Annotated in this window: 47 protein-coding genes and 1 tRNA gene (2 of these 48 cut by a window edge); 29 read left to right on the top strand and 19 right to left on the bottom strand. The window is 58.7% G+C overall.

Annotated elements, in window-relative coordinates:
• The 7 genes from menF to fusA all read left to right on the top strand — a co-directional run.
• Positions 1–1,015: the 3' portion of an isochorismate synthase MenF gene (gene menF / locus EBL_RS06160; RefSeq protein ID WP_002439798.1), read on the top strand. 287 nt of this gene lie to the left of the window's left edge; only the last 1,015 of its 1,302 coding nucleotides appear in the window; the start codon falls outside the window, past its left edge; its stop codon occupies positions 1,013–1,015.
• Positions 1,016–1,097: 82 nt separating this feature from the next.
• On the top strand, positions 1,098–2,768 hold the full coding sequence (gene menD, locus EBL_RS06165) for a 2-succinyl-5-enolpyruvyl-6-hydroxy-3-cyclohexene-1-carboxylic-acid synthase (protein WP_002439799.1): 1,671 nt from the start codon (positions 1,098–1,100) through the stop codon (positions 2,766–2,768).
• A complete protein-coding gene (menH, locus tag EBL_RS06170) occupies positions 2,765–3,559 on the top strand; it encodes a 2-succinyl-6-hydroxy-2,4-cyclohexadiene-1-carboxylate synthase (protein ID WP_002439800.1) in 795 nt (264 codons plus the stop codon). Before menD ends, menH begins: the two co-directional genes overlap by 4 nt.
• The gene (gene menB / locus EBL_RS06175) at positions 3,546–4,403 is read left to right on the top strand and encodes a 1,4-dihydroxy-2-naphthoyl-CoA synthase (protein WP_002439801.1); all 858 of its coding nucleotides are present in this window, start codon (positions 3,546–3,548) and stop codon (positions 4,401–4,403) included. Before menH ends, menB begins: the two co-directional genes overlap by 14 nt.
• The gene (menC, locus tag EBL_RS06180; protein WP_002439802.1) at positions 4,403–5,368 is read left to right on the top strand and encodes an o-succinylbenzoate synthase; all 966 of its coding nucleotides are present in this window, start codon (positions 4,403–4,405) and stop codon (positions 5,366–5,368) included. Before menB ends, menC begins: the two co-directional genes overlap by 1 nt.
• The gene (gene menE / locus EBL_RS06185) at positions 5,365–6,738 is read left to right on the top strand and encodes an o-succinylbenzoate--CoA ligase (protein WP_002439803.1); all 1,374 of its coding nucleotides are present in this window, start codon (positions 5,365–5,367) and stop codon (positions 6,736–6,738) included. Before menC ends, menE begins: the two co-directional genes overlap by 4 nt.
• A 140-nt stretch (positions 6,739–6,878) precedes the next feature.
• Complete coding sequence (gene fusA / locus EBL_RS06190; RefSeq protein WP_002439804.1) at positions 6,879–8,981, top strand: elongation factor G; 2,103 nt, start codon at positions 6,879–6,881, stop codon at positions 8,979–8,981.
• A 66-nt stretch (positions 8,982–9,047) separates the two neighbouring features.
• On the opposite strand, the gene EBL_RS06195 is transcribed toward fusA, so the two are convergent.
• Positions 9,048–10,499, bottom strand: a complete 1,452-nt coding sequence (locus EBL_RS06195; protein WP_373278368.1) for a catalase — start codon at positions 10,497–10,499, stop codon at positions 9,048–9,050.
• Between the two features lie 305 nt (positions 10,500–10,804).
• Between EBL_RS06195 and EBL_RS06200 the strand changes: the two genes are divergently transcribed.
• Complete coding sequence (locus EBL_RS06200; RefSeq protein WP_002439806.1) at positions 10,805–12,001, top strand: nicotinamide mononucleotide deamidase-related protein YfaY; 1,197 nt, start codon at positions 10,805–10,807, stop codon at positions 11,999–12,001.
• Between the two features lie 41 nt (positions 12,002–12,042).
• Here EBL_RS06200 and glpC read toward each other — a convergent pair whose 3' ends face one another.
• From glpC to glpA, 3 genes are read right to left on the bottom strand one after another with little or no spacing between them, the layout of a single operon-like run.
• Positions 12,043–13,233 (bottom strand): anaerobic glycerol-3-phosphate dehydrogenase subunit GlpC, encoded by a 1,191-nt coding sequence (gene glpC / locus EBL_RS06205; protein ID WP_174270545.1) that lies wholly within the window; start codon positions 13,231–13,233, stop codon positions 12,043–12,045.
• Entirely contained in the window at positions 13,226–14,494 is a 1,269-nt protein-coding gene (gene glpB, locus EBL_RS06210) for a glycerol-3-phosphate dehydrogenase subunit GlpB (protein WP_002439808.1), read from the bottom strand. Before glpB ends, glpC begins: the two co-directional genes overlap by 8 nt.
• Positions 14,484–16,118 (bottom strand): anaerobic glycerol-3-phosphate dehydrogenase subunit A, encoded by a 1,635-nt coding sequence (gene glpA, locus EBL_RS06215; protein ID WP_002439809.1) that lies wholly within the window; start codon positions 16,116–16,118, stop codon positions 14,484–14,486. The genes glpB and glpA overlap by 11 nt, the downstream gene beginning before the upstream one ends.
• A 261-nt stretch (positions 16,119–16,379) precedes the next feature.
• On the opposite strand from glpA, the gene glpT reads away from it, so the two are divergent.
• Positions 16,380–17,732, top strand: a complete 1,353-nt coding sequence (gene glpT, locus EBL_RS06220) for a glycerol-3-phosphate transporter (protein WP_002439810.1) — start codon at positions 16,380–16,382, stop codon at positions 17,730–17,732.
• A gap of 215 nt (positions 17,733–17,947) precedes the next feature.
• Positions 17,948–18,598: a lipopolysaccharide kinase InaA gene (gene inaA / locus EBL_RS06225; RefSeq protein WP_002439811.1), complete on the top strand. Its 651-nt coding sequence runs from the start codon at positions 17,948–17,950 to the stop codon at positions 18,596–18,598.
• A 42-nt stretch (positions 18,599–18,640) separates the two neighbouring features.
• Here the strand turns inward: inaA and EBL_RS06230 are convergent, their stop codons facing one another.
• Positions 18,641–19,357: a GNAT family N-acetyltransferase gene (locus EBL_RS06230; protein ID WP_002439812.1), complete on the bottom strand. Its 717-nt coding sequence runs from the start codon at positions 19,355–19,357 to the stop codon at positions 18,641–18,643.
• 103 nt (positions 19,358–19,460) lie between these two features.
• Between EBL_RS06230 and pdxR the strand changes: the two genes are divergently transcribed.
• A complete protein-coding gene (gene pdxR, locus EBL_RS06235) occupies positions 19,461–20,915 on the top strand; it encodes a MocR-like pyridoxine biosynthesis transcription factor PdxR (RefSeq protein WP_002439813.1) in 1,455 nt (484 codons plus the stop codon).
• Between the two features lie 3 nt (positions 20,916–20,918).
• Here the strand turns inward: pdxR and yfaE are convergent, their stop codons facing one another.
• The 4 genes from yfaE to ubiG form a co-directional block, all read right to left on the bottom strand.
• Complete coding sequence (gene yfaE / locus EBL_RS06240; protein ID WP_002439814.1) at positions 20,919–21,179, bottom strand: class I ribonucleotide reductase maintenance protein YfaE; 261 nt, start codon at positions 21,177–21,179, stop codon at positions 20,919–20,921.
• Between the two features lie 4 nt (positions 21,180–21,183).
• Positions 21,184–22,314: a class Ia ribonucleoside-diphosphate reductase subunit beta gene (gene nrdB / locus EBL_RS06245; RefSeq protein ID WP_002439815.1), complete on the bottom strand. Its 1,131-nt coding sequence runs from the start codon at positions 22,312–22,314 to the stop codon at positions 21,184–21,186.
• Between the two features lie 71 nt (positions 22,315–22,385).
• The gene (gene nrdA, locus EBL_RS06250) at positions 22,386–24,671 is read right to left on the bottom strand and encodes a class 1a ribonucleoside-diphosphate reductase subunit alpha (RefSeq protein ID WP_002439816.1); all 2,286 of its coding nucleotides are present in this window, start codon (positions 24,669–24,671) and stop codon (positions 22,386–22,388) included.
• A 353-nt stretch (positions 24,672–25,024) separates the two neighbouring features.
• A complete protein-coding gene (ubiG, locus tag EBL_RS06255; protein WP_002439817.1) occupies positions 25,025–25,759 on the bottom strand; it encodes a bifunctional 2-polyprenyl-6-hydroxyphenol methylase/3-demethylubiquinol 3-O-methyltransferase UbiG in 735 nt (244 codons plus the stop codon).
• A gap of 249 nt (positions 25,760–26,008) precedes the next feature.
• On the opposite strand from ubiG, the gene gyrA reads away from it, so the two are divergent.
• Both gyrA and rcsC read left to right on the top strand, forming a co-directional pair.
• A complete protein-coding gene (gene gyrA, locus EBL_RS06260; protein ID WP_002439818.1) occupies positions 26,009–28,645 on the top strand; it encodes a DNA topoisomerase (ATP-hydrolyzing) subunit A in 2,637 nt (878 codons plus the stop codon).
• A gap of 172 nt (positions 28,646–28,817) precedes the next feature.
• Complete coding sequence (gene rcsC / locus EBL_RS06265) at positions 28,818–31,667, top strand: two-component system sensor histidine kinase RcsC (protein WP_002439819.1); 2,850 nt, start codon at positions 28,818–28,820, stop codon at positions 31,665–31,667.
• 35 nt (positions 31,668–31,702) lie between these two features.
• Here rcsC and rcsB read toward each other — a convergent pair whose 3' ends face one another.
• Complete coding sequence (gene rcsB, locus EBL_RS06270; RefSeq protein WP_002439820.1) at positions 31,703–32,353, bottom strand: response regulator transcription factor RcsB; 651 nt, start codon at positions 32,351–32,353, stop codon at positions 31,703–31,705.
• Positions 32,354–32,369: 16 nt separating this feature from the next.
• Positions 32,370–35,033, bottom strand: coding sequence for a phosphotransferase RcsD (gene rcsD, locus EBL_RS06275; RefSeq protein ID WP_002439821.1), 2,664 nt, complete (start codon positions 35,031–35,033; stop codon positions 32,370–32,372).
• Positions 35,034–35,807: 774 nt separating this feature from the next.
• On the opposite strand from rcsD, the gene EBL_RS06280 reads away from it, so the two are divergent.
• The 3 genes from EBL_RS06280 (at position 35,808) to ada (ending at position 39,253) form a co-directional block, all read left to right on the top strand.
• On the top strand, positions 35,808–36,905 hold the full coding sequence (locus EBL_RS06280) for a porin OmpC (protein ID WP_002439822.1): 1,098 nt from the start codon (positions 35,808–35,810) through the stop codon (positions 36,903–36,905).
• A 138-nt stretch (positions 36,906–37,043) separates the two neighbouring features.
• Positions 37,044–38,096 (top strand): FAD:protein FMN transferase ApbE, encoded by a 1,053-nt coding sequence (gene apbE / locus EBL_RS06285; protein ID WP_002439823.1) that lies wholly within the window; start codon positions 37,044–37,046, stop codon positions 38,094–38,096.
• Positions 38,097–38,167: 71 nt separating this feature from the next.
• Positions 38,168–39,253, top strand: a complete 1,086-nt coding sequence (ada, locus tag EBL_RS06290) for a bifunctional DNA-binding transcriptional regulator/O6-methylguanine-DNA methyltransferase Ada (RefSeq protein ID WP_002439824.1) — start codon at positions 38,168–38,170, stop codon at positions 39,251–39,253.
• Between the two features lie 54 nt (positions 39,254–39,307).
• Here ada and EBL_RS06295 read toward each other — a convergent pair whose 3' ends face one another.
• Together EBL_RS06295 and hiuH are read right to left on the bottom strand one after the other, a co-directional pair.
• Positions 39,308–39,790 (bottom strand): GlcG/HbpS family heme-binding protein, encoded by a 483-nt coding sequence (locus EBL_RS06295; RefSeq protein WP_002439825.1) that lies wholly within the window; start codon positions 39,788–39,790, stop codon positions 39,308–39,310.
• Between the two features lie 102 nt (positions 39,791–39,892).
• Complete coding sequence (hiuH, locus tag EBL_RS06300; RefSeq protein ID WP_002439826.1) at positions 39,893–40,306, bottom strand: hydroxyisourate hydrolase; 414 nt, start codon at positions 40,304–40,306, stop codon at positions 39,893–39,895.
• 135 nt (positions 40,307–40,441) lie between these two features.
• Between hiuH and hprR the strand changes: the two genes are divergently transcribed.
• The 5 genes from hprR (at position 40,442) to mgtE (ending at position 46,431) form a co-directional block, all read left to right on the top strand.
• Entirely contained in the window at positions 40,442–41,107 is a 666-nt protein-coding gene (gene hprR, locus EBL_RS06305; protein WP_002439827.1) for a response regulator transcription factor HprR, read from the top strand.
• Positions 41,108–41,109: 2 nt separating this feature from the next.
• Positions 41,110–42,450, top strand: a complete 1,341-nt coding sequence (locus EBL_RS06310) for a heavy metal sensor histidine kinase (RefSeq protein ID WP_002439828.1) — start codon at positions 41,110–41,112, stop codon at positions 42,448–42,450.
• 11 nt (positions 42,451–42,461) lie between these two features.
• The gene (alkB, locus tag EBL_RS06315; RefSeq protein ID WP_002439829.1) at positions 42,462–43,112 is read left to right on the top strand and encodes a DNA oxidative demethylase AlkB; all 651 of its coding nucleotides are present in this window, start codon (positions 42,462–42,464) and stop codon (positions 43,110–43,112) included.
• A 77-nt stretch (positions 43,113–43,189) separates the two neighbouring features.
• On the top strand, positions 43,190–44,836 hold the full coding sequence (locus EBL_RS06320; RefSeq protein WP_002439830.1) for a multidrug ABC transporter permease/ATP-binding protein: 1,647 nt from the start codon (positions 43,190–43,192) through the stop codon (positions 44,834–44,836).
• Between the two features lie 158 nt (positions 44,837–44,994).
• The gene (mgtE, locus tag EBL_RS06325) at positions 44,995–46,431 is read left to right on the top strand and encodes a magnesium transporter (protein ID WP_002439831.1); all 1,437 of its coding nucleotides are present in this window, start codon (positions 44,995–44,997) and stop codon (positions 46,429–46,431) included.
• A 59-nt stretch (positions 46,432–46,490) separates the two neighbouring features.
• Here the strand turns inward: mgtE and EBL_RS06330 are convergent, their stop codons facing one another.
• Positions 46,491–47,072 carry a cell wall hydrolase gene (locus EBL_RS06330; protein ID WP_014715931.1) on the bottom strand — a complete coding sequence of 194 codons (582 nt, stop codon included), beginning with the start codon at positions 47,070–47,072 and terminating at the stop codon, positions 46,491–46,493.
• A gap of 392 nt (positions 47,073–47,464) precedes the next feature.
• Between EBL_RS06330 and EBL_RS06335 the strand changes: the two genes are divergently transcribed.
• The 5 genes from EBL_RS06335 to EBL_RS06355 all read left to right on the top strand — a co-directional run bounded on the left by EBL_RS06335 (position 47,465) and on the right by EBL_RS06355 (position 50,372).
• Positions 47,465–47,728, top strand: coding sequence for a type B 50S ribosomal protein L31 (locus tag EBL_RS06335; RefSeq protein WP_002439833.1), 264 nt, complete (start codon positions 47,465–47,467; stop codon positions 47,726–47,728).
• Complete coding sequence (gene ykgO, locus EBL_RS06340) at positions 47,728–47,868, top strand: type B 50S ribosomal protein L36 (RefSeq protein ID WP_002439834.1); 141 nt, start codon at positions 47,728–47,730, stop codon at positions 47,866–47,868. Before EBL_RS06335 ends, ykgO begins: the two co-directional genes overlap by 1 nt.
• Before the next feature lie 72 nt (positions 47,869–47,940).
• Positions 47,941–49,122 (top strand): class C beta-lactamase, encoded by a 1,182-nt coding sequence (gene ampC / locus EBL_RS06345; RefSeq protein ID WP_002439835.1) that lies wholly within the window; start codon positions 47,941–47,943, stop codon positions 49,120–49,122.
• 204 nt (positions 49,123–49,326) lie between these two features.
• Positions 49,327–49,752, top strand: coding sequence for a hypothetical protein (locus tag EBL_RS06350; RefSeq protein ID WP_002439836.1), 426 nt, complete (start codon positions 49,327–49,329; stop codon positions 49,750–49,752).
• Complete coding sequence (locus EBL_RS06355; RefSeq protein ID WP_014715932.1) at positions 49,749–50,372, top strand: hypothetical protein; 624 nt, start codon at positions 49,749–49,751, stop codon at positions 50,370–50,372. The genes EBL_RS06350 and EBL_RS06355 overlap by 4 nt, the downstream gene beginning before the upstream one ends.
• Before the next feature lie 75 nt (positions 50,373–50,447).
• Here EBL_RS06355 and EBL_RS06360 read toward each other — a convergent pair.
• The 3 genes from EBL_RS06360 to EBL_RS06370 form a co-directional block, all read right to left on the bottom strand.
• Positions 50,448–50,524, bottom strand: a tRNA-Pro gene (locus EBL_RS06360).
• Positions 50,525–50,600: 76 nt separating this feature from the next.
• Entirely contained in the window at positions 50,601–52,361 is a 1,761-nt protein-coding gene (gene yejM, locus EBL_RS06365; protein ID WP_002439838.1) for an LPS biosynthesis-modulating metalloenzyme YejM, read from the bottom strand.
• Between the two features lie 19 nt (positions 52,362–52,380).
• On the bottom strand, positions 52,381–52,608 hold the full coding sequence (locus EBL_RS06370) for a YejL family protein (protein ID WP_002439839.1): 228 nt from the start codon (positions 52,606–52,608) through the stop codon (positions 52,381–52,383).
• Positions 52,609–52,744: 136 nt separating this feature from the next.
• On the opposite strand from EBL_RS06370, the gene yejK reads away from it, so the two are divergent.
• Complete coding sequence (yejK, locus tag EBL_RS06375) at positions 52,745–53,743, top strand: nucleoid-associated protein YejK (protein WP_002439840.1); 999 nt, start codon at positions 52,745–52,747, stop codon at positions 53,741–53,743.
• Positions 53,744–53,824: 81 nt separating this feature from the next.
• Here yejK and rplY read toward each other — a convergent pair whose 3' ends face one another.
• Together rplY and radD are read right to left on the bottom strand one after the other, a co-directional pair.
• The gene (gene rplY, locus EBL_RS06380; RefSeq protein ID WP_002439841.1) at positions 53,825–54,109 is read right to left on the bottom strand and encodes a 50S ribosomal protein L25; all 285 of its coding nucleotides are present in this window, start codon (positions 54,107–54,109) and stop codon (positions 53,825–53,827) included.
• A 153-nt stretch (positions 54,110–54,262) separates the two neighbouring features.
• Positions 54,263–56,023, bottom strand: a complete 1,761-nt coding sequence (radD, locus tag EBL_RS06385) for a DNA repair helicase RadD (RefSeq protein ID WP_002439842.1) — start codon at positions 56,021–56,023, stop codon at positions 54,263–54,265.
• Positions 56,024–56,183: 160 nt separating this feature from the next.
• Between radD and rsuA the strand changes: the two genes are divergently transcribed.
• Positions 56,184–56,879: a 16S rRNA pseudouridine(516) synthase RsuA gene (rsuA, locus tag EBL_RS06390; protein WP_002439843.1), complete on the top strand. Its 696-nt coding sequence runs from the start codon at positions 56,184–56,186 to the stop codon at positions 56,877–56,879.
• 21 nt (positions 56,880–56,900) lie between these two features.
• On the top strand, positions 56,901–57,671 hold the 5' portion of the coding sequence (locus EBL_RS06395; RefSeq protein ID WP_002439844.1) for a Bcr/CflA family multidrug efflux MFS transporter. Its footprint extends 411 nt past the window's final position; the window shows 771 of its 1,182 coding nt (coding positions 1–771); its start codon is at positions 56,901–56,903; its stop codon lies beyond the right edge, outside the window.

Genomic DNA, 57,671 nt, shown 5'->3' on the forward strand with positions numbered 1-57,671 from the left:
GCTGAACCAGTTTGATCCCGCCAGCGGCAGTCTGTTTTTACCGCGCCTGCTGTGGCAACGCCAGCGGGGGCAGGCGGCACTCACGCTTATTCTGCACAGTGAACACTCCCTGGCGCAGGATGGCCTTCAGGCGCAGGCGCTGCTGGCTGCCCTGTTACCTGCCCGGCCACTACCGGCATTGCAGCTTACGCTGCTGCGCGAACAGCAGACCCCCGCCTGGCCCCGCTGGCAGCAGCTTATTGAGCAGGCGCTGGCGGGTTTCTCCCGTGGCGAGATGGAAAAGGTCGTGCTGGCCCGGGCGTCGGATCTGTGGTTCAGCACCCCGGTTTCCGCCGCCGGTTTTCTGGCGGCCAGTCGCAGAGTCAATCTGAACTGCTACCATTTCTATATGGCGTTTAACGCACAGCAAGGATTTATCGGCTCCTCTCCTGAGCGGCTGTGGCGGCGGCGCGGGGTGGAGCTGCGCACTGAAGCGCTGGCGGGCACCGTTGCCAGCAGCGCAGATGACGCAAAAGCCGCCCGGCTGGGAGAGTGGCTGATGCATGATGATAAAAACCAGCGTGAAAACATGCTGGTGGTAGAAGATATTTGCCAGCGGCTGAACCCCATTGGCGAAACGCTGGAGGTGCTGCCACCCCAGATCATGCGCCTGCGCAAAGTGCAGCATTTGCGCCGCTGCATCTGGACCACGTTGCGCCAGCCGGATGATGCCAGCTGTTTACGGCAACTGCAGCCCACTGCCGCCGTTGCCGGGCTGCCCCGCCAGGCGGCCAGCGCATTTATTCAGCACAATGAGCCCTTTGAACGCCAGTGGTATGCGGGCTCAGCCGGGTATATTTCCCGCCAGCAGGCGGAGTTTTGTGTTTCGTTACGCAGCGCCCTGGTTGATGGTGACCGGGTGCGGCTGTATGCGGGCGCGGGGATTGTCCCCGGCTCAGACCCGGCAGAGGAATGGCGGGAAATCAACAATAAAGCGGCGGGATTACGCAGTTTACTGACTGAGAAAAGTGAATGAAAACAACAATCCCGACCCACATCAAAGTCTGTTTTTATGCGCCGCTTATAATGTGCGCGCACTCCTGAACCCGGACAATATTATGTCAACCTGCTCTTTTAACCGCCGCTGGGCGGCAGTCATTCTTGAAGCTCTGACGCGCCACGGCGTGCGCCATGTGTGTATCGCGCCAGGCTCCCGATCAACCCCGTTAACACTGGCCGCAGTACAGAACGGCGGATTTGTGTGCCACACCCATTTTGATGAGCGCGGCCTGGGCCATTTAGCCCTTGGTATCGCCAAGGCCAGCGCCGAGCCCGTCGCGGTGATTGTTACCTCCGGCACGGCGGTGGCGAATCTCTACCCGTCACTGATTGAAGCAGGGCTGACCGGGGAAAAACTGATCATGCTGACGGCGGATCGCCCGCCGGAGCTTATCGACTGCGGGGCCAACCAGGCCATCCGCCAGCAGGGGATATTTGGCTCCCACCCTACCGGGGTGCTGAACCTGCCGCGCCCCACCCGGGACATTTCAGCCCACTGGCTGGTCTCGGTGATTGATACACTGCTCAGCAACCAGGAAAACGGGCCGGTCCAGATCAACTGCCCGTTTGCCGAACCCCTGTACGGGGAGATGGACGACAGCGATCTCACCTGGCAGGAGAGCCTTGGCAGCTGGTTAACCAGCGAAAAGCCCTGGCTGGCCTATGGCCGCGTGCGCACCAGTGTGCAGCAGCGCGACTGGTTCTTCTGGCGCCAGAAAAAAGGGGTGATCGTTGCCGGGCGCATGAGTGCCGAACAGGGCAAACAGCTGGCGGCCTGGGCGGCGATGCTCGGCTGGCCGCTGATTAGCGATGTCCTGTCCCAGACCGGGCAGCCGCTGCCCTGTGCCGATCTCTGGCTGGCAAACCCGGACGCCACCCGCGAGCTGGATAACGCCCAACTGGTTATTCAGTTTGGCAGCAGCCTGACCGGCAAGCGCCTGCTTCAGTGGCAGGCCGCCTGCAACCCGGACGAATACTGGATTATTTCGCCCCTGGACGACCGGCTGGATCCGGCCCAGCACCGGGGCCGCCGCCTGGTGGCCGATATTGGCGCCTGGCTTGAGCAGCACCCGGCGGAAAATCACCCCTGCTGGGCACCGCGCCTGCGCGAATTATCACAGCAGGCGCTGGCGTGCGCCACCCAGGCCACGGCCCGGTTTGGCGAGGCACAACTGGCCCAGCGTATTGCATCGCTGCTGCCGGATCAGGGCCAGCTTTTTGTCGGTAACAGCCTGGTGGTCCGCCTGGTGGATGCCCTGTGCCAGCTGCCTGCCGGGTATCCGGTATACAGCAACCGTGGCGCCAGCGGCATTGACGGGCTTATCTCTACTGCCGCAGGGGTTCAGCGCGCCCGTCCGCGCCCGACCCTTGCGGTGGTGGGGGATCTCTCCGCGCTGTATGACATGAACAGCCTGGCGCTACTGCGCCACACCCCGGCACCCTTTGTGCTGATTGTGGTGAACAATAACGGCGGGCAGATCTTCTCCATGTTGCCCACCCCGGTAGAGGAGCGCGAGCGCTACTACTGTATGCCGCAGGATGTTGAGTTTGCCCCCGCCGCACAGATGTTCGGCCTGGGCTATTCCTGTCCGGATAACTGGGAAAGCCTGGCCCAAACCGTGGCCGAGGCCTGGCAGCGCCCCCGGGCCACGCTTATTGAGCTGCGGGTCGATGAGCATACCGGCGCCCGGACCCTGCAACAGCTGCTGGCGCAGGTGAGCCAGCTATGATCCTGCGCGGCGAGCTGCGCCCTGGTAACCAGCCCGGCTATCCGTGGCTGGTCTGGCTGCACGGTTTTTTAGGCAGCCGGGCAGAGTGGGCCCCCCTAAGCCCGGCATTTTCCGACTGGCCCCAGCTCCTGCTGGATTTACCCGGCCACGGTGAGTCGGTGGCGGAGCGGGTGGCGGACTTCCCGGATATGGAAGCCGCACTCCAGGCGACCCTTGACCACTACCAGATAGGCGATTACTGGCTGGTGGGCTACTCGCTGGGCGGGCGGATTGCCATGTACCACGCCTGCTACGGCCACACTGAAGGGCTGCGCGGGATGGTGGTTGAAGGGGGAAACCCGGGCCTGGCCCTGCTGGCGGAGCGTCGCCAGCGCCGTGCCCATGACGATAACTGGGCCCGCCGCCTGCGCCAGGAGCCCTTTACCCGGGTACTGGCAGACTGGTATCACCAGCCGGTATTTGCCTCGCTCAGTGAGCCCCAGCGCCAGGCGCTGGTTGAGCTTCGCAAGGATAACGATCCCCGCGCACTGGCCGATATGCTGGTGGCGACCTCTCTGGGTCGCCAGCCTGATCTGCTGGCGCGCCTGCAGGAAATGACCCTGCCGTTTTACTATTTATGTGGTGAACAGGACGCAAAATTCCGCGCCATTGCCGGAACCTTGCCCGCCACCACGCTGACTATCAGTGCTGCCGGACACAACGCCCACCGGGAAAATCCCGCCGGGTTTGTTCACAGCCTGTACACCCTATTGTGTCAACCCAACTCAAGGACTCCCCATGCTTTACCCTGATGAACACATGCTCTATGCGCCGGTGGAATGGCACGACTGCTCCGCAGGCTATACCGATATTCGCTATCAGAAATCCAGCGACGGGATCGCCAAAATCACCATTAACCGCCCGCAGGTGCGCAACGCGTTTCGCCCGCTGACCGTTAAAGAGATGATCGACGCCCTGGCCGACGCCCGCTACGACGACGGTATCGGGGTGATTATTCTGACCGGGGAAGGGGACAAAGCGTTCTGCTCCGGCGGCGATCAGAAAGTGCGCGGCGACTACGGCGGATACAAAGATGACTCCGGCGTTCACCACCTCAACGTGCTGGACTTCCAGCGCCAGATCCGCACCTGCCCGAAACCGGTAGTGGCGATGGTTGCCGGGTACTCCATTGGTGGCGGCCACGTATTGCATATGATGTGCGACCTGACCATTGCCGCAGAGAACGCCATTTTCGGCCAGACCGGGCCGAAGGTCGGCTCTTTTGACGGTGGCTGGGGTGCTTCTTACATGGCGCGGATTGTCGGCCAGAAGAAAGCCCGCGAAATCTGGTTCCTGTGCCGTCAGTATGATGCGCAACAGGCGCTGGATATGGGGCTGGTCAACACGGTGGTTCCCCTGGCGGATCTTGAAAAAGAGACCGTACGCTGGTGTCGCGAAATGCTGCAAAACAGCCCGATGGCGCTGCGCTGCCTGAAGGCCGCCCTCAACGCGGACTGCGACGGCCAGGCGGGCCTGCAGGAGCTGGCGGGCAACGCCACCATGCTGTTCTACATGACTGACGAAGGCCAGGAAGGGCGCAATGCGTTCAACCAGAAGCGTCAGCCGGACTTCAGCAAATTTAAACGGAATCCGTAATGCGGCGCGCACAGATCTGGCGCTATAACCTGCCCATGGACGCGGGGGTGATCCTCCGGGAGCGGCGCCTGAAAGTCCGGGAAGGGCTGATACTGTGTCTGACGGAAAACGGCCAGCAGGGGTGGGGCGAAATTGCCCCGCTCCCCGGGTTCAGCGCAGAAACCGCAGACGACGCCCAGGTTGAGCTGGTGGGCTGGGCGCAGCACTGGCAGGCCGGGGAGACGCTGGCCTGCCCCGCGCTACCGTCGGTGGCGTTTGGCACCAGCTGTGCGCTGGCAGAGCTGTCTGGCCAGCTCCCGGCGGCGGCGGACTATCGCGCCGCACCGCTGTGTACTGGCGATCCGGACGAGCTGTTCGCCCTGCTGGAGCAGATCCCCGGTGAAAAGGTCGCCAAGATCAAAGTGGGCCTCTGGGAAGCGGTGCGCGACGGTATGGTGGCGAACCTGCTGCTGGAGGCGTTGCCTGATCTGCGCCTGCGGCTGGACGCCAACCGCAGCTGGACACCGCTCAAAGCGGCGCAGTTTGCGAAATACGTTGACCCGGCCTACCGGGGGCGAATTGCGTTTATTGAAGAGCCGTGCCGCACCCGGGAAGACTCGCTGGCGTTCAGCCAGCAGACCGGGATCGCCATCGCCTGGGATGAGAGCGTGCGCGAGCCGGACTTCGTGTTTGAGAAGCAGCCCGGGGTAAGTGCGCTGGTGATTAAACCTACCCTTACCGGCAGCCTGGATAAAGTGCAGCAGCAAATCGCCGCCGCACACCGGCTGGGCATGCAGGCGGTGATAAGCTCGGCCATTGAGTCCAGCCTGGGGCTGACCCAGCTGGCCCGACTGGCCGCCTGGCTGACCCCTGGCACATTACCGGGCCTGGATACCCTGTCCCTGATGCAGGCGCAGGTGATCCGCCCCTGGCCGGGCAGCCCGCTGCCGGTCTGGCAAACGGAACAACTGGACATTGTATTATGAGTTTTACTGACTGGCCCTGGCGTGAATGGCGGCAGCAGCGCGGGGCGGCCATCGCCCTGCATCTGGAGGGCGAATCCCTGACCTGGCACCAGCTGTGCCAGCAGGTGGATGCGCTGGCCGCCGGTTTTTTTGCCCAGGGGGTCACCTGCGGGGCCGGGGTGGCGCTGCGGGGCAAAAACAGCCCGCAGACGCTGCTCTGCTGGCTGGCGCTATTGCAGTGCGGCGCCCGTATTCTGCCGCTGAACCCCCAGCTGCCTGACGGGCTGCTGGGCCAGCTGTTACCGGGGCTGACGCTTTCGTTTGGCCTGAGCTGTGGCGACAGTGGGCCGATCCCCGGGCTTCAGGCACTGCGCCCGCAGGCGGCTGAGGGGGAGTGCCATGCCCCCTGGCTCCCGGAGCGCTACCTCTCCATGACGCTGACCTCCGGCTCTACCGGGCTGCCAAAGGCAGCGGTGCACAGTGGTGCGGCGCATCTGGCCTGTGCGGTCGGGGTCACCGGGCTGATGAACTTTACCGCCCAGGACAGCTGGCTGCTTTCGCTGCCGCTGTTTCACGTTTCCGGCCAGGGCATTTTGTGGCGCTGGCTGCTGGTGGGGGCGGCACTGGTGGTGCGGCCCATGCATCCACTGGGGCAGGCTTTGCAAGGCTGTACCCACGCCTCGCTGGTGCCGACCCAGCTGTGGCGGCTGCTGGAGGGTGAGCCACAGTCACTGGTGCTGAAAGCGGTACTGCTTGGCGGGGCGGCGATCCCGGTTGAGCTGACTGATCAGGCCCAGTCCCGGGGGATCCGCTGTTTTTGTGGCTACGGTCTGACGGAGTTCGCCTCTACCGTATGCGCCAAACCGGCCGATGGTCACCCGGACGTTGGCCGTGCGCTGGCGGGCCGGGAAGTGCGCGTTGTGGACGGGGAGATCTGGCTGCGGGCGGCGAGCATGGCCGCCGGGTACTGGCGCGACGGCGCAGTCACACCGCTGACCAACGCTCAGGGCTGGTTTGCCACCCGGGATCGCGGCCACCTTGAAAACGGCGTGCTGACGGTGACCGGGCGGCTGGATAATCAGTTTTTCAGCGGCGGCGAAGGGATCCAGCCAGAAGAGCTGGAGCGGGTGATTGTTTGCCATCCGGCGGTCAGCCAGATCTTCGTGGTCCCGGTGGATGACCAGGAGTTCGGCCAGCGCCCGGTGGCAGTGGTGGAGTGCGCTGCGGATTTTGACCCGGCACAGCTGGCCTGCTGGGTGCGGGATAAACTGGCGCGCTTTCAGCAGCCGGTACACTGGCTGCGCCTGCCCGGGGAGCTGAAAAACGGCGGGATTAAAATCTCCCGCCAGGCCCTCAGGCTCTGGGTGGCGGGGCAGCTTTCTGCGGCCTGACCGGGACGCCGGTTTGCGGCGCTTCCCGGAGCAAAACAGACATTTTGCCGGCGAATGTGTTCTCGTTCAGGGGAACTGGCGATCATAATATTCCTGTTATCAGTGGTCGCCAGTAACAGTCAACTGACTAAGGACACATTATGCCCCGGTCCATTCCCCTCGAACGTTATCGCAATATCGGGATTTCCGCACATATTGATGCGGGTAAAACCACCACCACCGAACGCATCCTGTTTTACACCGGCATGAGCCACAAGCTGGGTGAAGTTCACGACGGCGCGGCAACCACCGACTGGATGGCACAGGAGCAGGAGCGCGGAATAACCATCACCTCGGCGGCGGTAAGCTGCTTCTGGTCCGGGATGGACAGAGATATGGAGCCGCACCGGATCAACATCATCGATACCCCCGGGCATGTGGATTTCACCATCGAGGTGGAGCGCTCCATGCGGGTGCTGGATGGCGCCGTGATGGTGTACGACTCCGTGGGGGGCGTACAGCCCCAGTCCGAAACCGTGTGGCGCCAGGCAAACAAATATCATGTTCCGCGCCTGGCGTTTGTGAACAAGATGGACCGCCCGGGGGCCGATTTTTTCCGGGTGGTGCAGATGATGATCGACCGTCTGAAGGCCAACCCGGTGCCGGTAGTTATCCCGATAGGCGCAGAGGAGCATTTCACCGGGGTGGTGGATCTGATTAAGATGCGCGCCATTATCTGGGACGACGCCACCCAGGGGATGACCTTCAGCTACCAGCCCGTACCGGACGCCCTGCTGGCAACCGCCCGCCAGTGGCGGGAAAAAATGGTTGCCGCCGCAGCCGAAGCCCGCGATGACCTGATGGACACCTATCTGGAAAGCGGCGATCTCGACGCCGCCGGTATCATTGCCGGGCTGCGCCAGCGCACCATTGCCGGTGAGATCCAGCCGGTGCTGTGCGGCAGCGCGTTTAAAAACAAAGGGGTGCAGCGCATGCTCGATGCGGTTATCGAGCTGATGCCCTCACCGCTGGATATTCCGGCCATCCAGGGGGTGGATGAAAAAGGCCAGCCCGCCGAGCGCCACGCCCGCGACGATGAGCCGTTCTCCGCCCTGGCGTTTAAACTGATGACTGACCCCTACGTGGGTCAGCTGACGTTTATCCGGGTCTATTCCGGGGTGCTGAAAAAGGGGGATGCGGTATATAACCCGGTAAAAACCCGTAAGGAGCGTATCGGGCGGATTGTGCTGATGCAGGCCAACGATCGCCATGAGGTGGACGAGCTGCGCGCCGGGGATATCGCCGCCTGCGTGGGGCTGAAAGATGTCTCCACCGGTGACACGCTGAGCGATCCTGATGCGGTGATCACCCTGGAGCGTATGGAGTTCCCCGAGCCGGTTATCTCACTGGCCATTGAGCCGAAAACCAAAGCGGATCAGGAGAAAATGGGCATCGCGCTCCAGCGTCTGGCCTCGGAAGATCCGTCGTTCCGCCTGCAAACCGATGAAGAGTCCGGCCAGACCATTATTTCCGGGATGGGGGAGCTGCACCTGGACATTATTGTTGACCGGATGAAACGCGAATTCGGGGTGGAGGCGAACATTGGCCGCCCGCAGGTCACCTACCGGGAGACCCTGCGTAAGACGGTCAAAGATGTGGAGGGCAAGTTTGTCCGCCAGTCCGGCGGTAAAGGCCAGTATGGTCATGTGGTGCTGACCCTGGAGCCTCTGCCCCCCGGCGGTGGTTTTATCTTTGAAGATGCCACCAAAGGCGGGGTGGTGCCCCGGGAGTATATCCCGTCGGTTGAAAAAGGGGTCCGCGAGGCGATGAACAGCGGTGTGCTGGCCGGGTATCCGGTGGTGGATGTGAAAGTGATTCTGACGTTCGGCTCCTACCACGATGTGGACTCCTCAGAAATGGCGTTCCGCATGGCGGCGATTTTCGGGTTTAAAGAAGGGGCGCGCCGGGCGGATCCGGCCATTCTTGAGCCGGTCATGCATGTGGAGGTGGAGACCCCCGAAGAGTACGCCGGGAATATAATGGGGGATTTGTCCTCCCGCCGGGGGATGGTGCAGGGGATGGAAGAGCGCTTCGGCAGCCAGATTATTCGCGCCGACGTGCCGCTGGCCGAGATGTTTGGCTACTCCACCACCCTGCGCTCCATGTCCCAGGGGCGGGCCACATACAGTATGGAGTTTCACCACTATGCGCAGGCCCCCGGGAATGTGGCCGACGGGATTATCGCCAGCCGCAGTAAGGGCTGAGTGCCCGGCCAGTTAACAAAAAACCGCCCCGGTTAGCGAACGGGGGCGGTTTTTTTACGGGCCGGTTTACGGGGCGCTAATCAGCGCTTCTAATGCCCGGGCGATACCGTCGCCGTAGTCAGGGTGTACCTGGCGGAACAGGTCAATCTGACGCTGGACAATATGCTCAGGCACGCAGGCCAGATCCGCCGCAATGCGCCGGAACATCCGCTGGTGCTCCTCTTCACTTAATAATTCGAACAGCGCCCGCGGCTGGCTGAAGTAGTCGCCGTCTTCCCGGTGGTTCCAGTGGTCGGCGGCCCCTTCCAGGGATAATGGCGGCTCGCTGAAATCCGGCTGCTCCTGGAAGATACCAAAGCTGTTGGGCTCGTAGGTCACCGTATTGCCGCTGTTGCCGTCTACCCGCATGGCCCCGTCCCGGTGGTAGTTATGGAACGGGCAGCGCGGGGTGTTCACCGGGATCTGGTGGTGGTTCACCCCCAGCCGGTAGCGGTGGGCATCCCCGTAGGAGAACAGCCGCCCCTGCAGCATTTTGTCCGGTGAGAAGCCGATCCCCGGCACCACATTGCCCGGGTTCATTGCCACTTGTTCCACCTCGGCAAAATAGTTATCCGGGTTGCGGTTAAGCTCCAGCACCCCGACCTCATGGAGCGGATAGTCCCCGTGGGGCCACACTTTGGTTAAATCGAAGGGGTTGTAGGGCAGGCGGCCTGCGTCGGCCTCCGGCATGACCTGCACGTACAGGGTCCAGCGCGGGAAGTTTTGCTGCTCAATGGCGGTAAACAGATCCCGCTGGGCGCTTTCGCGATCGGCGGCCACCAGGCGGGCGGCTTCGTCGTCCATCATGTTGTCGATACCCTGCTGGCTTTTGAAGTGGAACTTCACCCAGAAGCGCTGGTTATCGGCATTAATAAAGCTGAAGGCGTGGCTGCCAAAGCCGTGCATATGGCGGTAGCTGCGCGGCAGCCCCCGGTCGCTGAAGTCGATAGTTAACTGGTGGAGGGTTTCCGGCATCAGGGAGAAGAAATCCCACTTGTAGGTCGGGTTGCGCAGGTTAGTGCGCGGATCGCGTTTTACCACATGGTTGAGATCCGGGAACTTCAGCGGATCGCGCAGGTAGAAAATGGGCGTATTGTTGCCCACCAGATCCCAGTTTCCCTGCTCGGTATAAAACTTCACCGAAAAGCCGCGAATGTCGCGCTCTGCATCGGCCGCGCCCCGCTCACCGGCAACGGTGGAGAAGCGTAAAAACAGCGGGGTCTGCTTGCCCGGGTGGGCGAAAAGGGCGGCCCGGGTCCAGTGGCTGATATCCCGGGTAACGGTGAAGGTGCCATAAGCGCCGGAGCCTTTGGCGTGCATGCGGCGCTCGGGGATCACTTCCCGGTCAAAGTGGGCCAGCTTCTCCAGGAACCAGACATCCTGAAGCAGCATGGGCCCCCGGGGGCCCGCAGTGGCGACGTTATTGTTGTCGGGCACCGGGGCCCCGGCGGCGGTAGTCAGTCCTTTTTTACTCATCATTTACTCCGTATCGTTAAGGGATATGACATGCGACGCCGCGTTATCTGACTAACGCGGCGCAATAACCCGGCAAACGTGAAAATCGCCGCCAGCATCGGGGGCAAAGGTGCTGCTGGTTGCCGCAGTGCCGCTAAGGCCCACAGCAGTGCAACATAAAGTTTTGTATATAACTTTATGATAATTATTGGATTGTTTTATTTATCATAAGCGGATAACGCCAGGATGTAATCCCGGCGGCTTACTTTTCGATGATTTATGAATTGGTTGCGTTATAGTTTTGAAACTGTGCACCACGGAGTAGAAAAATGTTTAAAGTGGAGATGCTTTCAACCGGGGATGAAGTGCTCTCCGGGCAGATTGTGGACACCAATGCCGCCTGGCTGGCGGACTATTTCTTTCACCAGGGGCTGCCCCTGTGGCGGCGTAATACGGTGGGCGATAATGCAGACGACCTGGTCGCGGTGCTTACCGAGCGCAGCCTGGAGGCGGATATCCTGATCGTTAACGGCGGCCTGGGGCCTACCGGGGATGATCTGAGTGCGGAAGCTGCTGCCCGGGCTGCCGGTGTGGGGCTTGAAGAGCACCCGGAGTGGCTGGCGAAGATTGAGGCCTATTTCGCCCGGCGCGGGCGGCCTATGGCAGCCAGTAACCGCAAACAGGCGCTGATCCCGGCAGGCAGCGAAATGATTGATAACCCGGTGGGCACCGCCTGCGGGTTTGCGTTGCGCCTGAACCGCTGCTGGATGTTTTTTACCCCCGGGGTGCCGTCTGAATTCCGCCATATGGTGGAGCACGAAATTATGCCGCGCCTGCGCCGGCAGTTTACGCTGCCTGCGCCGCCGGTGTGCCTGCGCCTGACCACCTTCGGGCGTTCAGAGAGCGAGCTTGCCCAGCAGCTGGATGCGCTGCCCCTGCCGCAAGGGGTGGTGATGGGTTACCGCTCCGCCATGCCGGTGATTGAACTGAAGCTGACCGGGCCTGCGCTACAGGGCGACCAGATGGCCGCCCTCTGGCCCCGGGTGCGGGAGGCGGCGGGCGATAGCCTGATTTTTGAAGGCACCGATGGGCTCCCGGCGAAGGTTGCCGGGTTACTCAGGGCTCGGGGCACCGGGCTTGCGCTGGCAGAGCAGTTTACCGGCGGCTTGCTGTCTTTACAGCTTGGCCGGGCCGGGGCCGCCATTACACATGGCGAGATCCTGCCTGCACGCAGTGAGACGCTGGCGCAGACTCTGGTGCGGGCACAAAACCTGGCCCGCCAGAACCAGGTGCCGGGGCTGGTGGTGAGCAGCCAGCAGGCGGACGGCGTCAATATTGCGCTTGCCACCGGTGAGCACAGCGGCGCAATGCGCGTCGTGCTGGATAACCCGCGCCACAGCCCGGCGCTGTGCCAGGAGATAGCCGCAATGCTGGCGCTCAATATGTTGCGCCGCTGGCTGGAAGGGCAGCCGCTCACGGCCCAGGGGGGATGGGTGGCACCGCAGGCGGTGCTGAACGGGGAATAACCGCCCGTTACAGGCGGTATTCCCGGGTTAAGCGCGGGGCGTCAGAGGGCTTTTGCCAGCAGGCTCAGCGGGTGTTCGCAGGGCTTGCTGGTGGACATCTCAATCTGCCATTTGCAGGTTTCGCAGTCGGTTATTACCAGATCCACGCCGCTGTCTTCTATCTGGCGGAACAGGGGCGCACCGATAGCCTGGGAGGTGGGGTAGTTTTCACTCTTAAAGCCGTATGTTCCGGCAATACCGCAGCAGCGGGACTCCAGCTCAATTAACTGCAGCCCGGGGATCATCCGCAGCAGCTCAAGGGTGTAAATGGACCAGCCCATCTTTTCCATATGGCAGGGGGTGTGGTAGGCCACGCGCAGCGGGGTGTGCTTCAGGTTCAGCGGGGCGCCGTTCTCCAGCATGCGCCAGATATAACGGGTAGCCAGCTCAATATTGTCCCGCAGTGGTGTGGTGTCCACATCCAGCACGCCGGGGTATTCATCCCGCAGGGTGAAGGTACAGGTTGATGAGGTGGCAATCACCGGTAGCTGGCGCTGCACAATGGCCGTTTCCAGGGAGCGGGCGTTAACCCGGGCCTGTTTACGGGCTTTATCAGTAAAGCCGTTGGCAATCAGCGGTACGCCGCAGCATTTTTCTTTATCCAGCAACTGCACGCCGGTGCCCATGGCGTTCATCACTTTCAGCAGATCCCGCCCCAACTGGGGATTGTTGTAGTTCACGTAGCAGCCGTGGAAAAACGCCACCTGCTGGCTGAACTGCTGCTGCGCGGCGGCATGCTTGCGATACCACTGGCGGAACGTGCCGCCGGTGGCGTATTTGGGCAAGGTGCGGCGGTGGTCAATTTTCAGGGCCGCATCCAGCACTTTGCGCACCGGCTTCATGCCGGTGGTGGCGTTAACCAGCGGGGCAAAGGGGGTCGCCAGGGTGCCCATCAGATCGGTATGGCTGAGCACCGTATCGCGAATCGACACTTTGCGCGGGGCGTACTGGGCCCGGGCGCGCTGAATAAGATCGCCGATTTTGACATCCGAAGGGCAGGCCACTTCGCAGCGCTTGCAGTTGGTGCAGTATTTCAGCGCTTCATCATACAGGCCGGGATCTTTAAGCCGCAGGCGTTCGCCATCGGGCCCGGCCTGTTTTGGCCCCGGGTAGCGGGGGTTAACGCCGCTGACCGGGCAGACCGTGGTGCAGACTGTGCATTTGATGCAGTTTTCGAAGCCGCTATCATGCAGACTCATGGGATACCTCCTGACGGGCGAGGATCTGGTGGGCGGCGTGGAGTGCGGTCACCACAGAGACGCCGCCACCGCAGCCAAGGCGAATCGGGTCAAACCCGCCCAGCACACCACCAATGGCAAACATATCCGTTTGCAGCTCGCCTTTTTTATGCGGGTGCAGGTTGTGGTCGGTTATCACCCCAAACTGCTGCCAGGGCTGAGGACGGAAAAAGTCCTCGTCATACCACTGGCTGCGCGGGCCGGGCTCCAGAACATCGAGATCAAACAGCGGTTCGCGCACGCCGGTGCGGCTGGCAATCAGACCATTGCTGAAGAAGCTGCCGCTGGCGAGGACCAGATGGCGCGCCTGAATGGCAATATCGCCGTGGTTGCGGGTAGTCACGCGGTAACCGCCGCCGGGCTGTGGGGTGGCCTGTTGTACCGCGTCGCCGGTCATCATGGTGCCGCCGAGGGCACGGAAATAGCCGCTCAGCACCTGGTGCATGCGGATCCCGGGCACAGACGGGGGCAGGGTGGGCACGCAGGCTATCTGGCAGCCGGTGCTGGCCTGTAAATTGTCGATAATTTGCGGGTTTTCCAGCCCGAGACAGGCGGGCAGGATCAGTAAATCGCACTCCCGGGCCAGCTGGTGCAGCTCGTGGAGCAGGGCATTGTGCTGGGCGTCGTTATCCAGGATCCGGGCGATATTCACCGAGCGGAACTCGCTGGGGTTGGCGCGCAGCTGATCCAGCCCCGGCAAGGTCAGCTCTGCCTGGCGGCAGGCAATGCCCTGGCGCTGGAGGGTATCCACAATGCTGGCTGGTTCAAAGTCGAGGAACCCGCAGATCCCGACAACGGTCACCCGCTGCCCGGCGCGAATTGTCCGGCAGGCGTGGCGCGGGCTCAGCCAGGTGCGGCGCCATTTGCCGACCGGGGTCAGGCTGTGGTGGGCGTGGGCCAGATCCCCGTGCATCGCCAGGCCGCACTGGTCAAATAACTGTTCGGTTTCCCGGGCAAGGGCGGTCACGGTATCTGCCCCCAGCAGGCTGTAGGGGTGCTGGGGTGCCTGCTCTGCCAGGCGGGCCAGCGCATCGGGGAGCGCATTTACCGGGCTGTCGTCCGGCAGGGTGTTCAGCAGATCCAGCCCGCCGGAGGCAAAGTGCAGTGCGCTCTGGCCACGGCTGACTATCACGGTTTTATTCCCGCCCTGAGCCAGGCGAATACCGCATACCAGCCCCGCCAGGCCGCCGCCGGTAATCAGAGAATCAAATTTCATCAGCTGTTCCTTCCTGTTGATCCATGCCGCACAGCCCCATATAAACCCAGCGGGTGAACTCTGCTTCACGCAGGGCGTCGCCCCAGGCAATGGGCTGGATCCCTTTCCAGCGTTCGTTAAGAAACTCGCTGAGCTGGGTGATGGACTGGGTCGGTGTGGTGACCTGTAGCCGCTGTAGCAGCCCGGTTGCCCGGCAGGCGCACAGTTCGCCCTGGCAGGTGCCCATACCCACCCGGGTACGGCGGCGTAAATCCACCAGATTGGTGACCGTCAGTGACTCCACCGCATAGCGGACTTCTGCGGCGCTGACCGCTTCACACTCGCAGACCAGGCTGTTGCTCAGCCGGTCGTTTTGCAGCCATCCCGCGGCGCGATCCCCGTGGCGATACACCGCAGAGCCGCGCAGCGGAGCGGGCAGGGAGACCACTTTACGCAGGGTGCTTTCGCTGCTTTCCCGGGAGCCGGGCAGGGGAACGCTGTCGGTATCACAGGGGGTGGTATTACCCAGTTTGCGGCAGACTGCATCGGTGGCCCACTGGGCCATTAACCGGTAGGTCATCAGTTTGCCGCCGGTAATGGTGATAAAGCCTTCCAGACCGTCGCGGCTGGCGTGATCCAGCAGCACAATCCCCCGGCTGACATTGCGCCCGGTGGGGTCATCGTCACTGGCGACTAACGGGCGCACCCCGGCATAGGCACGCAAAATACGGGTTTGCGCCAGCACCGGTGAGAGTTTTGCCCCTTCGCGGATCAGCACGTCCACTTCTTCGGCGGTCACCCGGGTGTTGTCTATCTGATCGTCGTCAACATGGGTAGAGGTGGTGCCAATCAGCGAGATGGTATCGCCCGGCACCAGGATGTCCGCATCTGCCGGTTTGCGGCAGCGGTTGATAACCTGCTGGTTGATCCGGTGGCCGAGGATAAGCAGCGCGCCTTTGGCCGGGAACATGCGTACCTGCAGATCGGCATATTCGGCAATATGCTGGCCCCAGATCCCGGCGGCGTTAACCACCACCGGCGCGTGCAGCTGGCCGCGCTGGCCGGTGCGGCAGTCCAGATAATGTACCCCGGTTACCCGATCACCCTGGCGGATAAGCCCCGTGACCGCGTGCCAGGTCAGTACGGTTGCGCCGTGCTCCCGGGCATCGAGCATATTGGCCGTGGCAAGGCGAAAGGGATCGACGGTGCCGTCCGGCACCTGTACCGCCCCGATAAGCGCCGGGTTAACGGCGGGCTCCAGCAGGCGGGCCTGCTCCGGGGTGAGCTGGCGGGTGTCAATGTCTGCGGCAGCGCAGGCGTCAATAAACCGCTGCTGCCAGTCGAGGGAATCTTCCGGCAGGGTAATAAACAGGCCGCCGGTCGGTTCAATACAGTGGCGGGCAATGCGCTTGAGGATGCGGTTTTCCTGGATACATTCCCGGGCGGATTCCGGATCGTTTACCGCATAGCGGGCGCCGCTGTGCAGCAGGCCGTGGTTGCGGCCGGTAGCGCCGGTGGCGATATCCTGGCGCTCCAGCAGAATCGCGCGCAGGCCGCGCCTGGCGCAGTCACGCACAATACCTGCACCGGTGGCGCCGCCGCCAATAATGATTACATCTGCTTCCTGGTGTCCGGGGGTTGCCATAACTCCTCCTGGCAAATAATTCCTTAGTGTCAGTAAAGCATAATGGTGCACAAAAATGTTTGATAGCGAGCACAAACGAGCATTTTACGAAAACAAAATGGTTAATAAATTGCGTGTGTTGCAAATATGTGGGCGTTATTTAACATTGTGTGTGCTGTTTCACAGCATCAGGCGGCGGGTATCACTATCATCACGCTCGAAAAGGAAAGTTAATTTTCGTTTATCAGTAACTGAATGACACCGTAAGCCAGGAGGCATTACATGTTAAGTATTTTTAAACCGGCGGCTCACCGGGCCCGGTTACCCGCTGACCAGATAGATCCTCATTACCGCCGGTTGCGTTGGCAGATATTTCTGGGGATCTTTTTTGGCTATGCGGCCTATTATCTGGTGCGTAAGAACTTTACCCTCGCCATGCCTTACCTGATTGAACAGGGGTTTTCCCGGGGCGATCTGGGGTTTGCGCTGTCCGGTATTTCCATTGCTTACGGGTTCTCAAAATTTATTATGGGGTCGGTTTCTGACCGTTCTAACCCCAGGGTGTTTCTGCCCGCCGGTCTGATTCTGGCCGCGCTGGTGATGCTGATTATGGGGTTTGTGCCCTGGGCGACATCCGACATTATGACCATGTTTGTGCTGCTGTTTTTATGCGGCTGGTTCCAGGGGATGGGGTGGCCGCCCTGTGGCCGGACCATGGTGCACTGGTGGTCCCAGAAGGAGCGTGGCGGCATTGTGTCGGTGTGGAACTGCGCCCATAACGTGGGGGGCGGGTTGCCGCCGCTGCTGTTCCTGCTGGGGATGTACTGGTTTAATGACTGGCATGCGGCCCTGTATATGCCTGCCCTTGCGGCGATTATTGTGGCGCTGTTTGCCTTTGCGCTGATGCGCGATACTCCGCAGTCCTGCGGGCTGCCGCCGATTGAAGAGTACAAGAACGACTACCCGGAAGACTACAGCGAAAAAGATGAGCAGGAGCTGACTACCAAACAGATCTTTATGCAGTATGTCTTACCTAACCGTCTGTTGTGGTATATCGCCATCGCTAACGTATTTGTTTATTTACTGCGCTACGGGATCCTCGACTGGTCGCCGACCTATCTGAAAGAGGTAAAACATTTCGCCATTGATAAATCCTCCTGGGCCTATTTCCTGTACGAGTATGCGGGCATTCCCGGTACGCTGCTCTGTGGCTGGATGTCTGACCGGGTATTTAAAGGTAACCGCGGGGCAACCGGGGTGTTCTTTATGACGCTGGTGACCATCGCCACGGTGGTCTACTGGCTTAACCCGCCGGGAAATCCGGGCATTGATATGACCTGTATGATTGTCATCGGCTTCCTGATTTACGGGCCGGTGATGCTGATTGGTCTGCATGCGCTGGAGCTGGCGCCTAAAAAAGCGGCCGGGACAGCCGCCGGGTTTACCGGGCTGTTTGGTTACCTGGGGGGCTCGGTGGCGGCCAGCGCCATTGTGGGCTACACCGTGGATATCTTCGGCTGGGACGGGGGCTTTATGGTGATGATCGGCGGCAGTGTACTGGCTGTATTACTGCTGCTGGTGGTCATGATGGGCGAGCGCCGTCATCAGCGGCAGCTTGATAGCCAGCACAGCTAAGTTTTCTGCTGGTATTAACCGGACCCCGCGGCCTTTACCGGCTGCGGGGTTTTTTTGTTGGTATCCCTGCCCGGAGAGCGTTTCAGGAGCCTGATGAGCGCGCTGTGAATTTTTTACAACTCTGTAATGTATATAGGGGTTATTGCTATTTTTTGATAGTATTTCGCCATCATTTATGCGTGGTTGCGCGCGTTAACTATCAAATAGGGTGAATTATGACCTCTGCAACAGAGCTTGAAGAGTTCGGGCGCTGGTGGGCCACGGAAGGGGACTGGGTTGAAGAGCCGAATCAGCGTCGCGGCGGAATGAGTGGCGTGCAGCGCACGCAGTATCAGGGCAAGACCGTGTATGTGAAACGTATGACGCACCACCTGTTTCACTCCCTGCGCTATCCCTTCGGGCGCCCGACTATCGTGCGTGAAATTGACGTTATCCGCGATCTGGAAAAAGCCGGTGTGATCGTGCCGAAAATTGTCTACGGCAAGGCGATGAAAATCGACGGTGAATGGCGCGCACTGCTGGTCACCGAGGATATGGACGGGTTTATCAGCATTGCCGACTGGTATGAACAGCACGCCAGAACCCCGTTTCCGGAGCCGATCCGCGAAAGTATGCTGCGGGCGGTGGCCGTGGCGTTTAAAGGTATGCACAGCGTCAACCGCCAGCACGGTTGCTGCTATGTCCGCCATATCTATGTGCGTACCGACGGTAAAGAGCAGGCCGGGTTCCTTGATCTCGAAAAAAGCCGCCGCCGCCTGTGCCGCGAGAAAGCCATCAGCCACGATTTCCGCCAGCTGGAAAAATACCTTGATCCCATCCCGCGCGAGGACTGGGAAAAGGTAAAAGCCTACTACCGCACCCTGTGATCCCGGGCGGCCCGGCGCGTTAAGGCAGCGGGCCCTGGTGGATTACGGGCGGGCGAGTGCCTGCGCTATGTGCTGTAGTGACTGGCGCTGGCGGCCTTCACCATCGAAATTATCCGGGCTCAGCCAGGCCATAAATGCCTGGTTGCGCCCGGGCCATTCCTTGTCGATTATCGAAAACCAGCTGGTGTCCCGGGTGCGGCCTTTGTAGACCAGCGCCTGGCGAAACAGCCCCTCAGCGTGAAAGCCCAGCCGGGTGGCCGCATGGCGGGAGGGCTGGTTGAGGCTGTCACATTTCCATTCGTAACGCCGGTAGCCGAGCGTGTCGAAAACGTAGCGCATCAGCAGCCAGTGCGCTTCGGTTGCCATGCGGGTGCGTTGCAGGGCCGGTGAAAAATGAACGTGGCCCACTTCGACAATGCCGTTTTGCTGGTCGATGCGCATTAACGAAAATGTCCCCACCGGCTGCCCTGTATCCCGGGCGATAATCGTATAAAAGACCGGATCATGGCTGGTGGCCATCTGCCCGGCCAGGGTCTGGTACTCCGCTTCTGAGGCCGGTGGCTGCTGGAAAAGCCACGTCCAGCTGCGGGGATCGGCCGCCTGCTGGTAGGCCCGGTACAGGGCACTGGCGTGCCCGGTGCTGAACGGCACCACCCGGCAATAGCGGCCTTCAAGGGTGACAGCCCCCGGGCGCGGGCGCGGCTGCCAGTCCGGCAGGGGATCGCCAACCGGCTGTCCCCACTGGTTTAACTGTGGCATGAAGAACTCCTTACGTCATAATGAGGCCCCCAGACTAGCCAGATTGCTGGCCGGTAAAAAGTGCCATATAGTGCCAGTATGATGGTGCCACGAGCCTGCAGTTATGAACCTTCCTGAACAGCAATTGATCCAGTTATTAGACCAGCCGCCACTGCGCGGGAGTGATGATACGCTCCACCGCACGCTCTACCTGCGCCTCAAGCAGGCGATCGTCGCCGGGCAACTGAAGGCCCACAGTAGCCTGCCCGGGGCGCGGCGCCTGGCGGCGGCCCTCGGGGTGTCGCGCAATACGCTGGAAACCGCACTGGAGCAACTGGTGGTGGAGGGGTATTTATGCCGGGACCGCCAGGGCTCCCGGGTGCTGGCACTGCCCCGGGCCGCACCGCCTGCGCCGGACAGCCGCGTGACCCTTGCCCGGCTGGCCGGGCGGATGCAGGCCCTGGCGGGATACCCGGCCCGGGGGGAGACGCCGCTGCTTTTGCAGCCCGGTTGCCCGTCGCTCCATGATTTTCCGCTTAACCACTGGCAGCGCTGCCGCCGTCACGCCCTGCAAAAGCAGGGTATGGAGGCGCTGGCCTACGGGCCGCCACTCGGGGAGCGGGTGCTGCGGGCGGCGGTGGCGCGCCATTTGTCGTTGTCCCGGGCGGTGCCCTGTGCGCCGGAGCAGGTGGTTATCACCCAGGGGAGCCGCCAGGCGCTGGATATCTGCGTGCAGCTGCTGACAAACCCGGGGGATATCGCCTGGGTTGAAAACCCCGGCTACCTCAGTGCCCAGGTGGCGTTCCGGACGGGCAACCTGACGCTGGTGCCGGTGGCGGTGGATGAAGAGGGCATTCTCCCGACACCGGGCCAGTGGCGCGATACCCCGCCCCGGCTTATCTATACTACGCCGTCTCACCAGTATCCGCTGGGCTGCGTGATGAGCGCCGCCCGGCGCCTGGCGCTGCTGGATAACGCCAGCCGCAACCAGAGCTGGATCATTGAGGATGACTACGACAGCGAGTTTCGCCACAGCGGGGATCCGGTGGCGGCCATGCAGGGCATGATGGCGCAGCCGCCGGTGATTTACATGGGCACGTTCAGCAAAACCCTGTTTCCGTCGCTGGGGATCGGGTTTATGGTGCTGCCGCCACAGCTGATGCCGGCGGTGGCGTGGTTAAAGCCGCTGCTGCGCGGCGGGGACCGGCTGGCACAGCTGACGCTGGCTGAGTTTATTGAACGGGGGTACTACAGCCGCCATCTCGGTGCCATGCGTCGCCAGTACAGTGAGCGCCAGCAGCAACTGCGCCAGCTGCTGGCGGCGGAGATCCCGGTGGCACACCGCATCTCCGGGGGGAGCGGGGGGATGCATCTGACGCTGCTCCTGCCCCAGGGGTGTGATGACGTTGCGCTGGTGCAACAACTGCACGCGGTGGGGGCTGGCCCGGCGGCGCTTTCGCGCTTTTACCTGCCGGGGAGCGCGGTGCAGCCGGGCCTGGTGATAGGTTATGGTAACGGGCCGTTTTCCCGGCTGGAGGGGGCTGTCCGCCAGCTGGCGCGCCTGCTCCGGGCCGGTTAAGGCTCAGATCCCGATTTCGATATCGCCCCGTGCCCGGCAGCAGCAGGGCAGGATCTCGCCGGGCTGAATAAACGCCAGCGGCTCGGTGAGCCACTCGACCTCGCCAGAGACCAGGCGGGTGCGGCAGGCGCCACAGTAGCCGGAGCGGCACTGATACTCCACCTGCACATTGCGCGACTCAAGCGCTGCCAGCAGAGAAGGGTGCTCCTCTGGCTGGCAGATAAGCTCTGCGCCGCTAAGACATAATGTGATGCGATGTTTCATTGGCTTACAGCTGGAAGTTACTCAGATCGTCAGTGTCGATTTCCGCATCGATCTGGCCTACCAGGTAGGAGCTCACTTCCACTTCCTGCGGTGCAACCTGGACGTTGTCCGACACCAGCCAGGCGTTGATCCAGGGGATCGGGTTGGAGCGGGTCTGGAACGGCAGATCAAGCCCCACCGCCTGCATGCGGATATTGGTGATGTACTCCACATACTGGCAGAGAATATCTTTGTTCAGGCCAATCATGGAGCCGTCGCGGAACAGGTAGTCTGCCCACTCTTTTTCCTGCTGGGCCGCCATCACGAACAGGTCATAGCACTGCTGCTGGCATTCGGCGGCAATTTCGGCCATTTCCGGATCGTCCTGGCCGGAGCGCATTAAATTCAGCATATGCTGGGTGCCGGTCAGGTGCAGGGCTTCGTCGCGGGCGATAAGTTTGATGATTTTGGCGTTGCCCTCCATCAGTTCGCGCTCGGCAAAGGCAAAAGAGCAGGCGAAGCTGACATAAAAGCGGATGGCTTCCAGGGCGTTAACGCTCATCAGGCACAGGTAGAGCTGCTTTTTCAGGGCGCGCAGGCTGACGGTCACGGTTTTGCCGTTTACCGTGTGGGTGCCTTCCCCCAGTAAGTGCCAGTAGCTGGTCATTTCGATAAGCGAATCATAGTAGGTCGAAATGTCTTTGGCGCGCTTGAGGATCTCTTCGTTGGTGACGATATCGTCAAACACGATGGCCGGATCATTAACGATATTGCGAATGATATGGGTGTAAGAGCGGGAGTGGATAGTTTCTGAGAATGCCCAGGTCTCGACCCAGGTTTCCAGCTCAGGGATGGAGATCAGCGGTAACAGCGCCACGTTCGGGCTGCGCCCCTGAATGGAGTCCAGCAGGGTCTGGTATTTCAGGTTGCTGAGGAAAATGTGTTTTTCGTGCTCAGGCAGCGCCTGGAAATCGATACGGTCCCGGGAGACATCCACTTCTTCCGGACGCCAGAAGAAGGAGAGCTGCTTTTCAATCAGCTTTTCGAAAATGTCATATTTCTGCTGGTCGTAACGGGCCACGTTAACCGGCTGACCAAAGAACATAGGTTCCTGTAGCGGGTCATTTTTCGTCTGTGAAAAGGTGGTGTAAGACATGAATTAAGATCCTGTTCGCCAGGGGGCTTCCCCTGGCCGAATAAAGCGGCCGCCAGGGGCGGCCCGGTTAATCAGATTTTGCATGCGCCGCTTTCGCAGCCGTCGTCCTGGATGGAGGGCACCAGGTCATCCTGGTTATCTTCGGCCCCATCACGCGTGTTCTGATAGTAAAGGGTTTTGACCCCGAATTTATAGGCGGTGAGCAAATCTTTGAGCAGTTGCTGCATCGGCACCTTGCCGGACGGGAAACGTGCCGGATCGTAGTTGGTGTTAGCCGAAATAGCCTGGTCGATAAACTTCTGCATAATGCCCACCAGCTGCAGGTAGCCGTCGTTGCTACCCATATCCCACAGCAGTTCATACTGGTCTTTGAGCTGCTCGTAGTCCGGCACCACCTGGCGCAGGATCCCGTCTTTTGAGGCTTTAATACTGATATGGCCGCGCGGTGGTTCAATACCGTTAGTGGCGTTTGAGATCTGGGATGAGGTCTCAGACGGCATCAGGGCGGAGAGGGTAGAGTTGCGCAGACCATGGGTTTTAATGGATTCACGCAGGGCTTCCCAGTCGTAATGCAGCGGCTCCTGGCAGATGTTATCGAGATCTTTTTTGTAGCTGTCGATGGGCAGCACGCCTTTGGCGTAGGTGGTTTCGTTAAACCACGGGCAGGCCCCTTGCTCTTTCGCCAGCTCGTTAGAGGCTTTCAGCAGGTAATACTGAATGGCTTCAAAGGCTTTGTGGGTCAGATTATTGGCGCTGCCGTCTGAGTAGCGCACCCCGTGTTTTGCCAGGTAGTAGGCGAAGTTAATCACCCCTATCCCCAGGGTACGGCGGCCCATGGCACCGCGTCGGGCGGCCGGGATCGGGTAGTCCTGGTAGTCCAGCAGGGCATCCAGGGCGCGTACTGCCAGGGTGGCCAGCTCTTCCAGCTCATCAAGGCTGCTGATGGCGCCAAGGTTGAACGCAGACAGCGTACACAGGGCGATTTCGCCGCTCTCGTCGTTGACATCTTCCAGCGGTTTGGTGGGCAGGGCGATTTCCAGGCACAGGTTGGACTGGCGCACCGGGGCGATGGCCGGGTCAAACGGGCTGTGGGTATTGCAGTGATCCACGTTCTGGATGTAGATACGCCCGGTCGAGGCGCGCTCCTGCATCATCAGTGAAAACAGCTCAGCGGCTTTAACGCGCTGTTTGCGGATGCTGTCGTCCTGCTCATAGCGGGTATACAGGCGCTCAAACTCATCCTGATCGGCAAAGAACGCATCATACAGCCCCGGAACGTCTGACGGGCTGAACAGGGTAATATCGCCGCCTTTCAGCAGCCGGGTATACATCAGTTTGTTGATCTGCACCCCGTAGTCCATATGGCGCACGCGGTTGCCTTCAACACCCCGGTTGTTCTTCAGCACCAGCAGGCTTTCCACTTCCAGGTGCCACATCGGGTAGAACAGCGTTGCGGCCCCACCGCGTACCCCCCCCTGAGAGCAGGATTTTACTGCCGTCTGGAAGTGTTTGTAGAACGGAATACACCCGGTGTGGAAGGCTTCCCCGCCGCGAATCGGGCTGCCCAGGGCACGGATACGCCCGGCGTTAATACCGATACCGGCACGCTGGGAGACATATTTCACAATGGCGCTGGAGGTGGCGTTAATGGAGTCCAGACTGTCGCCGCACTCAATCAGCACGCAGGAGCTGAACTGACGGGTTGGCGTGCGCACCCCGGACATGATCGGCGTGGGCAGCGAAATCTTAAAGGTGGAGACCGCGTCATAGAAGCGTTTTACGTAATCAAGACGGGTTTCGCGCGGGTAGCCGGAGAACAGGCACGCGGCCACCAGCATATACAGGAACTGGGCGCTTTCGTAGATTTCACCGGTGACCCGGTTCTGGGCCAGGTATTTACCTTCCAGCTGTTTTACCGCCGCGTAAGAGAAGTTCATATCGCGCCAGTGGTCGATAAAACTGTCCATCTGCTGGAACTCTTCTTCCGTGTAGTCCTCCAGCAGATGTTTGTCATATTTCCCCATTTCAACCATTTTGACGACATGATCGAACAGTTTCGGGGGTTCAAACTGACCATAGGCTTTTTTACGCAGGTGGAAGATGGCCAGGCGCGCCGCCATGTACTGGTAGTCCGGCGCCTCGCGGGAGATAAGATCCGCCGCGGCTTTGATAATCGTCTCGTGAATGTCAGACGTTCTGATACCGTCATAAAACTGAATATGTGAACGCAGCTCAACCTGAGAGACGGAAACGTTGTGTAAACCTTCCGCTGCCCAGTCCAGTACGCGGTGGATCTTATCCAGATTGATGCGCTCGGTGGCTCCGTTGCGCTTAGTCACCATCAGACTCTGATTCATACCAATTATACCTGTCCGTGAATTACCGGTGAAAATGAAATACCCGCCGTATCCTCCAAACCGATGTTGTGGATAAGGCTGGGGATAAATACTATATATAGGGGGTGTGCTTTACGATTAACGCTATATGGTGAGTTATTCTAGTCGGGATTCTTTTCAGTACAAGGCTTGCATTCGGGGTTAATTTAAGGTTGCGGCAGGTAAAAAAAGAGTAAGTCCGCATCCCGTAAGGGCTGGAGGAAAGTCAATAAGAGGGAATTTTTTTATGAAAATTGATCGAGTGCTGATTTCTTCAACGACATGGTGAAAAGCGCGACTTGATGTCGCGCAATTTTCAGGACAGAGGTCGTACCTCACGCGGGCATTTTGTGCTGTGTGTGCAACATATAGTTAACGTCCACCCCGGGGCCGAGGCTGAAATGGTCGGTCAGCGGGTTGTAATGCAGGCCGGTGATGTGGCGCTCCTGCAACTGGCCGGTGGCGTCTACCCAGCCCAGCAGCTCGGCTGGTTTAATAAACTTTTTAATATCGTGGGTGCCTTTGGGCACCATGCGCAGCACATACTCCGCGCCGACCACGGCCATCAGCCAGGCTTTGCCGTTGCGGTTAATGGTCGAGAAAAAGACATGGCCGCCGGGTTTTACCAGCCTGGCGCAGGCGCGGACCACCGAGGCGGGATCGGGCACATGCTCCAGCATCTCCATACAGGTCACCACGTCATACTCGCCGCTGTGCTGTGCGGCGTGCTCTTCGACTGTCTGCTGGATATATTCAACCGCCATGCCGCTTTCCAGCGCGTGCAGGCGGGCGACCAGCAGCGGCTCCGCCCCCATATCCAGCCCGGTCACATTCGCCCCTTCCCGGGCCATGCTCTCAGCCAGGATGCCCCCGCCGCAGCCCACATCGAGGACTTTTTTGCCGAATAACCCGCCGCTGCGGCTGTTGATATAGCCCAGGCGCAAAGGGTTGATACGGTGTAACGGTTTGAATTCACCTTCCATATCCCACCAGCGCGATGCCACGGCTTCAAATTTGGCAATTTCGGCCTGGTCAACGTTTTGCGGGGTCTGCGGATGCTCGGTGTTCATTCGGGATAGTGCTCCTTGATTCATGGCCGTGGGACGGACACTGTTGCTGATGGGTATACCGGCACTATGTTGCAACATTGTGGGCGCGATTGCACCTGCCGCGCGCGGGTTATCGCCCGTTGTGGACAACACCGGGAAAAAGCGCGGAGAAAGGGGCCGGGAAACGCTATCAGGTTTACCGCTCCTTTGGCGGTTGTGTTATAATTTGCGACCTTTGAATCCGGGACACTATAGAGGGATAGCGGTTACATGAGCGACCTTGCCAGAGAAATAACACCGGTCAACATTGAGGAAGAGCTGAAAAGCTCGTATCTGGATTATGCTATGTCGGTTATTGTCGGCCGTGCATTGCCAGATGTCCGAGATGGACTGAAACCGGTACACCGTCGCGTATTATACGCCATGAACGTGTTGGGCAACGACTGGAACAAAGCCTACAAAAAATCCGCCCGTGTCGTTGGCGACGTCATCGGTAAATACCACCCCCATGGTGATTCCGCCGTTTACGATACCATTGTGCGTATGGCGCAGCCTTTTTCTCTGCGCTACATGCTGGTAGATGGCCAGGGTAACTTTGGTTCCATTGACGGTGACTCCGCGGCAGCAATGCGTTATACGGAAATCCGTATGGCGAAGATTGCCCATGAGCTGATGGCCGATCTGGAAAAAGAGACCGTAGACTTCGTTGACAACTACGACGGCACGGAAAAAATCCCCGACGTTATGCCAACCAAGATCCCTAACCTGCTGGTTAACGGCTCTTCCGGTATCGCGGTGGGTATGGCGACCAATATTCCGCCCCACAACCTGAGCGAAGTGATCAACGGGTGCCTGGCCTATATCGATGATGAGTCCATCAGCATCGAAGGGCTGATGGAGCACATCCCGGGGCCAGACTTCCCGACCGCCGCCATTATTAATGGCCGCCGTGGTATTGAAGAGGCTTACCGGACTGGTCGCGGCAAAATCTATATCCGCGCCCGCGCGGAAGTGGAAACCGACGCCAAAACCGGCCGCGAAACGATCATCGTGCATGAAATTCCGTATCAGGTGAACAAAGCGCGCCTGATCGAAAAAATCGCCGAGCTGGTGAAAGACAAGCGCGTTGAGGGCATCAGCGCCCTGCGCGATGAGTCTGACAAAGACGGGATGCGCATTGTTATTGAGATTAAACGCGACGCAGTAGGCGAAGTGGTGCTCAATAACCTGTACTCCCAGACCCAGATGCAGGTTTCCTTCGGTATCAATATGGTGGCCCTGTATCACGGCCAGCCGAAGATCCTCAATCTTAAAGAAATTATCGAAGCGTTCGTGCGCCACCGCCGTGAAGTGGTGACCCGCCGTACTATCTTCGAACTGCGCAAAGCCCGGGACCGGGCGCACATCCTTGAAGCCCTGGCCGTTGCGCTGGCCAATATCGACCCGATTATCGAGCTTATCCGCAACGCGCCGACCCCGGCAGAAGCCAAAGCCGGGCTGGTTGCCCGCCCGTGGGATCTGGGTAATGTGGCGGCCATGCTGGAAAGCGCCGGTGACGACGCGGCCCGCCCGGAATGGCTGGAGCCCCAGTACGGTATCCGCGACGGTCAGTATTATCTGACCGAGCAGCAGGCTCAGGCTATCCTTGATCTGCGCCTGCAGAAGCTGACCGGCCTTGAGCATGAAAAGCTGCTTGATGAATACAAAGAGCTGCTGCTCCAGATTGCGGAACTGCTGCATATCCTCGGCAGCGCTGAGCGCCTGATGGAAGTTATCCGCGAAGAGCTGGTGCTGATTCGCGATCAGTTCGGCGATGTGCGCCGCACCGAAATTACAGCCAACAGCGCCGATATTAATATCGAAGATCTGATTAATCAGGAAGATGTGGTGGTGACCCTGTCTCACCAGGGGTATGTCAAATACCAGCCGCTGTCTGATTATGAAGCCCAGCGCCGTGGTGGTAAGGGTAAATCGGCTGCCCGCATTAAAGAAGAAGACTTTATCGACCGTCTGCTGGTGGCAAACACCCACGATACGATCCTGTGCTTCTCCAGCCGCGGGCGTCTGTACTGGATGAAAGTTTACCAGCTGCCGGAAGCCAGCCGTGGCGCCCGTGGGCGTCCGATTGTCAACCTGCTGCCGCTGGAGCAGGACGAACGCATTACCGCCATTCTGCCGGTACGCGAATACGAAGAAGGCGTGAACGTCTTTATGGCGACCGCCAGCGGCACCGTGAAGAAAACCGCGCTTACCGAGTTCAGCCGTCCGCGCTCTGCGGGGATTATCGCGGTTAACCTGAACGAGGGCGATGAGCTTATCGGCGTGGATCTGACCTGTGGCTCTGACGAGGTCATGCTGTTCTCTGCCGCCGGTAAAGTGGTGCGCTTTAAAGAGGACGCCGTGCGTGCCATGGGTCGTACCGCCACCGGGGTGCGCGGTATTAAGCTGGCCGATGGCGACAGCGTGGTATCGCTGATTATTCCGCGTGGTGAAGGCTCAATTCTGACGGTGACCCAGAACGGTTACGGTAAACGTACTGCGGCCCAGGAATACCCCACCAAATCCCGCGCCACCCAGGGGGTTATCTCCATTAAGGTGACCGAGCGCAACGGGAATGTTGTCGGGGCGGTACAGGTTGATGACGCCGACCAGATAATGATGATTACCGACGCGGGCACGCTGGTGCGCACCCGGGTTTCTGAGGTGAGCATTGTGGGCCGTAACACCCAGGGTGTGATTCTTATCCGTACTGCGGAAGATGAGCACGTGGTGGGTCTGCAGCGCGTGGCCGAGCCGGTAGACGACGAAGAGCTGGACAGCATCGACGGTAGCGTTGCCGAAGGGGAGGAGGATATCGCCCCGGAAGTGGACGGCGACGACGATGTTGCGGACGAAACGGACGAATAATCCGATTTACGCTGTATACAGAGGGCCGGTTATCCGGCCCTTTTTTTGGCTTGTGGTCTGGCGTACAGGCCAGAGCCCGGCGCGATGAGCGTTCTTTTGCCATTGCGACAGGGGCCATTTACCGTTACCTTATCGCTATTGCGCTAAATTCCTCACTGCCTGCGGTACTACCTTGAAATATTTCGTCTCTTTCCGCTCCACCCTCAAAGTCTCCCGCTATTTATTCCGGGCGCTGGCGCTGACGATCTGGTTACTGATTGCCATCTTCACCGCGCTGTTTATTACCCGGGCGCTGCATGAGAAAGAAGCCGGGATACACCAGGCATTTAACCTGAATTTTGACCAGGCCCAGCGCTATATCCAGCGCACAACCGATGTGCTCAAAGAGCTGCAGTATGTGGCGGATAACCGTAATGAGGCCACAGGCAACACCCTGGCCCTGAACGGCAGCCAGCTGGACCTGCCGGATTTTAACCCGCTACTTAACGATGCGGATTGCTCAACCGCCGCAGAAAAATGGCAGACACCGCTACAGTCGCTGGCCCTGTTTTTGCGCTACTGGCGGGATAATTACGCCGCCAGTTATGATCTGAACCGGGTCTTTATGATAGGGGATGATAACCGGTGTATTGCGGATTTCGGGCTGCGTAACCTGCCCCTGGACCGGGAAAAAGCCATCAAAGCGCTGTATGAGCGTATTGCCCGGGGGGGCAGTTCGGCGCCGGATCTTAACAACAATATTTACTGGATAAGCCCCGGCCCGCGCCCGGGTGTGGGCTATTTTTACTCCCTGGCGCCTGTTTACCAGAGTGATCAGCGCCAGGGATTCCTCGGCGTGGAGCAGACCCTGCGGCTGGAAAGCCTCTACACCCCGGGTGTATTACCGGTTCAGGTCACCCTGCTGGATGAAAATGGCCGTCCGCTGCTCTCTACCGAAAAGAACGCCGAATCGCTGCGCCAGGAGACCCTGTGGGAGAGTGACAGCCTGCGCTTTGGCTATACGGACGGTTACCGCAATCTGGTGCTGCACAAAAACCTGCCGCCGTCATCGCTGACGGTGGTCTATTCAGTGCCGGTCAGCGTACTGCTGGAGCAGCTGCGGGTGCTGATTATCAACGGCCTGCTGCTGAATATTCTCGCCGCCGGGGTGCTGTTCACCCTGTGCCGGATGTATGAAAAGCGGATTTTCCTGCCCGCCGAAAATGACGCCCAGCGCCTGGAAGAGCATGAGCAGTTCAACCGTAAAATTGTGGCGTCTGCCCCGGTGGGGATCTGCATTTTACGCACCCAGGACGGCACCAATATCCTCAGTAATGAGCTGGCCCACAACTACTTAAGTATGCTGACCCATGAGGATCGCCAGCGCCTGACCCAGATAATCAGCGGCCAGCAGGTGAATTTTGTGGATGTGCTGACCAGCAACAACACCAACCTGCAAATCAGCTTTGTCCACTCCCGCTACCGTAATGAGAACGTGGCGATTTGCGTGCTGGTGGATGTCAGCGCCCGCGTCAAAATGGAAGAGTCCCTCCAGGATATGGCCCAGGCGGCAGAGCAGGCCAGCCAGTCCAAATCCATGTTCCTGGCAACCGTCAGCCATGAGCTGCGCACGCCGCTGTACGGTATTATCGGCAACCTTGATCTGCTACAGACAAAAGCGCTGCCCAAAGGGGTGGATCGCCTGGTCACGGCGATGAATAACTCGTCGAGCCTGCTGCTGAAAATTATCAGCGATATTCTCGACTTCTCGAAAATAGAGTCCGAGCAGTTAAAAATCGAGCCGCGGCCGTTCTCCCCCCGGGAGGTCATGAACCATATTGTGGCGAACTACCACCCGCTGGTGGTGCGCAAACAGCTGGCCATGTACTGCTTTATTGATCCGGAGGTCCCGCTGCAGCTGGAAGGGGACCCGATGCGCTTACAGCAGGTTATCTCCAACCTGCTGAGCAACGCGATTAAATTTACCGACGTAGGCTGTATTATCCTGCGGGTGTCCGTGGTCGACGGCTATCTGACATTCGGGGTGCGGGATACGGGGGTCGGGATCCCGGACAAAGAAGTGCTGCGCCTGTTTGATCCGTTCTTCCAGGTGGGGACCGGTGTGCAGCGTAATTTCCAGGGCACCGGGCTGGGGCTGGCTATCTGCGAGAAACTTATCAATATGATGGACGGCGATATTGCCGTGGAGAGCGAGCCCGGCATGGGCAGCCAGTTTACCATCCGTATTCCGCTGTGGCAGGCCCAACTCTCTGCGGCCGAGCCTATTGCCGGGTTGCAGGGCAAACACTGCTGGCTGGATATCCACAATGGCGCCCTGCGCGAGGCACTGGGGCGGCTGCTGACCCTGAGCGGGATGCGCTATAGCCAGGTGACTGAGGAGGCGGCACCGCAGCCGGGCAATGACGAGGTGCTGATAACCGATCGCCAGGCGCCTGAGGCGTGGGGCGGTCTGGGGGTGATTGTTTTCTGCCGTCGCCACATTGGTGCCCCGGTGGCGCAGTCCCCGGGTGTGTGGCTGCACAGCCTGGCGCTGGCGCATGATGTGATGAGCCTGCTGGGGCGGATGTACCGGGTGGATGTGCCCTCCACCAGCGGGGAGGCGGAGCTACCGGCGGTGGTGAACGCGCCGGAGTGCAACGACGATATGATGATTCTGGTGGTGGATGACCACCCGATCAACCGCCGTTTGCTGGCGGATCAGCTGGGCTCTCTCGGGTATCAGTGTAAGACTGCCCAGGACGGGGTTGATGCCCTGAATGTGCTGAGTAAAAACCATATCGATATTGTGCTTAGCGATGTCAACATGCCGAATATGGACGGCTATCGCCTGACCCAGCGCATCCGCCAGCTGGGGCTGACCCTGCCGGTTATCGGGGTGACCGCCAACGCGCTGGCAGAAGAGCGCCAGCGTTGTCTGGCCTCGGGGATGGACAGTTGCCTGTCGAAGCCGGTAACCCTGGATGTTATCAAAAAGACCCTGAGCGCGTTTGCCGCACAGGTGCGTAAGGGGCGGGAAAGCTAGTGCGCAGGTGCCCCGGGTGGGGCACCTGGTGAGGATTACTCTTTGTCGGAGGCCGGAAGGCTGACCGAGGAGAGGTAGTTCAGCAGGGCGATGTCGTTATCCACACCCAGCTTCATCATGGCCGATTTTTTCTGGCTACTGATGGTCTTAATACTGCGGTTCAGTTTGCGGGCAATCTCGGTGACCAGGAAGCCTTCGGCAAACAGGCGCAGCACTTCGCTCTCTTTTGGTGACAGGCGCTTGTCGCCATAGCCACCGGCGCTGATTTTCTCCAGCAGGCGCGAAACGCTTTCCGGGGTGAACTTTTTCCCTTTTTGCAGTGCCGCCAGCGCTTTAGGCAGATCGGTCGGCGCCCCCTGTTTCAGAACGATCCCTTCGATGTCCAGCTCCAGCACCGCGCTGAGGATGGCCGGGTTATTGTTCATGGTCAGAACAATGATTGAGATATCCGGGAAGTGGCGCTTGATGTATTTGATAAGCGTAATACCGTCGCCGTATTTGTCCCCTGGCATGGAGAGATCGGTAATCAGTACATGGGCGTCAAGTTTGGGAAGGTTATTGATGAGCGCAGTGGAATCTTCGAACTCACCGACGACGTTAACCCACTCGATTTGTTCTAGTGATTTACGAATGCCGAATAAAACAATCGGATGATCATCGGCAATAATTACGTTCATATTGTTCATGTTATAGGCTACCTTGCTATAGCAAGCGTTTGACATAACCGTCAATGTCGCTGATGTATTTTTCTATGGCCGGAGCATCTTTCTCGCGGATGTGCTGCTCCAGCGTTTCACATAACTGTTTACCAGGGTGCAGGTTTAACATTGCAAATACCCCTTTCAGACGATGTGCGGTTTGTGCCAGGGCAGCATGATCGCTACTCGCTGCTTCATTATACAGCCTCCCGACATCCTCCGGTACCGTATCGGCAAACAGAGCGTAATACCCGCTGGCATGAAGTTGTGTACTTTCGTCGCTACCGGATACCGTTTCTACCTGAATATCCTCAGAGAGTTGCGCTTCAATCAGCTGCAACACTGCTTCCTGAACGGCAGAACTTATATTAAAGTTTGCGCAGAATTTCCCTTCACCTATTTTGCGCATTCCGGGCTCATCATCGCTTAAAAGCACACCGCTGGCTGTAAGATTAGACGGATTATCTGTTAAAAAAACATCAAATTCTTGACTTGCCAGCCGTTCATCCGGCGTGATGCAGCTCGCCCCCCAGCTTTCCAGCAGGCGGGTGACAATATGGCGCACTTCGTTTGCCGTCACATCCACCATGGCGATAACATCGTCCAGCAGTTTTTCCTGCTCATCGCCGGTCTCTTCTTCGGCCTGTGGCGCCTCTACGGGCATGTTTACGTGCAGGGTGTAGCGGGTGCCCAGCTGATCCCGGGATTTAATATTCAGATGCCCCCCCAGTTTACGTGCCAGCTGGTTGCACAGGTAGAATGTCAGGCCGTTCGCCTGCTGCTGCTCGTCGCTTGAGGTGGGGCTGAAGAACGGAAAGTGCAGGTTATCTATTTCGTCGTTATTGATACCGTTGCCGGTGTCGATAATGCGGAATGTCAGGCGCTCGGGGGATGAGGCATCCTGGTCGATCTCCAGAGTGATTTTCCCAATCCGGGTGGTGACCAGCGCGTAGTGGATAAGCATCAGCAGGATGGTGCGCAGCGCCTCGCGATCGCCGTGGCGCGCAGCCCCCGCCGCCAGATGGTTATTCACCAGCAACTGCAACCCTTTGCGGCGAATCGCCGGTAATACCTCCGGAACCACTTCATCAACCAGCGCCTGCAGGGTAAAGCGCTGAACTTCGCCTTCCCAGGCGTCGGCTTCCAGCGCGTTGAGCAACTGGATCTCCTGAACCAGGCGGATGATATTTTCCGCCGTGCTGACCAGTGCGCTGCCGCTTTCGCCAGACAGCTGGCTGGCCTGGTTGGCAAGACGCAGGGTCGGGGCTTTTAGCGCCTCGCCAATGTGCTCCATAAACGAGGCGCGCCCGGCCTGGTTTTTCTCATACAGGCGCTGGGCCTGCTTCAGTTTTTTATTCACCAGAACTTCTTTGTCCTGATCGCGAATAACAAAAATTTGCGTGCGCGGCGCTATCTGGCTGCGGTACTGGCGAATCTCATAGAGCTCATTATTGATGGTGGCCTGAATCACCCCCTGGTGCTGATCCGCAAGGCTTGCGATATTTTGCAGGTTCAGGTGGGGCAGCAGGTGATCGGCAATCTTATTACTGATAACGGTGCGGTTGGCGTCCAGATCGTGAACCAGCAGCCCGAGGGGCAACTGGGCGACTATCTCTTCATTCAGCGCCCGCAGGGTCTGAAGCTCGCCCTGGCCGGGGGCCACCGGGGTTGCCACCGGTCGGGCCTGGGGATGACGAAAACGGATATAACCGTACATGGCCATCATCAGCAGCAGAATATTCAGCAGCAGGGGCAGGGCAATGCTCTGGAGCGACTGGCTCAGCAACATGCCGGTGGGCACCTGCCAGACCAGGCGCAGCTGGCTGTTGTTCACCGGCGAGGCGATATCTATCCGGGTGCCATTAAAGCTGACGGTCACGCTCCCGGTGCTTTTCCGCTCGCCGCTGGCCACCGGATCAAGGCGGATGCTGTTAAGGGGCATATCCGGGGCTATCAGGTCGTTGACTGGCAGATCAAAGGCGACCACGGTGGCCAGGTGGCCGGGCTGGTTGAAAGTGGTGCGCAGGGTAAAGTAATAGCTGTTCTGCCAGCTGGACTGGCGCAGGGCAGAGAAACTCTCCCGTTCATCCAGCACGTTTGCCTGCTGCAGCATTTCGGCCCGCCGTAAATCCACCATATTCTCAACGCCGGACTCTTTAAACCCGGCGGTCAGGTCTTTTAGCGGCAGGGTGGAGATCATGATCATGCTGTTATCCTGGCCGTTCAGGTAGTACATCGACCAGGGGATGTTTTCCGCCCCCCACAGGGCGTCCAGATACCCTGAAATGCGCTGGGCCATTTCCAGGGTGTCACTATCGTGGGAGCCAAAAATCAGCGCTTCTGTTTTGCGACGCGGTTTTTCCAGGTAGTAGACATCCTGGCGCAGGCGGGTCTCCTGTAGCCCGTTATTCTGGTCACTTCCCTGGGCTGCGGCGATATTGTCGTAAATCTGCCAGGTGGTGTAGCGCCAGGTTTCGATACGTTTTTCCAGCAGATGGCTGATGTCTGCCACCTGATAGCTTTTATTCTTCAGCCACCCGGTCACCGCGCTTTGTACCAGAACCCCCATGGCGATCAGCAGCATGATCACCAGCAACAGGAAAAAGCGGGTGATACTCCCCGGCATAAGAGAAAACTTGCTGAAAAAGCTGCTGTCTGCCTTGCTCATGATGGCTGTGTAACCTGTTTAATGGCGGTCCTGGACACACTGTGGACCGCTAAGCATACCGGTAAATAGCCTTCCCGTCATCGTTCCCGGCCCGGATAACCCCGCAGCGTACCGGTAATTAATTCCGTGAGATAAAGATCACACGGCGAAACAAAAATAGTTGCCATCGGAAAATAAATTTTTCTTATATTTAGCGCGAAATGAACATCGCTCAAAAAATATACCCTGAAACGATTAAAATTTAATCTTGATAATAACGCGAGGAGGCTGAATATTAACCATTCCCGGGTGATGGCCTGTGAAAATAGATAATATAACTCTTTGGATTTTATTGTTTTTGTAATTTATCAGGCGGGGTTGTTGCGTGGCGAATATCAGGCTAATAATCATTTAGTGTGGTTATCACGTAATGAAATCACCAGAATCAACCAGGATAATGATGACAGGGATCGCATAAACGGCTAAAAACCCAACGGGGTTTTACCATTTGGTGCGATTGGCTTGATTTTTGTTAATACTATGAAAGTTATAGAAAATGATTTTTTTATTGACGCATAGTGCTGTTATGTTTGGCAAAGCGTGCGGCTAAAAGTTCCCTGAAATACATATTTTGTTACATTTGCGGCGCTGCATGAAACAACTAAAAAGTTTTAGTATCCTAATCCAGTTGGATTGCACTGATGTTGTTTTACACAATAAATCCGCCGGCTGGTTATAGGGTGTAACCAGTACGCAGTGGCATATATAAAAAAGGCATATAACAGAGGGTATAACATGAAAGTTAAAGTCCTGTCCCTGTTGGTACCGGCTCTGCTGGTTGCTGGCACCGCGAATGCGGCAGAAATCTATAATAAAGACGGAAATAAATTAGATCTCTACGGTAAAGTTGTTGGTCTGCACTACTTCTCTGATGATGACGGTGCTGATGGCGACCAGTCTTATGTCCGCCTCGGGTTTAAAGGTGAAACTCAGATCAGCGATCAGCTGACCGGTTACGGCCAGTGGGAATACAACCTCCAGGCAAACAACACTGAAGATACCTCTGACCAGGCATGGACCCGTCTGGGCTTCGCCGGTCTGAAATTTGGTGACGCGGGCTCTTTTGACTACGGCCGTAACTACGGTGTGGTTTATGACGTGACCTCCTGGACCGACGTTCTGCCGGAATTCGGCGGCGACACTTACGGTTCTGACAACTTCCTGCAGCAGCGTGGTAATGGTCTGGCGACCTACCGCGTGACTGACTTCTTCGGCCTGGTTGACGGCCTGAACGTTGCCCTGCAGTACCAGGGTAAAAACGGCAGCGTAAGTGGCGAAGGCGCGACTAACAACGGCCGTAAGTGGAGCAAGCAGAATGGCGACGGCTTTGGCGGCGCTATCACTTATGACATCATCGACGGCTTCTCCGCCGGTGCTGCGGTTGCCAGCTCCAAACGTACTGACGATCAGAACGTTGATCGCCTGATGGGTAATGGCGACAAAGCCACCACCTATACCGGCGGCCTGAAATATGACGCGTACAACGTCTACCTGGCAGCACAGTACACCCAGACTTATAACGCAACCCGCATCGGCAGCCTGGGCTTTGCGAACAAAGCACAGAACTTCGAAGTGGTTGCTCAGTACCAGTTCGACTTCGGTCTGCGTCCGTCTGTGGCTTACCTGCAGTCTAAAGGTAAGGACCTGGGTCACGGCTGGAACGACGAAGATATCCTGAAATATGTTGATGTGGGCGCGACCTACTACTTCAACAAAAACATGTCCACCTATGTTGATTACAAAATCAACCTGCTGGACAAAAACAGCTTCACCCGCGCAGCCGGTATCTCTACCGACGATATCGTAGCACTGGGCCTGGTTTACCAGTTCTGATTTGCTGCTACAGCGTAAAGAAGGGGCCTGAAAGGGCCCCTTTTTTATCTGTTTTTCCGCAATAACCTGATAATCCCCCCGGCCTGGCAGACAATTTTCGTATATGCTTGCCCGGCTGTTTTTTGAGGATAATACAACATGGAACTGACGCTGATACGGGCCGGTCTGGTTGCCGGGTTACTGCTCCTGACCGGTTGCGATACAAAAAATGCCCCGCCAGAGGAAAAGACCACCTCAGTGGTGCTGGAGGGGAAAACCATGGGCACCTACTGGCGGGCGAGCCTTGCCGGGGTAGACAGTGCCCGGGCAGAGACGCTGCGCCATAAGATCCAGTCTCAGCTGGACGGGGATGACCAGCTGATGTCCACCTGGAAGCCGGACTCCGCCCTGTCGCGCTTTAACCAGTCGCGCAGTACCGCGCCCTGGCCGGTAGATGAAGCCTTAAGCGATATTGTGACCGAAGCCCTGCGCGTGGGGGCGAAAACCTACGGCGCAATGGACATTACCGTGGGGCCACTGGTGAATCTGTGGGGGTTCGGGCCGGATAAACAGCCGGTAAAAACGCCGGATGCCAGCCAGATAGCCCGGGCGAAAGCGCAAACCGGCCTGAAACATTTAACGGTGATCAATAAAGCCGGGCAGCAGTGGCTGCAAAAAGATATTCCCGGGCTGTATGTGGATCTCTCGACCGTCGGGGAAGGGTATGCCGCCGATCATCTGGCGCGCCTGATGGAGCGGGAAGGGGTCAGCCGCTATCTGGTATCGGTTGGCGGGGCGGTGGTCACCCGGGGAACCAACGGGGAGGGCAACCCCTGGCGGGTGGCTATTCAGAAGCCGACCGACCAGGAAAATGCCGTACAGGCGGTGGTTGATCTTAATGGTCACGGCATCAGCACCTCCGGCAGCTATCGCAACTATTATGAGCTGGATGGCAAACGTATTTCGCACGTTATCGATCCGGTGAGCGGGGCGCCCATTCAGCATAAACTGGTGTCGGTCACGGTGATTGCACCCAGCGCGCTGGAGGCAGACGCCTGGGATACTGGTCTGATGGTGCTTGGTACCGAAAAAGCGCAGCAGGTCGCCCGGGAGCAGCAACTGGCCGTCTATATGATAACCCGCCAGGAGCAGGGGTTCGCGGTCTGGATGTCGCCGCAGTTTAAAACCTTTTTACTGAGCGGACAGAATTAAAAAGCAGGATCACGGGCGTTTTCACCAGCCGGTTGTGGCACCGTGTTCCTGAACTTCTCAGGAGCACAGCGATGAACGCCACTTTATACAGCACTGAACAGGCCCGCCGGGAGGCGGTGATGCAGCGGGACAGCAAGGCGGATGGCCAGTTTGTTTTTGCGGTCATCACCACCGGTATTTTCTGCCGCCCGTCGTGCCGCTCCCGCCACCCGCTGCCACACAATATGCGCTTTTTTGCCGATGCCGCATCCGCACTGGCTGCGGGTTTTCGCCCCTGTAAGCGCTGCAACCCCGCAGGGGAGAGCCGCCAGCAGCAACAGGCGGCCCAGATAGCCCGGGCCTGTGAGCGGCTGGACCACAGCGAGCAGCCCCTGACGGTTGCCGCCCTGGCGGCGGAATGCGCCATGAGCCAGGCACACTTTCAGCGCCTGTTTAAACAGATAACCGGGCTGACCCCCCACGGCTGGTATCGCGCCCGGCGCGCCGGGCGCCTGCGGGAAGCGCTCCGCCAGGGGGAGCCGGTGACCCGGGCAATCTACCAGGCGGGGTTTGGTTCGGCCAGCGGCTACTACCAGCAGGCAAACAGCGCCCTGGGGATGACCGGCCGTCACTACCGGCAGCAGGGGGCCGCACAACAGATTGAGTATGCCTTCGGCCACTCAGTGCTTGGGGAGATTCTGGTGGCCGCCACAAAACGGGGCGTGTGCGCGCTTTTCCCGGGAGAAGACCAGACACAGCTGTACCAGCAACTGGTGGCCCAGTTCCCCCGGGCGGTGCTGCAACCGGCGGATCCGCAGGGGCCGCTGGCAACCCGGCTGGCAGAGATCCTGGCGTTTACGGCGCGCCAGCGCGCGGATTTCCCGCTGCCCCTTGATGTGCAGGGCAGCGCATTTCAGCTACAGGTCTGGCAGGCATTGCAGACGATCCCGGCAGGCGAGACCGCCAGTTATCAGGACATTGCCCGAAAAATTGGCCGCCCCCGTGCGGTGCGGGCAGTGGCTGGCGCCTGTGCGGCAAACCGGCTGGCGCTGGTTATTCCCTGCCACCGGGTGGTGCGCGCTAACGGTGCGCTCTCGGGGTATCGCTGGGGAAGCGAGCTAAAACACCAGCTACTGGCGCGTGAGGCACAGGAAAGTCGTCAAAAAAATGCGCCGTAAAAGCGGCGCACAATAAGACATCCAGCAGTCAGGTAAAGAGCACTTCGGGTAAGATCAGCGGGCGGGCAGAACCGTGGCAATGGCCTGCAGGGCACATTTTTCATCAAACTCCGGCCCGCCCATACCGGCAACGCCGAGGGCACCAATCACCTGCTGCTGGTAGCTGACCGGCACACCGCCGCCGAGCAGCAGCAGATCCCCGACCGTGTTCAGGTTAGTGGTGTCCGGGGTGGCCCGGGCATTTTTTGCCAGTTGCAGGGTGGCGGTTTTGGTTGAGAGCGCCGTATAGGCTTTGCGCTGGGCGGCCTGGGTATTGTGGGGGCCAACATTGTCGCCACGCAGAATAACCACCGGGTTGCCGCCGCGATCAACCACCGCGACCACCCCGTTTTTACCCAGTTTGCGGCACTGCTCCAGGGTCTCTTTCGCAAGGCTTGTTGCCAGCTCAATATTCATATCGTGTGTTGTGGAGGGGGTTACCGCCGTCGCGATACCCGGTAACAGGCATAAAAATAATAATGAGAGCGGATATTTCATTGTATTTTCCATCAGGCTGCGAGCCATAAGTATTTAGCATGCCGGAGTGGACCAAATATGAGCCGCGCCCCGGCACGCTAAATGTATTACAGGATCCCGAAATTAACTTCCCCGGTAAGTGGCATAGCCATACTGGCTCAGTAATAACGGAACATGGTAGTGTTCATCTGGTTTATTAATATGGAACTCCACCGGAATTTCCGGGAAGAAGCTGTCCAGCTTTTGGGCGCTGAAGTAACTGCCGGTTTTAAACACGACCCGGTAGTCGCCCACGGTCACCGCCGGTTTTTCCGGCCATAAAGCTTTGATTCTGCCGTCATCGTCGGTTGTGGCGGTATTGATCTTTTCCCAGCTATCACCCTGTTTTTTCTCAAGAACAACGCTCACGCCCGCCGCCGGGGTGCCGGTTTGCTGGTTGAGAATATGCACGCTGAGCGGGTTCTGCCCGGCGGCAAAGGCGCCCGCCGATGCGGTCATTACCAGTGCGAATAACGAAGGGGCTAAATACTTTGTCATGTCCATTTCTCCTGTGTTGTTAACGGCTGTGTTATATCTCATTACCGTGATATTTCACCTGACAAAATCATTACAAATTTGTCAGGTAAGCAACGACACTGACGAAATAAGATAATTTCAGAGGCCGGTGTGAACATGAAAATATTGGTTATTGAAGATAATAAGAGAAATTGCGACTGGATAAGTAAAGGCTTAACCGAAGCGGGATATATTGTCGATATTGCCCGGGATGGTCGCGACGGTTTATATCTGGCCCTTGAACACAACTACGGTCTTATTATCCTGGATATTATGCTACCGGGCATGGACGGCTGGCAGGTGCTGGAGGCATTACGCCCGCTGCGCGATACGCCGGTCATTTGCCTGACCGCCAGAGACGCGGTTGCCGACCGGGTGCGCGGGCTGGAATCCGGGGCCAATGATTATCTGGTTAAGCCGTTTGCTTTTGCGGAGCTGCTGGCCCGGGTGCGTAACCAGCTACGCCAGCACCCCCAGGCCGGCCCCTGCATTATGCTGGCGGATCTGACCATCAACTCGCTCCACCAGACGGTACTACGCCAGGGCCAGCCCATCGCGCTGACCCGCCGGGAGTTTGCGCTACTGTGGCTGCTGGCCTGCCGGGCAGATGAAATCGTCCCCCGGACGCTGATCGCCAGTGAGGTGTGGGGGATTAATTTTGACAGCGACACCAACACCGTGGATGTGGCAATCCGCCGCCTGCGTCGCAAAGTTGACGATCCCTTCAGCCAGAAACTGATCACCACCGTGCGCGGCATGGGATACCGGCTGGCGGTCTCCTGACCATGTCACTGGTTCAGCGGATTACGCTCAGCATGGTGGTGCTGATGGCGCTGACCTGCGGCGCTGTGGTCGCCACGCTGTATCACGGGCTGCAGCGGGCGCTGATCCTGCGTGATGAGCAGACCCTGAGCAACCGGGCAGAGCAAATCGACCAGCTGCTGCGCGACGGGGCACCGGCACAAACCCTGCCGCGCTATTTTGACCGGATGATGGACACCGCCCAGGATATTCTGGTGATTCAGCCCGCCCGGGGAGAGGCGATTGTAATGAACCGTACCGGGGTGGTGCTGCCGGAGTCGTTCTCCCGCCGGGCGTTTGATGCCGGGAAAATCAACCACCTGACAGACCGCGACGGTGTTGATATCAGCCTGCTGCGTATTGCCAGCCGCGCCGGGGAGATGCCAGTGCTGCTGACCGTGGCGCGGGTGGCCCGCACCCGGGGAGAGATGCTGGCCAGCTATCACCGCCTGAGCCTGGTAGTGTGCGCCGGGGCAATCGTGCTGTGCCTGGTGATAAGCCCGCTGTTGATCCGCCGCGGGTTGCGGGCCATCCGGGTACTGAGCCGGATGACCGAAACCATCAGCAGCGCGCAGCTCGGGCAGCCGCTGGCGGCAGAGCGTCTACCCGAGGAGCTACTGCCGCTGGCGGCGGCGCTGAACCGGATGCGCGCAAGGCTTGCGGAAGATTTCACCCGCCTGACCCAGTTTTGTGATGATTTAGCCCACGAAATGCGCACCCCGGTGAGTGTGCTGCTGGGGCAGAATCAGGTGATGCTCAGCAAGCCGCGTACAGTGGCGGATTACCAGCGCCTGATCGAAGATAATATAGAAGAGCTGGAAGGGCTGACCCGGCTGACAGACAGCCTGCTGTTTCTTGCCCGGGCAGAGCACCGGAATGTCGGCCTGGAGCGCCAGACCTTTGCGCCCGGCGAGCTGCTGGCAGATATCTGCGCCTTTCTGGCCCCGCTGGCGGAAGAAAAACAGCTGGCGCTCAGGGTGCAGGCCGGGGGGCAGCTGAATGCCGATAAACTGCTGTTTCAGCGGGCGGTTATCAATTTACTGACCAACGGCATACGCCACGCCCCGGCGGGCAGCGCGGTTCATATTACGGCACTTGCCCGGCCCGGCTCGCTGACCATTGAGGTGGCAAACCCCGGGCCGCCGCTGGCCCGGCCAGACCGGCTGTTTCAGCGCTTCTGGCGCGGGGAGGATGCCCGCCACACACCGGGGAGCGGGCTGGGTCTGGCGCTGGTGAGTGCGATTGCCGCGCTGCACGGGGGCGAGGCCGGTTACCGGCACCAGCGGGGGAGCAACATCTTTTTTATCCGTTTCAGCCAGCCATAGCGGGAGGCAGTATGACCGATCTCTTTCCTGACGATGAGCCCTGGGTTGAGCCAGTCACCCCCGGGGCGGTGATTTTGCGGCGTTTTGCCAGGGGCTGTGCCCGGGAGCTGCTGGCCGGTATTGACGCGGTTGCCGCCCGGGCACCGTTTCGCCAGATGCAGACCCCGGGGGGCTTTACCATGTCCGTGGCGATGACCAGCTGTGGCGCCCTGGGGTGGGTGACCGATCGCCAGGGTTACCGCTACCAGCCCCGGGATCCGCAGGATCTGCAACCCTGGCCCCTCATGCCGCCTGCCTTTTTAACCCTCGGGCAGCAGGCGGCGGAGTCAGCCGGGTTCCCCGGGTTTATGCCGGACAGCTGCCTGATTAACCGCTACCTGCCCGGTGCCAGAATGGCGCTGCACCAGGATAAAGACGAGCGGGATCTCCGCGCGCCGATTGTGTCGGTCTCTTTAGGGCTGACGGCGCGCTTTTTATTCGGCGGGCTCAGCCGCCGGGATCCGGTGCGCCAGATCCCGCTGGAGCACTGCGATGTGGTGGTGTGGGGCGGCCCGGCGCGCCTGGCATACCACGGGATCATGCCGGTCAGGCCCGGGGAGCACCCGCTGGTGGGGGGCGTGCGCTATAACCTGACCCTGCGCCAGAGTGGAAAAAACGAATAAAAATAATAATTATTCTTGCTGATGTTTCTCAGGCCATTAAACTGCCGGGTAATTTTTCTGTGCGGGTTTAAAGGTGAATGGAGCTTTTACGTGTAGTGTTTCGCCAGTATCGCTGGCCGTTTCTGATGGTGATGGGGCTGAGCCTGGCCAGCGCCGGGCTGGGGATCGGGCTGATTGCCTTTATTAACCGCCGCCTGATTGCGGCGCAGGATATTTCACTGAGCGTGCTGCCTGAGTTTCTCGGCCTGCTGCTGGTGCTGATGGCCGTAACCCTCGGTTCGCAACTGGCGCTGACCACCCTGGGCCACCATTTTGTTTACCGGCTGCGCGGTGAGTTTATTAAGCGCATTCTGGATACTCAGGTCGGGCGTATTGAACAACTGGGCAGCGCGGCGCTGCTGGCGGGGCTGACCAGTGATATCCGCAACATCACCATTGCCTTTGTGCGCCTGCCGGAGCTGGTACAGGGGGGGATCCTGACCCTCGGCTGTGCGGTCTATCTGGGGTGGCTGTCACCAAACATGCTGATGGTGACCGCCGCCTGGGTCGCGGTCACCATCTGGGGCGGGTTTATTCTGGTCAAGCGGGTGTACCGCCATATGGCGACCCTGCGTGAAACGGAAGAGCGGTTATACCAGGACTACCAGACCGTGCTGGAAGGGCGCAAAGAGCTGATGCTCAACCGGGAGCGGGCGGAGTACATTTACCGCCAGGTGTACCAGCCAGATGCCGCCGCCTACCGGCACAATATTATCCGCGCCGACACATACCACCTGAGCGCGGTGAACTGGTCCAATATTATGATGCTGGGCGCCATTGGCCTGGTGTTCTGGATGGCAAACGGCCTTAACTGGGCCGATACCACCATTGCCGCCACCTATTCATTAACCCTGCTATTCCTGCGCACCCCGTTACTGTCTGCGGTGGGGGCGTTGCCGACACTGCTCAGCGCGCAGGTGGCCTTCAATAAGCTCAACCAGTTCCGGCTTGCCCCCTGGCAGGCGGCCTTTCCGGTGAGCGCGCAACACAACCAGTGGCAGACCCTTGAACTGCGGGACGTGACGTTCCGCTATGGTGACGATGCGTTCAGCGTCGGGCCCCTGAACCTGACTATCCGCCGCGGGGAGCTGCTGTTTCTGATAGGCGGCAACGGCAGCGGGAAATCCACTCTGGCGATGCTGCTGACCGGGCTGTATCCGCCCGCCAGCGGCACCATATTGCTGGATGGCAAACCGGTAGACAGCCACAATATTGACCATTACCGGCAGCACTTTTCGGCCGTGTTTACCGATGTCTGCCTGTTTGACCAGCTGCTGGGGCCGGGGGCTGAGCCTGCGGATCCGCAACTGGTCAGCCAGTGGCTGACCCGCCTGCAGATGGACTCGAAACTCACCCTGAACGGCACTCAAATCCTGAATCTTAAACTGTCCAAAGGCCAGAAAAAGCGCGTGGCGCTGCTGCTGGCGATGGCAGAGCAGCGGGACATTATCTTGCTTGATGAGTGGGCCGCCGATCAGGATCCCCACTTCCGGCGCGAGTTTTACCAGGTGCTGCTGCCGCTGATGCAGCAGATGGGGAAAACGATTTTCGCCATCAGCCATGACGATCACTATTTTATCCACGCCGACCGGCTGCTGGAGATGCGCCAGGGGCAGCTCTCTGAGCTGACCGGCCACGAGCGGGAGCTGGCCTCCCGGGATGCGGTCGCCCGGACCGGTAGCTGATGCCATCCCCGGGGCGGATGAGTCTTATCGATCCGTGCCCGGGGTAAATTCTTCATTTTACAGCCTGTTATTTTTACCAGGGGTCACGTTATAGTGAGCAGCATACTCACGGGCCCGCCAGCGGCAGCCCGGATCACGCGAGCATGGATAGAAACCGGATGTCTGTTATCTCAAAAAATAGTGCCCGGCAGCGTGCGGATCAGCGCGCCCGCCTGCTGTATTTGTTGTCTGCCGACCGGGCGGTAACCTCTGCGCTGCTGGGAGAGCTGACAGCGCCTGAACGCCAGGCGCCGGATCAGCTGTTACGCGATATTGACGAAGTGGGGGTGCTGGCAAGCCATCTGCCTGCGGCCGATCTGGCCGATACCCTGGAATCCCTTCCCCCGGAGGAGCGCCACGCCCTGTGGAGCCTGATAGGCGACGATAAGCGCGGTAAAGTGCTGGTGGAGGCCTCCGAAAACGTCTGGGAAGATTTGATCGACGAAATGAGCGACAAGGCGTTGCTCCATGTGCTCTCCACCCTGGACATTGACGAGCAGCTCTACCTGGCCCAGCATCTGCCCCGCAACCTGCTCGGGCGTCTGATGGCAACGCTGCCCGCCAGAGAGCGGGCGCGGGTACGCCAGGTTATCCATTACGACCGGCACAGCGTTGGCTCGCTGATGGAGTTTGAGGTAATAACCGTGCGCCCGGATGTCACCCTGTCGGTGGTGCAGCGCTATCTGCGCCGCCTGGGGAAGATGCCGGTTAACACCGATAAACTGTTTGTTACCACTCGTGACAAAGTTCTCCACGGGGAGCTGCGGCTCAGCACCATTTTGCTTAACGACAGCCAGCACCTGGTCAGTGAGGTGATGGAATCCTCGCCGGTGACCTTCTCCCCGCAAGACAGCGACGAGCAGGCGGCCCGTACCTTTGAGCGCGACAACCTGCTGAGTGCCGCCGTGGTTGATCAGGCCGGTAAGCTGATGGGGCGCCTGACGGTAGATGAGATTGTGGATGTGGTCTTTGAAGAGACAGAAAACGATCTGCGCCGCATGGGGGGGCTGAGTGCCGAAGAGGATGTCTTCGCCCCGGTCACCCGGGCGGTCAAAACCCGCTGGGCGTGGCTGGCGATTAATCTGTGTACTGCGTTTATCGCCTCCCGGGTGATAGATGGCTTTGAACATACCATTTCACAGCTGGTGGCGCTGGCCTCGCTGATGCCGATTGTCGCCGGGATTGGCGGTAATACCGGTAATCAGACCATTACCATGATTGTGCGCGCGATGGCGCTGCACCAGATCCAGCCGGGGAACTTTCGCTTTCTGATCCTGCGTGAAATGGGGGTGGCGCTGGTTAATGGCCTGGTCTGGGGCGGGATCATGGGCTGTGTGACCTGGTTACTGTATCAGGATCCGGATCTCGGCGCGGTGATGACGCTGGCCATGGTGCTTAATCTGCTGGTGGCGGCGGTCATGGGGGTGATTATCCCTATGGGGATGGTGAAATTTGGCCGTGATCCGGCGGTGGGCTCCAGCGTGATGATCACTGCGATCACCGACACCGGCGGGTTCTTTATCTTCCTTGGTCTGGCGACGATTTTTTTGCTGTAGCCTTGTTTTTCCTGCGATATATTCCGCACCGGATCACCCGGCGCGGAATATATTTTTAATCAGCTAACCTGTTTAAAGAAATAATGATTCTGGTGTTTTTCTACCAGTTTAAATTTCTTACTGCGGCTCCAGGAAGGCGGGTTTTTTACCACGGCCGGCGCGTAAAAATAGGTGGCGTCGGTGACGGGTTTTTCCTGAAACAGCGTGGCATAAAGGGCGGTGGATACGGCGTTGCGATATTCCGGCGTAATGTTCCGTTTTGCCCGCTTAAATGTCTGGCGGCCGCTTTTATGGGCCGTCCAGGAAAACTGGCTGGGCTGGTGCACAACACCGCAAATGGTTGATGGCCAGTTATCGTGCTTTACGCGGTTCATAACCACATTCGCCACCAGCAGCTTACCGTGGTTATCTTCACCACGCGCTTCCATAAAGACGTTTTCAATCATGCAGTTAATGTTTTTTTCTTCCTGGTCTGACAGGCCAAGCTGCTGGGGTTCTGTCAGATAAAGATCCGTTGCCACCTGGGCAAGGTGCTTTGTGATTTCACTTTCTGTTGTCGGACTGCTGGTTTGACTCCATGCGGTAGAGGTCGCAAACAGTGAAATCACAACGCACATTAATAATGGTGTGATTTTTCTCATTTTCTCTTCAGGGCATATCAGGGCCGTTGCGTTTAAATTAAACATGGAGCGCTAGTGTAAAGGCCAGAATGTTATTTTGTGTATTTACAGGTAAGGAAAAGTAATTAACGGTAATGATCCGTTGATACGGCACGTTTATTGATAAGGGGGATAGTTTTCAGGGGGAATTAATAACGCGATAAAGTCAGAATATTCTAGTAATAAATCCAGAAAAATAAAACAGCTATTAGCCGGTAACGCTATGTTTTTTTATCTCCTTTGGTGAATTTTTGTCCCCCGGTGACAGGAGGCGCCAGCGGGGCTTGCATTTCCCTGGTCAGCGGCGGTATAGTGCGCAATTGTTATGGTATAACATAACAAGCACCCGGTAACTGAAAACAGGATATAGCGTTATGAAAGAGGGCATCCACCCGCACTACCGCACAGTGGTGTTTCACGACACCAGTGCCAATGAGTATTTCAAAGTCGGTTCTACCATCATTACTGAGCGTGAAATCACCCTCGACGGTGAAACATACCCCTACGTGACGCTGGATGTCTCTTCTGCGTCACACCCGTTTTATACCGGCGCGCAGAAGATCCGTAAAACAGAGGGGAGCTCCGCCCGGTTTATGCAGCGCTACGGGCGCTTTTTTGATGCAAAGGAGAGTGAATAATGCAGGTACTTAATTCCCTGAAAAGTGCAAAGCAGCGCCACCGTGACTGCCAGCTGGTAAGGCGCAAAGGGCGCTTATATGTGATTTGTAAATCCAACCCCCGTTTTAAGGCGGTTCAGGGGCGCAAGAAGAAGCGCTAAGAACCGGGCGCATATCGCCGGCAGCGGCTGTGTTACACTCAGGCTCTGTTTCAGCGATATATTACGCCACCCATGAAAACCATAACCTCGTGTTTCTCTCTGCTGCTGGCGCTGGGCCTGGCGCCAGCAGCCTGTGCGGCCGCACCGGCACTCTCTGCACCACAGCTTACCCGTCTGGTGAATGACACCATCGAACCTTTGCGCCAGTCTCAGGCTATTCCCGGCATGGCGGTGGCGGTGATTTACCAGGGAAAAACGCAGCTGTTCACCTGGGGTTACGCCACCCTGGCGACCCGGCAGCCCGTTACCCCGGATACCCTTTTTGAGCTGGGCTCGGTCAGCAAAACATTTACCGGCGTTCTTGGCGGGCAGAGTGTGGCGCGTGGCGACATTTCCCTGGACGATTGTGCCGGAAAATACTGGACCGCCCTGAATGGCCCCCGGTGGCGGGGGATTACGCTGCTGCACCTGGCAACCTATACGGCAGGGGGTCTGCCGCTCCAGGTGCCGGATGCGGTGACCACCCGGGCGCAGCTGGCGGCGTTTTATCGCCAGTGGCAGCCACAGTGGGCGCCGGGAACGACCCGGCTGTACGCTAACAGCAGCATTGGCCTGTTTGGCATGCTGCTGGCGCGGCCATCCGGCATGTCATTTGCAGCACTGCTGGACCAGCGGGTGTTACGCCCGCTGGGGCTAAAACACAGCCGGGTGAGTGTGCCGGCACAGGAGGCCGCCCGGTATGCCTGGGGGTATAAAGATGGCCGGCCGCTGCGGGTTTCGCCCGGCATGCTGGATGCAGAAAGCTACGGTGTTAAATCGTCGGTTGCTGATATGGCGCGCTGGGTTGAGGCGAATATGGCCCCTGAGCAGGTTCAGGATGCCACCCTGCAACAGGGGATCCGCCTGGCGCAGAGCCGTTACTGGCGGGCAGGGGAGATGTACCAGGGGCTGGGCTGGGAGATGCTCAACTGGCCGGTCGCTGAAGATGTGCTGGTGAAAGGCAGTGAAAACCGCGTGGCGCTGGCGCCGCAGCCGGTACAGCAAATAACGCCGCCGCAACCCCCGGTAAGTGCATCCTGGGTCCATAAAACCGGCTCAACAAATGGCTTTGGCACATATGTGGCGTTTATTCCCCGTGAGCAGGTGGGGGTGGTTATCCTTGCAAATAAAAACTACCCCAATCCGCTACGGATTCAGGCGGCCTGGCAGATTATCCGGGGGGTGCTGGATGGGGCGCCGTCGCCGTCGCGCTGAGCTGTTTTATTCGCATATATCATGACTTTTGAATGAAAATTAGCACAGTCTGAAATTGACGTATATCAACGGTGGTCGCGATTTATACACGGGCCAGAATAATTAATTCGCGTCTAAAAATAATCCTGAGGTAAGTTAATTACGGTTAGAAACTTATCTGTTTTGAATAGTTTCTCTGTATTAATAATTTTATGGTGATGATAGATGAATGTTAAATACTTAGTGATTGTGGCGGTTCTTGGCTCCGCCCTGCTGGCGGGTTGTGCTTCACCGGCTCAGCGCATGACTGAGTGCGAGGCTCAGGGCGTATCCCGGGATGCCTGCTATATCGCTGAACAAAACCGCCAGTCTGCGATAAATACCGCGGCGGAAAAGCAGGCCATGGAGAATGCGCAGGCGCTGTATCCGGCGCAAAAAGCCCAGGCAGCAAAGAAGGTTAAGCAGTGGGAAGGGATGAAACTGGTGATGACCTCTACCGGGTTAACCGTAGACGGAAAACCGGCGGCGGTAATAGAGAAAACCAAAGACGCCACTGTATATCAGCAGGGATTATTTAATTATATCGTATACCGTAACGGCAAAATCGCCGTGACGGATGCCAGCAACGTTTTTAAAGGCTATGCAAAATGAAAATAATATTTCCAGCCTGTGTTGTTGTGGCTTGTTCTTTTTCTGTTAACGCGATGGATGTGTCACAGGCGCGGGAGGCAGTCGCCCATGCGGAGCGAAACTATTCGGCCGCAGAAGGAAGCTATAAAAATGAAGCGCACTGGTCGGGCTCCGGTGTGGTGGGCTCAGCGGCAGAAGCACAGATGAATAGTGCGGCGGCGGCCCGCGCGCAGGCCTATGCCGATCTGCGCAGCGCTGAGCAGCAGGCACAGGCGCCGTCGCTGTCGGCGAAAACCCCGGTGACCGGTAGCATGGCGGCCATTACGCCGGGGGTGAAAACCCACCCGGCAGAGACCATCAATGTGGCGGCCGCTACGCTTGCGCCGTCGGCGAAAGTGCAAACGGCGCAGGGGATCGTCAGCGCAGGCTCCCTGCCTGCCGACACTCAGGTGGCGGTGGCGTTTAACAGCGCGTTTCATACTCCGGTGAAGGGGGGAAGTGCTCAGGCCCGGGACGGTGGACACGCGGAACACGGGACCGGCAACGGCGCGAATAACGCCGCCAGTAGCCGCAGCGCTCACGGCTTAGGGGGCGGGGAGCATGTTGGCGGTGGCCGTTCCGGCGGAGGTTTTCATTACTGAATAACGCCACACTGAACCACAGATAACAAAAAACCCGCAGACTCAGAGAGAATGCGGGTTTTTTGTGGAATGATTTGGTCGGCACGAGAGGATTTGAACCTCCGACCCCTGACACCCCATGACAGTGCGCTACCAGGCTGCGCTACGTGCCGACGCGATGCAGGCAATATACCGTTTTCCCGAATGAATGCAAGAGCCCCGCTGACTGATTGCGCTATAAATAATCAATCAGTTAGCAATAAAGCGTTTTTCATCGGTCAGCACCTGGAGCAGCAGCCCCAGATGCGGACGGGTTTCGTGAATACGCTGCCCCTGCAGGTCATACATCCGGTAATTACCGCTGTTATCCAGCACAACCGTCATCGTGGGGGTAGTCACCGCCAGAGTATTGCTGTCTGCGCTGACTACCCAGTTGTTCTTACGCACCGGTGCGAACAGATCTTCCCCCTGGGAGTATTCACCCGCCGCGGTCTGCACATGGAGCAGGCGCTGCATCAGGGTGGTCATTACATCCTGGTGGTCCGTAAGTTTACTGATCAGCTGCGCCCCGGCCCCCGGCCAGTGAATAACCAGCGGTACCTGGATACGGGCGCGATCCCAGCCAAAGCTCTCTTCGGCCTGGGCCCGGGTGGGCAGGCCATGCCCGGCGGTAATAATCACCACGGTGTTATTCATCCGGCCGCTCTCTTCAAGCCGGGTGAGCAGACGCTGGATCTGGCTATCCACGCCGCGTGCCGCCGCTGCGTAGGCGTTATCATAAGCCTGCGGGCTGGGGCTGATATTGGTGCCATTTAGCGCCACCCAGGAGAACCAGCGGTTATCGTCACCGGAGTAGCGGTTAAACCAGTTGAGCCAGCGGCTGGTGGTCTCGCTGTCTGACTGGCTGCGGGGCCCCGGAAGCGAGAAGTCCGACAACAGCGCCTGGCGGTACAGGGGGCTGCTGAAACCGTCAGAGGCAAACAGCCCCAGCTGGTAGCCCTGCTCATTCAGGCCGGTTATCAGCGCAGCCGGTGTCCGGGTGGCCAGAATGCCGTCCATATAAGAGGGCGAGATACCGTAAAACAGGCCAAAGATGCCGTTATCGGTATTGTTACCGGCGCTCATATGCTGAGTAAAACTGGCGTTCTGGCTGGCAAACCGGGCCAGGGCCGGCATGGTCTCGGTAAAGCGTGAATAATTGAGCCCGTCGACGGTAATCAGCAGCACGTTGTACCCGGCGCCGAGATCCCGGAAGCTGAGCTCACTCAGCGGATACTGGACGGAGACCGCATCCGGATTGCCCTGTTCGACCAGGCGACGCTGGTAAATGTCCGCATTCAGCAGGCCGTGTTTCTCCAGGAAACGGCGGGCCGTCATCGGGTAGGAGAGGGGCAGGTTGGCGCGCTGCATGGTTATCGGGCGGTAGAAGTTGGCATCCGCCATGATGTACATCATGTGGCTGGCGAAGAACGACAGGATAAAGAGCGCCACCACCGGGCGGGCGTAATTGCGCCGCCGGGTCAGGCTGCGGAGTTTTTGCCAGCTCCAGCTCGCCACCAGCAACTGCACCAGCATAATCACCGGCACGCAGATAAACATGAGCTGCCAGTCCCGGGCCATTTCGCCCTTGTCCGGGTTGATGACCAGCTCCCAGACCACCGGGTTCAGGTGGAGGTGAAAACGGGTAAATACTTCGCTGTCGATAATCAGTAAGGTCTGCCCGGTTGTGGCAAATATCACTGACAAAAAGCGCATCAGCCGCTGGGATCTCACCACAAAGGTGAGGGGGAACAGCACCAGTATGTAGGCAGCAAAGACCAGAAAACTGAAATGACCCGCCAGGGTCAGCCACGAGTAAATCCGGCCTGCCAGGGTGGTGGGCCAGTCTGCAATCAGCAGGTAGCGGCTTCCCAGAGCGATAGCAAGCAGAATATTAAACAGCGCAAACCAGTGCCCCCAGCTGATCATCTGGGAGACTTTTTCACGATAGTGCTGGCGGTTGGTCACCATAACGTCTTTACGCTATTCCTTAATGAGCTTTGTCTTCGTGAACAGAAGACTGCAGGGCTTCAGCAAAGGAGCGGGCCAGAGCACGGCGCTGCGCCGGTGCGATACTGGAATTGATCAAGTTAGTCACCATATTGCCCAGAACCATCAATGACAGATCAACCGGGGTTTTGTGTTTTTCCAGCACGCTGGCCAGTTCGCTTAACAGCGCTTCAACGCGCTCGTCGCTGTAACGGGATGTTTGTGGCATAAATCGATTATCAACTCATTTTAATAAAGGCCAATATCTTACCGTAGCAGTGCATATTTTTCTGCATTTTTATCAGGTGTTGCACACAGCCGCCGGTGGTGGTTGAATACCGCCCCGCCCTGAAGGAGAGTTTATCATGAGTCTGGATATCGACCAGATTGCTTTGCATCAATTAGTAAAACGCGGTGAGCAAGAGCTGGAGCTGGTTCTGCGTGAGTCATTACTGCCGGTAAACGGCACGGTCACTGAAATGATGGCTGAGCTGCACCGGGTATACAGCGCCAAAAACAAAGCCTATGGCGTGTTCAGCGAAGAGAGCGAACTGTCCCAGGCACTGCGGGCATGCCGCAGTGGTGAGGATGACTTTCTGGCCTTCAGCCGGGCGGCCACCGGGCGGCTACGGGATGAGCTGGCAAAATACCCCTTTGCCGACGGCGGGATAGTGCTGTTCTGCCAGTACCGCTATCTGGCGGTGGAGTATCTGCTGGTGGCGGTGCTGAATAATCTGAGCAGTATGCGGGTGAATGATGAGCTGGATATCAGCGCAACCCACTATCTGGATATCAACCATGCGGATATTGTGGCGCGCATCGATCTGACTGAATGGGAAACCAACCCGGAGTCGCGCCGGTATCTGACCTTCCTGAAAGGCCGGGTAGGGCGCAAAGTGGCCGATTTCTTTATGGATTTTCTCGGCGCCAGCGAAGGGCTGGATACCAAAGCCCAGAACCGGGGGCTGCTGCAGGCAGTGGATGACTTCACCGCAGAGGCGCAACTGGACAAAAACGAGCGCCAGAACGTACGCCAGCAGGTTTACAGCTACTGTAATGAGCAACTCCAGGCCGGGGAAGAGATCGCGCTGGAAGAGTTATCCGGTGAGCTGCCAACGTTTGGTGAGCAGAGTTTCAGTGAGTTTACCAGCGCACAGGGCTATGAGCTGGAAGAGACCTTCCCGGCGGACCGCAGCACCCTGCGCCAGCTGACCAAATATGCCGGAAGCGGCGGCGGGCTGACCATTAATTTTGATGCGCTATTGCTGGGCGAGCGTATTTTCTGGGATCCGGCAACCGATACGCTGACCATCAAAGGCACACCGCCTAACCTGCGCGATCAGCTACAGCGGCGCAGTAAATAATCTCAGACGGGCGCAGGCCCGTTTTTACTGCCATAAAAAAACGCCGCATAAGCGGCGTTCTTCTGACAGTGTCACATGCGATTAAGCACGTACGAAGTCGATGTGCTGCAGTTTCGGCTTGTACGGGTGACGCTGGATAGCCTGAGGCTTAACTTTAACTTCTTTACCTTCGATAACCAGAGTCAGCGGCTCATTGTAGAACTCAGGTTTTGCCTGCATGTTCATTACCTGATCGTGATCCAGTTCGATAGCTACAGGTGCCTCAGTACCGCCATAAACGATAGCCGGGAACTTGTTAGCTGCACGCAGGCGGCGGCTCGCACCCTTACCCTGCGCTTTACGTACTTCTGCATTGATAGTAAACATTGATAACTCTCTATAAATAGTGCCTGTCACAGGCGACCCAGCAACAGGTAAGTTTTCTGCCTTGCGGATGCAAGAGCGGGCGGCATTATAGCGGCAATGTGCTGGCGGGGCAACGAAAAGCGCCACCGGGGGCGGATTTCTGCATCCTCCCGGTTAACCGCGTAACTCGTTAGCGCGCCGGTAGCGGCCCTGATAGTCAAATATTTTTTCCCGCACCTGCCAGAAATGCCCTTTCTTACGGGCAACGACAAAATCCGGGTGGCGCAGCAGCTCCGGGCGGGCGGCAATATCCCGGGCCGAATGCCAGACCAGAGGCACCCCGGGGGCCTTACTGTGGGGGCGCAAAAACAGCAGCTCAAAGGCGGTGCGCTGGGCCGGTGACTGCAGGCGAAAACGCTCGCTGACATCGGCGCCGTCTTCATCATAGTAGGTCACATTCAGCCACGGGCCTTTACTGTCCTCTCCGGGCTGTAGCGTCATGCCGCTACAGCGCAGTACCAGGGCATCTTTGAGTTTCAGGGCTGCTTTTAGCATATCGTCCGGATCCACCAGCACCTGGTCACACTGGTGGCAGCGGCGGGCGGCTATGTCGTTTTCGGCGTTACAGGCCGGGCAGTTTTTAAACCGGAAGCGGTAATCGCACTGCTCGCGGGTGCCATCATCGTCTTCAAACCAGCCCTGGCAGCGGCGGCCAAAATGTTCGGTGATGGTGCCATCGGCGGTGGTTTTCCCCCAGAAAGTATTGGCAAAGCCGCAGGCCGGGCAAAACACCTGGACCGGCACGTTGTCACTTTTGCCCTTCGGGCTGCCCACTTCCGGGGTATAGAGATCGTGGGGGTTACCCGCGTAGTCGAGGATAAGACAATCCGTTTTCCCGGGGGAGAGGCGCAACCCGCGCCCGACAATCTGCTGATACAGGCTCACGGATTCGGTAGGGCGCAGAATGGCTATCAGATCCACATGGGGGGCGTCGAACCCGGTGGTCAGCACCGCCACATTAACCAGGTAGCGGTAATCGCGGTTTTTAAAGGCGGTGATCAGCCGGTCGCGCTCAGGCCCTGGCGTGTCGCCGGTTATCAGCGCGGCGCTGGCGGCGGGCAGCAGGCCGGTCACTTCCCGGGCGTGCTCCACGGTGGCGGCGAAGATCATCACCCCCTGGCGCGTTTGGGCAAACTCCACAATCTGGCTGATGATATGCGGGGTAATACGCTGCTGCTGGCGCAGCTCGCGGTTGAGATCCGCCTCACTGAACAGGCCGTTTTCCCGGGCCTGCAGGCGGCTGAAATCATACTGCACGACCGGCATATCCAGGCGCTCTGGCGGGGTCAGATACCCGTGCTTAATCATATAGCGCAGGGGCAGCTCGTAGATGCAGTCCCGGAACAGGGCGCGCTCGTCGCCGCGCACCATACCGTGGTAGTGATACTGGTAAATCCAGCCTTTACCCAGCCGGAACGGGGTGGCGGTGAGCCCCAGCAGCCGCAGGCGGGGGTTGTGCTGGCGCAGATGGCTGAGGATCTGCTGGTACTGGCTGTCGCTATCGTCGCTGATGCGGTGGCACTCATCAACAATCAGCAACGAGAAGGCACCGGCGAAGTGCTGCGGATTGCGCGCCACTGACTGCACGCTGCCGAACACCACTTTCCCCTGGCTCTCTTTGCGCCCCAGCCCGGCGGCATAAATATCCGCCTCCAGCCCCAGCGCCAGGTATTTGGCGTGGTTTTGCTCTACCAGCTCTTTAACGTGGGCCAGCACCAGCACGCGCCCCCGGGCCAGGCGGGCCAGCTCGGCAATCACCAGGCTTTTACCGGCCCCGGTGGGAAGAACAATAACGGCGGGGGTCTCGTGGGTGCGAAAATAACCCACGGTAGCATCTACCGCTTCCTGCTGGTAAGGGCGTAGGGTGAAGGACATGGCTTCCGGTATGTGGTGGACTCAGCGGCGTATTATGCCAGAAGCCGCCGGAAAGATCGGCCTTTCTCCCGTGCGGGGGGGAAGCTATACTGTGCCGCTGTCTTCTTCTGTATTCTTCAGCCGATACCGGCTACTTTTGCGCAAAACAGGCAATATCCCAATGCGACTTGATAAGTTTCTGTCCCACCAGCTCGGCATCAGCCGTGCTATCGCCAACCGTGAAATCCGCGCCAGACTGGTTACTGTCGACGGTGAAATTGTCCGCGATGCCGGTTTTAAATTACTGCCGGAACACCAGGTTGAATATGACGGCAACGCGCTGACCCAGCACCAGGGGCCGCGTTATTTTATGCTGAACAAGCCCCAGGGCTATGTGTGCTCAACGGACGATCCGGAAAATCCCACGGTGCTGTTTTTCCTTGATGAGCCCGCCGCCCATAAGCTGCACGCCGCCGGGCGTCTGGATATGGACACCACCGGCCTGGTGCTGATGACCGACGATGGTCAGTGGTCACACCGGATCACCTCACCCCGTCACCACTGTGAAAAAACCTATCTGGTTACCCTGGATCAGCCCCTGGCAGACGGGGTGGCAGAGCAGTTTGCCCGGGGCGTGATGCTGCATAACGAAAAAGAACCGACCAAACCGGCACAGCTGGAGGTTATCACCCCGACCGAGGTACGGCTGACTATCAGCGAGGGCCGTTACCACCAGGTGAAACGGATGTTCGCCGCTGTTGGCAACCACGTTGTGGCGCTGCACCGCGAACGGATTGGCCAGATAGCACTGGATGTGGAACCGGGTGAGTACCGCCCACTGACCAGCGAAGAGATTGCCAGTGTCTGGCCCCGTTAATTAACCGCACAGGAGAGGTTCGTGACTACCAGTAAGCAATCGTCACTGGGTATTATTTTTATTCTCGGGCTGCTGGCAATGCTGATGCCGCTGTCCATCGATATGTATCTGCCTGCGCTGCCGGTGATTGCCAGCCAGTTTAATGTCTCTGCCGGTAGCGCGCAGATGACGCTGAGCTCGTATATCTTTGGTTTCGCTGTTGGCCAGCTCTTTTATGGCCCCCTGGCAGACAGCCTGGGCCGCAAGCCGGTGATCCTTGGCGGGATCCTTATCTTTGCGGTGGCGGCGGTGGCCTGTGCGCTGGCCAATTCTATTGATCAGCTGATCACTATGCGCCTGCTGCATGGTCTGGCAGCGGCGGCAGCCAGCGTGGTGATTAATGCCCTGATGCGCGATATCTATCCGAAGGAGGAGTTTTCGCGCATGATGTCGTTTGTGATGCTGGTGACAACGATTGCCCCGTTACTGGCCCCGATGATTGGCGGGGCGCTACTGGTCTGGGCCTCCTGGCATGTGATTTTCTGGATCCTCGCGGCGGCAGCGCTGGCGGCGGCGGGCCTTATCTACTTTTTTATTGATGAGACCCTCCCCCCGGAGCGGCGCCAGCCGTTTCATCTGTACACTACGCTTACAAACTTCGCCACCCTGTTTCGCCATAAACGGGTGCTGAGCTATATGCTGGCCAGTGGTTTCAGCTTCGCCGGGATGTTTTCGTTTCTCAGCGCCGGGCCGTTTGTTTACATCGAACTCAACCATGTGGCTCCCCAGCATTTTGGCTACTACTTTGCCCTG

Origin of the sequence: Shimwellia blattae DSM 4481 = NBRC 105725, assembly GCF_000262305.1 — a bacterium.
Taxonomy (GTDB): domain Bacteria; phylum Pseudomonadota; class Gammaproteobacteria; order Enterobacterales; family Enterobacteriaceae; genus Shimwellia; species Shimwellia blattae.

Coding starts and splice junctions, on each gene's coding strand:
- menD (WP_002439799.1), top strand. CDS start 1,098: ATGTCAACCTGCTCTTTTAACCGCCGCTGGGCGGCAGTCATTCTTGAA.
- menH (WP_002439800.1), top strand. CDS start 2,765: ATGATCCTGCGCGGCGAGCTGCGCCCTGGTAACCAGCCCGGCTATCCG.
- menB (WP_002439801.1), top strand. CDS start 3,546: ATGCTTTACCCTGATGAACACATGCTCTATGCGCCGGTGGAATGGCAC.
- menC (WP_002439802.1), top strand. CDS start 4,403: ATGCGGCGCGCACAGATCTGGCGCTATAACCTGCCCATGGACGCGGGG.
- menE (WP_002439803.1), top strand. CDS start 5,365: ATGAGTTTTACTGACTGGCCCTGGCGTGAATGGCGGCAGCAGCGCGGG.
- fusA (WP_002439804.1), top strand. CDS start 6,879: ATGCCCCGGTCCATTCCCCTCGAACGTTATCGCAATATCGGGATTTCC.
- EBL_RS06195 (WP_373278368.1), bottom strand. CDS start 10,499: ATGATGAGTAAAAAAGGACTGACTACCGCCGCCGGGGCCCCGGTGCCC.
- EBL_RS06200 (WP_002439806.1), top strand. CDS start 10,805: ATGTTTAAAGTGGAGATGCTTTCAACCGGGGATGAAGTGCTCTCCGGG.
- glpB (WP_002439808.1), bottom strand. CDS start 14,494: ATGAAATTTGATTCTCTGATTACCGGCGGCGGCCTGGCGGGGCTGGTA.
- glpA (WP_002439809.1), bottom strand. CDS start 16,118: ATGGCAACCCCCGGACACCAGGAAGCAGATGTAATCATTATTGGCGGC.
- glpT (WP_002439810.1), top strand. CDS start 16,380: ATGTTAAGTATTTTTAAACCGGCGGCTCACCGGGCCCGGTTACCCGCT.
- inaA (WP_002439811.1), top strand. CDS start 17,948: ATGACCTCTGCAACAGAGCTTGAAGAGTTCGGGCGCTGGTGGGCCACG.
- EBL_RS06230 (WP_002439812.1), bottom strand. CDS start 19,357: ATGCCACAGTTAAACCAGTGGGGACAGCCGGTTGGCGATCCCCTGCCG.
- pdxR (WP_002439813.1), top strand. CDS start 19,461: ATGAACCTTCCTGAACAGCAATTGATCCAGTTATTAGACCAGCCGCCA.
- yfaE (WP_002439814.1), bottom strand. CDS start 21,179: ATGAAACATCGCATCACATTATGTCTTAGCGGCGCAGAGCTTATCTGC.
- nrdB (WP_002439815.1), bottom strand. CDS start 22,314: ATGTCTTACACCACCTTTTCACAGACGAAAAATGACCCGCTACAGGAA.
- nrdA (WP_002439816.1), bottom strand. CDS start 24,671: ATGAATCAGAGTCTGATGGTGACTAAGCGCAACGGAGCCACCGAGCGC.
- ubiG (WP_002439817.1), bottom strand. CDS start 25,759: ATGAACACCGAGCATCCGCAGACCCCGCAAAACGTTGACCAGGCCGAA.
- gyrA (WP_002439818.1), top strand. CDS start 26,009: ATGAGCGACCTTGCCAGAGAAATAACACCGGTCAACATTGAGGAAGAG.
- rcsB (WP_002439820.1), bottom strand. CDS start 32,353: ATGAACAATATGAACGTAATTATTGCCGATGATCATCCGATTGTTTTA.
- rcsD (WP_002439821.1), bottom strand. CDS start 35,033: ATGAGCAAGGCAGACAGCAGCTTTTTCAGCAAGTTTTCTCTTATGCCG.
- EBL_RS06280 (WP_002439822.1), top strand. CDS start 35,808: ATGAAAGTTAAAGTCCTGTCCCTGTTGGTACCGGCTCTGCTGGTTGCT.
- apbE (WP_002439823.1), top strand. CDS start 37,044: ATGGAACTGACGCTGATACGGGCCGGTCTGGTTGCCGGGTTACTGCTC.
- ada (WP_002439824.1), top strand. CDS start 38,168: ATGAACGCCACTTTATACAGCACTGAACAGGCCCGCCGGGAGGCGGTG.
- EBL_RS06295 (WP_002439825.1), bottom strand. CDS start 39,790: ATGAAATATCCGCTCTCATTATTATTTTTATGCCTGTTACCGGGTATC.
- hiuH (WP_002439826.1), bottom strand. CDS start 40,306: ATGACAAAGTATTTAGCCCCTTCGTTATTCGCACTGGTAATGACCGCA.
- hprR (WP_002439827.1), top strand. CDS start 40,442: ATGAAAATATTGGTTATTGAAGATAATAAGAGAAATTGCGACTGGATA.
- EBL_RS06310 (WP_002439828.1), top strand. CDS start 41,110: ATGTCACTGGTTCAGCGGATTACGCTCAGCATGGTGGTGCTGATGGCG.
- alkB (WP_002439829.1), top strand. CDS start 42,462: ATGACCGATCTCTTTCCTGACGATGAGCCCTGGGTTGAGCCAGTCACC.
- EBL_RS06320 (WP_002439830.1), top strand. CDS start 43,190: ATGGAGCTTTTACGTGTAGTGTTTCGCCAGTATCGCTGGCCGTTTCTG.
- mgtE (WP_002439831.1), top strand. CDS start 44,995: ATGTCTGTTATCTCAAAAAATAGTGCCCGGCAGCGTGCGGATCAGCGC.
- EBL_RS06330 (WP_014715931.1), bottom strand. CDS start 47,072: ATGAGAAAAATCACACCATTATTAATGTGCGTTGTGATTTCACTGTTT.
- EBL_RS06335 (WP_002439833.1), top strand. CDS start 47,465: ATGAAAGAGGGCATCCACCCGCACTACCGCACAGTGGTGTTTCACGAC.
- ykgO (WP_002439834.1), top strand. CDS start 47,728: ATGCAGGTACTTAATTCCCTGAAAAGTGCAAAGCAGCGCCACCGTGAC.
- ampC (WP_002439835.1), top strand. CDS start 47,941: ATGAAAACCATAACCTCGTGTTTCTCTCTGCTGCTGGCGCTGGGCCTG.
- EBL_RS06350 (WP_002439836.1), top strand. CDS start 49,327: ATGAATGTTAAATACTTAGTGATTGTGGCGGTTCTTGGCTCCGCCCTG.
- EBL_RS06355 (WP_014715932.1), top strand. CDS start 49,749: ATGAAAATAATATTTCCAGCCTGTGTTGTTGTGGCTTGTTCTTTTTCT.
- yejM (WP_002439838.1), bottom strand. CDS start 52,361: ATGGTGACCAACCGCCAGCACTATCGTGAAAAAGTCTCCCAGATGATC.
- EBL_RS06370 (WP_002439839.1), bottom strand. CDS start 52,608: ATGCCACAAACATCCCGTTACAGCGACGAGCGCGTTGAAGCGCTGTTA.
- yejK (WP_002439840.1), top strand. CDS start 52,745: ATGAGTCTGGATATCGACCAGATTGCTTTGCATCAATTAGTAAAACGC.
- rplY (WP_002439841.1), bottom strand. CDS start 54,109: ATGTTTACTATCAATGCAGAAGTACGTAAAGCGCAGGGTAAGGGTGCG.
- radD (WP_002439842.1), bottom strand. CDS start 56,023: ATGTCCTTCACCCTACGCCCTTACCAGCAGGAAGCGGTAGATGCTACC.
- rsuA (WP_002439843.1), top strand. CDS start 56,184: ATGCGACTTGATAAGTTTCTGTCCCACCAGCTCGGCATCAGCCGTGCT.